54 protein-coding genes (1 of these 54 cut by a window edge) are annotated in these 57,150 nt (G+C 62.5%); 31 read left to right on the forward strand and 23 right to left on the reverse strand.

Features of this window, described 5'->3' with window-relative positions; genetic code table 11:
• Positions 1 to 232: HNH endonuclease (locus ABD059_RS10540; RefSeq protein WP_343879762.1), on the forward strand; the 232-nt coding region annotated here is incomplete at its 5' end.
• A 204-nt stretch (positions 233 to 436) separates the two neighbouring features.
• Positions 437 to 1,963: a sodium/proline symporter PutP gene (gene putP / locus ABD059_RS10545; protein ID WP_343879764.1), complete on the forward strand. Its 1,527-nt coding sequence runs from the start codon at positions 437 to 439 to the stop codon at positions 1,961 to 1,963.
• A 99-nt stretch (positions 1,964 to 2,062) separates the two neighbouring features.
• Here putP and htpX read toward each other — a convergent pair whose 3' ends face one another.
• The 4 genes from htpX to ABD059_RS10565 all read right to left on the reverse strand — a co-directional run bounded on the left by htpX (position 2,063) and on the right by ABD059_RS10565 (position 5,877).
• Positions 2,063 to 2,941: a zinc metalloprotease HtpX gene (gene htpX, locus ABD059_RS10550; RefSeq protein ID WP_343879766.1), complete on the reverse strand. Its 879-nt coding sequence runs from the start codon at positions 2,939 to 2,941 to the stop codon at positions 2,063 to 2,065.
• Between the two features lie 91 nt (positions 2,942 to 3,032).
• On the reverse strand, positions 3,033 to 4,313 hold the full coding sequence (locus tag ABD059_RS10555; RefSeq protein WP_343879768.1) for an MFS transporter: 1,281 nt from the start codon (positions 4,311 to 4,313) through the stop codon (positions 3,033 to 3,035).
• Between the two features lie 120 nt (positions 4,314 to 4,433).
• Complete coding sequence (locus tag ABD059_RS10560) at positions 4,434 to 5,132, reverse strand: esterase/lipase family protein (RefSeq protein WP_343879770.1); 699 nt, start codon at positions 5,130 to 5,132, stop codon at positions 4,434 to 4,436.
• Positions 5,119 to 5,877 (reverse strand): alpha/beta fold hydrolase, encoded by a 759-nt coding sequence (locus tag ABD059_RS10565; RefSeq protein ID WP_343879772.1) that lies wholly within the window; start codon positions 5,875 to 5,877, stop codon positions 5,119 to 5,121. The genes ABD059_RS10560 and ABD059_RS10565 overlap by 14 nt, the downstream gene beginning before the upstream one ends.
• 105 nt (positions 5,878 to 5,982) lie before the next feature.
• Here ABD059_RS10565 and ABD059_RS10570 point away from each other — a divergent pair, with 105 nt between their 5' ends.
• Complete coding sequence (locus ABD059_RS10570; protein WP_343880546.1) at positions 5,983 to 6,432, forward strand: Fur family transcriptional regulator; 450 nt, start codon at positions 5,983 to 5,985, stop codon at positions 6,430 to 6,432.
• Positions 6,433 to 6,487: 55 nt separating this feature from the next.
• On the forward strand, positions 6,488 to 7,981 hold the full coding sequence (locus ABD059_RS10575) for a catalase (RefSeq protein ID WP_343879774.1): 1,494 nt from the start codon (positions 6,488 to 6,490) through the stop codon (positions 7,979 to 7,981).
• Positions 7,982 to 8,097: 116 nt separating this feature from the next.
• Here the strand turns inward: ABD059_RS10575 and ABD059_RS10580 are convergent, their stop codons facing one another.
• From ABD059_RS10580 to ABD059_RS10595, 4 genes are all read right to left on the reverse strand, one after another.
• A complete protein-coding gene (locus ABD059_RS10580) occupies positions 8,098 to 8,703 on the reverse strand; it encodes a TetR/AcrR family transcriptional regulator (protein WP_343879776.1) in 606 nt (201 codons plus the stop codon).
• A gap of 60 nt (positions 8,704 to 8,763) precedes the next feature.
• On the reverse strand, positions 8,764 to 11,331 hold the full coding sequence (locus ABD059_RS10585) for an MMPL family transporter (RefSeq protein ID WP_343879778.1): 2,568 nt from the start codon (positions 11,329 to 11,331) through the stop codon (positions 8,764 to 8,766).
• Positions 11,332 to 11,418: 87 nt separating this feature from the next.
• Positions 11,419 to 12,120 (reverse strand): TetR/AcrR family transcriptional regulator, encoded by a 702-nt coding sequence (locus ABD059_RS10590; protein ID WP_343879780.1) that lies wholly within the window; start codon positions 12,118 to 12,120, stop codon positions 11,419 to 11,421.
• A gap of 84 nt (positions 12,121 to 12,204) precedes the next feature.
• Complete coding sequence (locus ABD059_RS10595) at positions 12,205 to 12,672, reverse strand: GreA/GreB family elongation factor (protein WP_343879782.1); 468 nt, start codon at positions 12,670 to 12,672, stop codon at positions 12,205 to 12,207.
• Positions 12,673 to 12,862: 190 nt separating this feature from the next.
• Between ABD059_RS10595 and ABD059_RS10600 the strand changes: the two genes are divergently transcribed.
• Positions 12,863 to 13,006, forward strand: coding sequence for a hypothetical protein (locus ABD059_RS10600; protein ID WP_343879784.1), 144 nt, complete (start codon positions 12,863 to 12,865; stop codon positions 13,004 to 13,006).
• A 374-nt stretch (positions 13,007 to 13,380) separates the two neighbouring features.
• On the opposite strand, the gene ABD059_RS10605 is transcribed toward ABD059_RS10600, so the two are convergent.
• The 4 genes from ABD059_RS10605 to ABD059_RS10620 all read right to left on the reverse strand — a co-directional run bounded on the left by ABD059_RS10605 (position 13,381) and on the right by ABD059_RS10620 (position 18,364).
• Positions 13,381 to 13,776 (reverse strand): DUF779 domain-containing protein, encoded by a 396-nt coding sequence (locus tag ABD059_RS10605; protein ID WP_343879786.1) that lies wholly within the window; start codon positions 13,774 to 13,776, stop codon positions 13,381 to 13,383.
• Between the two features lie 24 nt (positions 13,777 to 13,800).
• Positions 13,801 to 15,324, reverse strand: coding sequence for an acetaldehyde dehydrogenase ExaC (gene exaC / locus ABD059_RS10610; RefSeq protein ID WP_343879788.1), 1,524 nt, complete (start codon positions 15,322 to 15,324; stop codon positions 13,801 to 13,803).
• Positions 15,325 to 15,440: 116 nt separating this feature from the next.
• Positions 15,441 to 16,748 carry a GAF domain-containing protein gene (locus ABD059_RS10615; protein WP_343879790.1) on the reverse strand — a complete coding sequence of 436 codons (1,308 nt, stop codon included), beginning with the start codon at positions 16,746 to 16,748 and terminating at the stop codon, positions 15,441 to 15,443.
• A 191-nt stretch (positions 16,749 to 16,939) separates the two neighbouring features.
• A complete protein-coding gene (locus ABD059_RS10620; protein ID WP_343879792.1) occupies positions 16,940 to 18,364 on the reverse strand; it encodes an FAD-dependent oxidoreductase in 1,425 nt (474 codons plus the stop codon).
• 191 nt (positions 18,365 to 18,555) lie between these two features.
• Here ABD059_RS10620 and rarD point away from each other — a divergent pair, with 191 nt between their 5' ends.
• Positions 18,556 to 19,530: an EamA family transporter RarD gene (gene rarD / locus ABD059_RS10625; RefSeq protein ID WP_343879794.1), complete on the forward strand. Its 975-nt coding sequence runs from the start codon at positions 18,556 to 18,558 to the stop codon at positions 19,528 to 19,530.
• Positions 19,531 to 19,551: 21 nt separating this feature from the next.
• On the opposite strand, the gene ABD059_RS10630 is transcribed toward rarD, so the two are convergent.
• The 4 genes from ABD059_RS10630 to ABD059_RS10645 all read right to left on the reverse strand — a co-directional run bounded on the left by ABD059_RS10630 (position 19,552) and on the right by ABD059_RS10645 (position 24,407).
• Positions 19,552 to 20,394 carry a universal stress protein gene (locus ABD059_RS10630; RefSeq protein WP_343879796.1) on the reverse strand — a complete coding sequence of 281 codons (843 nt, stop codon included), beginning with the start codon at positions 20,392 to 20,394 and terminating at the stop codon, positions 19,552 to 19,554.
• A 120-nt stretch (positions 20,395 to 20,514) separates the two neighbouring features.
• Entirely contained in the window at positions 20,515 to 22,035 is a 1,521-nt protein-coding gene (locus ABD059_RS10635) for an APC family permease (RefSeq protein ID WP_343880548.1), read from the reverse strand.
• 5 nt (positions 22,036 to 22,040) lie between these two features.
• Entirely contained in the window at positions 22,041 to 23,003 is a 963-nt protein-coding gene (locus tag ABD059_RS10640; protein WP_343879798.1) for a universal stress protein, read from the reverse strand.
• A gap of 3 nt (positions 23,004 to 23,006) precedes the next feature.
• Positions 23,007 to 24,407, reverse strand: coding sequence for a flavin monoamine oxidase family protein (locus tag ABD059_RS10645; protein WP_343879800.1), 1,401 nt, complete (start codon positions 24,405 to 24,407; stop codon positions 23,007 to 23,009).
• A 161-nt stretch (positions 24,408 to 24,568) separates the two neighbouring features.
• On the opposite strand from ABD059_RS10645, the gene ABD059_RS10650 reads away from it, so the two are divergent.
• From ABD059_RS10650 to ABD059_RS10660, 3 genes are all read left to right on the forward strand, one after another.
• Positions 24,569 to 25,231 carry a TetR/AcrR family transcriptional regulator gene (locus ABD059_RS10650; protein WP_343879802.1) on the forward strand — a complete coding sequence of 221 codons (663 nt, stop codon included), beginning with the start codon at positions 24,569 to 24,571 and terminating at the stop codon, positions 25,229 to 25,231.
• Between the two features lie 155 nt (positions 25,232 to 25,386).
• Positions 25,387 to 26,028: a hypothetical protein gene (locus ABD059_RS10655; RefSeq protein ID WP_343879804.1), complete on the forward strand. Its 642-nt coding sequence runs from the start codon at positions 25,387 to 25,389 to the stop codon at positions 26,026 to 26,028.
• On the forward strand, positions 26,028 to 26,273 hold the full coding sequence (locus ABD059_RS10660; protein WP_343879806.1) for a helix-turn-helix domain-containing protein: 246 nt from the start codon (positions 26,028 to 26,030) through the stop codon (positions 26,271 to 26,273). The genes ABD059_RS10655 and ABD059_RS10660 overlap by 1 nt, the downstream gene beginning before the upstream one ends.
• Before the next feature lie 75 nt (positions 26,274 to 26,348).
• On the opposite strand, the gene gabT is transcribed toward ABD059_RS10660, so the two are convergent.
• Positions 26,349 to 27,725: a 4-aminobutyrate--2-oxoglutarate transaminase gene (gene gabT / locus ABD059_RS10665; protein WP_343879808.1), complete on the reverse strand. Its 1,377-nt coding sequence runs from the start codon at positions 27,723 to 27,725 to the stop codon at positions 26,349 to 26,351.
• Positions 27,726 to 27,740: 15 nt separating this feature from the next.
• On the reverse strand, positions 27,741 to 29,180 hold the full coding sequence (locus ABD059_RS10670) for a gamma-aminobutyraldehyde dehydrogenase (RefSeq protein WP_343879810.1): 1,440 nt from the start codon (positions 29,178 to 29,180) through the stop codon (positions 27,741 to 27,743).
• Between the two features lie 161 nt (positions 29,181 to 29,341).
• On the opposite strand from ABD059_RS10670, the gene ABD059_RS10675 reads away from it, so the two are divergent.
• The 4 genes from ABD059_RS10675 to ABD059_RS10690 all read left to right on the forward strand — a co-directional run bounded on the left by ABD059_RS10675 (position 29,342) and on the right by ABD059_RS10690 (position 33,256).
• The gene (locus tag ABD059_RS10675) at positions 29,342 to 30,772 is read left to right on the forward strand and encodes a PucR family transcriptional regulator (RefSeq protein WP_343879812.1); all 1,431 of its coding nucleotides are present in this window, start codon (positions 29,342 to 29,344) and stop codon (positions 30,770 to 30,772) included.
• 161 nt (positions 30,773 to 30,933) lie between these two features.
• The gene (locus ABD059_RS10680; protein ID WP_343879814.1) at positions 30,934 to 31,920 is read left to right on the forward strand and encodes a hypothetical protein; all 987 of its coding nucleotides are present in this window, start codon (positions 30,934 to 30,936) and stop codon (positions 31,918 to 31,920) included.
• Positions 31,921 to 31,922: 2 nt separating this feature from the next.
• Positions 31,923 to 32,573 carry a class F sortase gene (locus ABD059_RS10685; RefSeq protein WP_343879816.1) on the forward strand — a complete coding sequence of 217 codons (651 nt, stop codon included), beginning with the start codon at positions 31,923 to 31,925 and terminating at the stop codon, positions 32,571 to 32,573.
• A gap of 5 nt (positions 32,574 to 32,578) precedes the next feature.
• Positions 32,579 to 33,256: a 4'-phosphopantetheinyl transferase family protein gene (locus ABD059_RS10690; RefSeq protein WP_343879818.1), complete on the forward strand. Its 678-nt coding sequence runs from the start codon at positions 32,579 to 32,581 to the stop codon at positions 33,254 to 33,256.
• Between the two features lie 30 nt (positions 33,257 to 33,286).
• On the opposite strand, the gene ABD059_RS10695 is transcribed toward ABD059_RS10690, so the two are convergent.
• Positions 33,287 to 33,643 (reverse strand): TraR/DksA family transcriptional regulator, encoded by a 357-nt coding sequence (locus tag ABD059_RS10695; RefSeq protein WP_343879820.1) that lies wholly within the window; start codon positions 33,641 to 33,643, stop codon positions 33,287 to 33,289.
• A gap of 137 nt (positions 33,644 to 33,780) precedes the next feature.
• On the opposite strand from ABD059_RS10695, the gene ABD059_RS10700 reads away from it, so the two are divergent.
• Positions 33,781 to 34,461 (forward strand): GAF and ANTAR domain-containing protein, encoded by a 681-nt coding sequence (locus ABD059_RS10700; RefSeq protein WP_343879822.1) that lies wholly within the window; start codon positions 33,781 to 33,783, stop codon positions 34,459 to 34,461.
• Between the two features lie 17 nt (positions 34,462 to 34,478).
• Positions 34,479 to 35,192, forward strand: coding sequence for a GAF and ANTAR domain-containing protein (locus ABD059_RS10705; protein ID WP_343879824.1), 714 nt, complete (start codon positions 34,479 to 34,481; stop codon positions 35,190 to 35,192).
• A gap of 476 nt (positions 35,193 to 35,668) precedes the next feature.
• On the opposite strand, the gene ABD059_RS10710 is transcribed toward ABD059_RS10705, so the two are convergent.
• Positions 35,669 to 36,625 carry an alpha/beta hydrolase gene (locus ABD059_RS10710; protein WP_343879826.1) on the reverse strand — a complete coding sequence of 319 codons (957 nt, stop codon included), beginning with the start codon at positions 36,623 to 36,625 and terminating at the stop codon, positions 35,669 to 35,671.
• Positions 36,626 to 36,711: 86 nt separating this feature from the next.
• Here ABD059_RS10710 and ABD059_RS10715 point away from each other — a divergent pair, with 86 nt between their 5' ends.
• From ABD059_RS10715 to ABD059_RS10780, 14 genes are all read left to right on the forward strand, one after another.
• Positions 36,712 to 37,344: a putative glycolipid-binding domain-containing protein gene (locus tag ABD059_RS10715; protein WP_343879828.1), complete on the forward strand. Its 633-nt coding sequence runs from the start codon at positions 36,712 to 36,714 to the stop codon at positions 37,342 to 37,344.
• Positions 37,345 to 37,466: 122 nt separating this feature from the next.
• Positions 37,467 to 38,108 carry a trimeric intracellular cation channel family protein gene (locus tag ABD059_RS10720; protein WP_343880550.1) on the forward strand — a complete coding sequence of 214 codons (642 nt, stop codon included), beginning with the start codon at positions 37,467 to 37,469 and terminating at the stop codon, positions 38,106 to 38,108.
• A gap of 61 nt (positions 38,109 to 38,169) precedes the next feature.
• Positions 38,170 to 38,598, forward strand: coding sequence for a hypothetical protein (locus tag ABD059_RS10725; protein WP_343879830.1), 429 nt, complete (start codon positions 38,170 to 38,172; stop codon positions 38,596 to 38,598).
• Positions 38,599 to 38,666: 68 nt separating this feature from the next.
• Entirely contained in the window at positions 38,667 to 39,065 is a 399-nt protein-coding gene (locus tag ABD059_RS10730) for an HIT family protein (protein WP_343879832.1), read from the forward strand.
• A gap of 265 nt (positions 39,066 to 39,330) precedes the next feature.
• Positions 39,331 to 40,377: an Ldh family oxidoreductase gene (locus tag ABD059_RS10735; protein ID WP_343879834.1), complete on the forward strand. Its 1,047-nt coding sequence runs from the start codon at positions 39,331 to 39,333 to the stop codon at positions 40,375 to 40,377.
• Positions 40,378 to 40,417: 40 nt separating this feature from the next.
• The gene (locus ABD059_RS10740; RefSeq protein ID WP_343879836.1) at positions 40,418 to 41,455 is read left to right on the forward strand and encodes a sialic acid TRAP transporter substrate-binding protein SiaP; all 1,038 of its coding nucleotides are present in this window, start codon (positions 40,418 to 40,420) and stop codon (positions 41,453 to 41,455) included.
• Positions 41,452 to 42,063 carry a TRAP transporter small permease gene (locus ABD059_RS10745; RefSeq protein WP_343879838.1) on the forward strand — a complete coding sequence of 204 codons (612 nt, stop codon included), beginning with the start codon at positions 41,452 to 41,454 and terminating at the stop codon, positions 42,061 to 42,063. Before ABD059_RS10740 ends, ABD059_RS10745 begins: the two co-directional genes overlap by 4 nt.
• An 8-nt stretch (positions 42,064 to 42,071) precedes the next feature.
• Positions 42,072 to 43,352 (forward strand): TRAP transporter large permease, encoded by a 1,281-nt coding sequence (locus ABD059_RS10750; protein WP_343879840.1) that lies wholly within the window; start codon positions 42,072 to 42,074, stop codon positions 43,350 to 43,352.
• A gap of 38 nt (positions 43,353 to 43,390) precedes the next feature.
• Positions 43,391 to 44,695 carry an enolase C-terminal domain-like protein gene (locus ABD059_RS10755; RefSeq protein ID WP_343879842.1) on the forward strand — a complete coding sequence of 435 codons (1,305 nt, stop codon included), beginning with the start codon at positions 43,391 to 43,393 and terminating at the stop codon, positions 44,693 to 44,695.
• A 26-nt stretch (positions 44,696 to 44,721) separates the two neighbouring features.
• Positions 44,722 to 46,218, forward strand: a complete 1,497-nt coding sequence (locus tag ABD059_RS10760) for an aldehyde dehydrogenase (NADP(+)) (RefSeq protein WP_343879844.1) — start codon at positions 44,722 to 44,724, stop codon at positions 46,216 to 46,218.
• On the forward strand, positions 46,215 to 47,408 hold the full coding sequence (locus ABD059_RS10765; protein WP_343879846.1) for a fumarylacetoacetate hydrolase family protein: 1,194 nt from the start codon (positions 46,215 to 46,217) through the stop codon (positions 47,406 to 47,408). The genes ABD059_RS10760 and ABD059_RS10765 overlap by 4 nt, the downstream gene beginning before the upstream one ends.
• Entirely contained in the window at positions 47,405 to 48,118 is a 714-nt protein-coding gene (locus tag ABD059_RS10770) for a GntR family transcriptional regulator (protein WP_343879848.1), read from the forward strand. Before ABD059_RS10765 ends, ABD059_RS10770 begins: the two co-directional genes overlap by 4 nt.
• A 46-nt stretch (positions 48,119 to 48,164) precedes the next feature.
• Positions 48,165 to 48,920 carry an SDR family NAD(P)-dependent oxidoreductase gene (locus tag ABD059_RS10775; protein WP_343879850.1) on the forward strand — a complete coding sequence of 252 codons (756 nt, stop codon included), beginning with the start codon at positions 48,165 to 48,167 and terminating at the stop codon, positions 48,918 to 48,920.
• 36 nt (positions 48,921 to 48,956) lie between these two features.
• Entirely contained in the window at positions 48,957 to 49,808 is an 852-nt protein-coding gene (locus tag ABD059_RS10780; RefSeq protein WP_343879852.1) for a fumarylacetoacetate hydrolase family protein, read from the forward strand.
• 105 nt (positions 49,809 to 49,913) lie between these two features.
• Here the strand turns inward: ABD059_RS10780 and ABD059_RS10785 are convergent, their stop codons facing one another.
• Positions 49,914 to 50,738 carry a DUF559 domain-containing protein gene (locus ABD059_RS10785; protein ID WP_343879854.1) on the reverse strand — a complete coding sequence of 275 codons (825 nt, stop codon included), beginning with the start codon at positions 50,736 to 50,738 and terminating at the stop codon, positions 49,914 to 49,916.
• Positions 50,739 to 51,492: 754 nt separating this feature from the next.
• On the opposite strand from ABD059_RS10785, the gene ABD059_RS10790 reads away from it, so the two are divergent.
• Both ABD059_RS10790 and ABD059_RS10795 read left to right on the forward strand, forming a co-directional pair.
• Complete coding sequence (locus ABD059_RS10790) at positions 51,493 to 53,295, forward strand: hypothetical protein (RefSeq protein WP_343879856.1); 1,803 nt, start codon at positions 51,493 to 51,495, stop codon at positions 53,293 to 53,295.
• Positions 53,296 to 53,548: 253 nt separating this feature from the next.
• Positions 53,549 to 54,670 (forward strand): ABC transporter substrate-binding protein, encoded by a 1,122-nt coding sequence (locus ABD059_RS10795; protein ID WP_343879859.1) that lies wholly within the window; start codon positions 53,549 to 53,551, stop codon positions 54,668 to 54,670.
• Positions 54,671 to 54,807: 137 nt separating this feature from the next.
• Here the strand turns inward: ABD059_RS10795 and ABD059_RS10800 are convergent, their stop codons facing one another.
• Positions 54,808 to 55,911, reverse strand: coding sequence for a polyprenyl synthetase family protein (locus tag ABD059_RS10800; RefSeq protein ID WP_343879861.1), 1,104 nt, complete (start codon positions 55,909 to 55,911; stop codon positions 54,808 to 54,810).
• 9 nt (positions 55,912 to 55,920) lie between these two features.
• Positions 55,921 to 57,150, reverse strand: the 3' portion of a protein-coding gene (locus tag ABD059_RS10805; RefSeq protein WP_343879863.1) for a geranylgeranyl reductase family protein. 87 nt of this gene lie beyond the right edge of the window; the window shows 1,230 of its 1,317 coding nt (coding positions 88–1,317); its start codon lies off the right edge, out of view — the gene reads right to left on this strand; it ends in the stop codon at positions 55,921 to 55,923.

The following is a 57,150-nucleotide window of genomic DNA, read 5'->3' on the forward strand; positions in this document are numbered from 1 at the left end:
AGCAGTGTTTTGTGAACTCGACCATACGAAACCCTGGTCACAAGGCGGGAAAACCAGCTACGGCAACCTCGCCGCACTGTGCAAACGCCACCACAAACTCAAATCCGAAGGCTACTGGCAGTACCGACAACCCGAACCCGGCACCATCATCGCGATCTCACCCGCCGGCGAAACCTACCTCACCAAACCCGACCCACCACCAACACCAAACGAAGACCCACCACCCTTCTAAAAAACGTAGCCCCTTCCACCTCATCGGGCATCAGACGATCTCCCCGCGGCCAAAAGAAAAGTAGACAGCATACTTCCTAACACCGCGAATGGGTACATTCAATCAGTGTGATGCCTATCACCTTATTAGCCAATGACGCTCGTCTTTGGCATAGTCGGCGGCTGCACTCAGCATATTCCAAGCAAAATATGAGAGGACCTCGTCATGCCCGACCAGACATTCCAAATCATCGCAATGGTGATCTATATGGGCGCCATGCTCGGAATCGGATGGTATGCCTTCAAGAGAACCTCGGACCTCGACGACTACATGCTCGCCGGCCGTGGACTCAAGCCGGGCGTGGCAGCCCTCAGCGCCGGAGCCTCCGATATGTCGGGGTGGCTTCTGCTCGGACTCCCCGGAGCCATCTACGTCTCCGGCCTGATCGAGATCTGGATAGCCATCGGCCTCACCATCGGGGCCTGGCTCAACTGGAAATTCGTTGCACCACGGCTGCGCAGTTACACCGAGGTGTCGAACAACTCGATTACCGTGCCAAGCTTCCTCGAGAACAGGCTGAAAGACTCAACCCGCATGCTGCGGATCGTCTCCGGAATCATCATCCTGGCGTTCTTCACGTTCTATGTCTCCTCCGGCATGGTCGCTGGCGGAGTCTTCTTCGAAAGCTCGTTCAACTCCAACTACACCGTTGGCATGATCATCGTCGCGACCATCACCATCGCCTACACCCTCTTTGGCGGCTTCATGGGCGCCACCTTCACTGATGTTGCCCAGGGCCTACTGATGCTTGTGGCACTCATCATCGTTCCCATTATCGGATTGGTTCAGGTCGGCGGCTTCGGTGGCCTGACTGAGTCCATTCGCGAGGTTGACCCGTCGTTCCTGAACATCGTCGCTGGCGGTTCAACGGTAGCCATTATCTCCGCAGCCTCGTGGGGCCTGGGCTACTTCGGCCAGCCGCACATCATCGTTCGCTTCATGGCGATGCGCACCCCCCAGGATGCAGTAGCCGGACGCCGGATCGGCGTCAGCTGGATGCTCCTGACCGTTGTTGGCGCTATCTCCACCGCACTGGTTGGCATCGCCTACTTCCAGCAGAACCCTGATCTGTCGCTTACTGACCCCGAAGCCGTGTTCCTCGACCTGTCACAGGCCTTCTTCCACCCCTTCGTCGCCGGTATCATCCTTGCGGCGGTCCTCGCAGCGGTGATGAGCACCATCTCCTCCCAGCTCGTGGTCTGCTCATCGGCCCTCGTTGAAGACCTCTACAACATGGTCTCCAAACGCACCCTGACCAACAAGCAGGGCGTTGTCCTTGGCCGTCTCGGCGTCTTGGTCGTCGCGATTGTCGCTATCGTTCTGGCCTCGGGGCGCAACGAATCGATCCTCTCGCTGGTCGCGTTCGCCTGGGCTGGCTTCGGCGCTGCCTTCGGTCCCACCGTCCTGCTGGCCCTGTACTGGAAGAAGCTCACGATGCCCGGCGCCCTCGCCGGTATGGTTTCCGGTGCCGTCGTCGTCTTCACCTGGGGCAACTCGGCCCTGGCCGACACCATGTATGAGATTGTCCCCGGCTTCTTCCTGAATCTGATCGTCGCCATCGTGGTCAGCAAGCTCACCTGGAAGTCCAACCCCGAGATCGAAGCAGAATTCGACCTCGCCGTAAAGGGCACCCGCTCGTTCAAACGGATCGCTGCCGAAAAGGCCGCCGACGACAGGATCACCACCGCCTAGGCTCGCAGAACCACAACCGCACGTACGACGACGGCGGCGCCTCCCTGCGTGGGAGGCGCCGCCGTCGTCGTACGTTGAAAGGACCGTGAGGCAGAACAACTACCGCAGCGTCTGGCCGGCCATCCGCTCGAGACGCTGGACGCGATCGTCCATTGGTGGGTGGCTGGCGAACATCTTCTGCACGCCACCGCCCTTGAAAGGGTTAGCGATCATCAGGTGCGAGGTGTTGACCAACTGCTGGCTCTGCGGCAGGGGGGCCTGTTGAGTGCCACGCTCCAGCTTCCGCAGCGCCGAGGCCAGGGCAAGTGGGTCCCCGGTGAGCTTGGCGCCATCTTCGTCGGCGTCGTACTCACGGGTCCGGCCAATGGCTGTTCGCACCAGCGCAGCGGCAAACGGCGCCAGGATCGCGAGAAGGATCCCAGCGATGGGGTTTCCGCCGGAGTTCCGGTTGCCGCCCATCATGCCGGTGAACGCGAACATCTGAGCCACCGAGGTGATCACACCAGCCACCGCGGCGGCCATCGAGCTAAGCAAGATGTCGCGGTTGTACACGTGCATCAGCTCATGGCCGAGGACACCGCGCAGTTCACGCTCATTCAGCAGGTTCAGGATGCCCTGGGTGCAGCACACCGCCGAGTTTTCGGGGTTACGGCCGGTAGCGAAGGCATTGGGCGCCATGGTGGGCGAAACGTACAGGCGCGGCATTGGCTTGTTTGCTTTGGTGCTGAGCTCGCGCACAATGCGGTACATGGCCGGGGCCTGCTGCTCGGTCACCGGCATTGCCTTCATCGCCCGGATGGCCAGCTTGTCGCTGTTCCAGTAGCTGTACGCCACCGAGCCCACGCCGATCAGCGCGAAAATCCAGATGAAGGCTGAGCTGCCCGTGGCACCGGCAATAACAGCACCAAAAACCAGGAAGATACCCATAAGGGCACCAAACAGCATTACCGTCTTGGCACCGTTGAAATGATTATGCACTGAAACTGCCAACTCCTTGAGTATCGGTCATTCACCGAGTACAACGCACAAAAATACCGTGCTGTTCCAAATACCGTGCTGTTCCGGCCCGCTATGGTTCGGGGTTACGTGAATCGTACTGCGCAAAGCGGGGTTGGCGCTTCATCAAAATGATGACCAGCACAATACAGAGCAGCCCACCAAAGACAGCTGTCCAGCCTTCCCCGAGCCATTCGGCGTTGCCACCGGCCACCATGTCGCCCAGCCGGGGACCGCCGGCAACGACGACGATGAATACGCCCTGCAGCCGGCCCCTCATCGCATCGGGGGTAGCCGATTGCAGGATGGTGCTGCGGAAAACGCCACTGACGGAATCGGAGATCCCGGCGAAGACAAGGCAGATCGCCGCCGGGATGATCCACGGGGACAGGGTATCGGGCGCAGCGGCCTGGGAATTGCCCGCCATCACCACGACCAGCCCGAAGGCACTCACCGAGGCTCCCCATCCAATTACCGACCACATCACTGCAAGTCCCTGCCGGTGAATGTGGCCCAACGGCCCAGAGAACAGCCCTGCAAGAACAGCTCCAACGGCGACAGAGGCCAACAGGATCCCAACTGTGAGCTCGCCACCGCCGATAAGTACCGCCCCGATCGCTGGCAGCAGCGCCCGCGGCTGGGCCATCACCATGGCTGCGAGGTCAATCAGGAACGTCATCCGGATATTGGGCCGCGTCCCCAGGTACCTGAATCCTTCAAGTACCGTCGCGAGGCCAGCCTTCCGGACCTTACCCTCCGGCGGCATCGGTGGCAGCTTGAACAGCGCCCACAGCGCTGCAGTGAAGGTGACGACGTCAACCGTATAGGTCCAGCCGTATCCCACCTGGGCAACCAGCAACCCGGCGAACAGTGGACCCACTGTCATCGCCAACCCGAAGGTGATCATGCTGAGCGCGTTGGCTGCCGGCAGCAGTTCGGGACGGACCAGTCGCGGAATGATGGCTGTCCGGGTGGGCTGGTTGATCCCTGCGGCGCCCGAGTGGACTGCCACCAGGGCGTAGAGCAGCCACACGTTTTCTATGCCCGCCCAGGCCTGCGCGGCAATCGCCATGGTGCTGCCCCACAGGAAGAATCCGGACACCAGGGCGACTTTGCGCCGGTCATGCGCGTCAGCAATCGCACCACCGTAGAGTCCAGCAACCACGAGGGGAACCAGGGCGAACAATCCCAGCAGGCCAACGCTCAGGCTGGACTCGGTCAGGTTGTAGACCTGCAGGCTCACCGCCACCAGGGTCAGCTGCGTGCCAACAGCTGACAGGGCCATCCCGAAGAAGAGACGACGGAACGCCGGGCTCTCTTTAAGAGGGGTGATGTCGGCTAAAAGTTTGGGCACTTATGAAGTGTAACGGGGAAGTGGTTTCCTCCAGCAACCAATGATCCTGGACGGTGGCCACCGGCTGAACAACCACTGCGTGCCTCTCGGGTAAGGATCGGAGCGCTGGGCCCGAACGAGCTATCTGCCCGGACGGGAGTCGTGGTCGGCGATCGCCTGGTCGACGACGTCGAGCAACCGCTTGTCGCCGATGATCCTGAAGTGACCCATGGTGGGCAGTTGGATATTCTCGGCTCCTGGCAGCTCACTGCCCCGCGGGATGTGGGGGTCGAAGCTGCTGTAGATGGAGGTGATCCGCGCGTTTGCCCCACTATTGGCCAGCTGGGTGCGAAGAAACTTGTTCCTCGGCGAGAACGCCCTGATGCTCGGAAGGATGAAGAAGTTCGCGTAGATGGAACCCGAAAACGGGGCGTTGATGGCGATCAGTTGCCTCACGCGGTCTCCGCTGTCGGGCTGCGTCATCACGTATTTTCCGATCAGTCCGCCCTTGCTGTGCGCCACGAGCACAACATCGCTAAGGTCATGGGCCGCCAGGTATTCAGCAACGAACTTTCCCATGGACTGAACGGTGCCCCGGTTGTACCCGAGCTGCTGGACCACATGGACCGGGTGGCCAGCCGACGCCAGATGAGCCGCGACCGGGCGCATGAACTGCCAGGTCTCATAGATGCCGGGGATGAGAAGCACCGGCGGACCGGCGTCACGTTCGGGGGTCAGGTACTGGGATGGGTCGTCCCGAAAGAGGAACCCGTGCACCTGCCAGTACCCAACGTAGACGTAGTCCAGCACCCACGACCAGCCTCGTTTAGCGAGTGACACGTGATGTCTCGCCAAGGCAGAATCGGGCGGTGGGTTCGGGCGAGCGATACATCATCACGTGCGGCTCCCCTTGGATTTCCCCGGTTGTCACCACCTGACCAGTAGCTGCCAACCGAGCCAGCCAGTCGCTGGGGACAATCGGGTCGCGGCTTCCCCGCACCAGAATGACGGGACAGGTGATGTCCGGCAGCGCCTCCTCCAACCGGTGTTCCAGCATGGACGGCAGGGTCTTCAAATACCACCTCATCCCGGCCCGGAAATAATCGGAAATCACAATGTAGTTAGCCACCGGCGACTCCCTCAGGGTGTCCTGTGCCAGACGCATCATCTGTGTGGCGACAGTGCGCTCCCGATCGTTGATGGTTGGTGCGAGCAGCACCAGCCGGCCCACCAGCTCGGGGGCAGCACGCACCGCTTCGGCAGCAACCTGGGAGCCCATCGAGTGTCCGACGACGACGGCGTCGCGCACTCCGAGGATCCGCATCACAGCAGCGGCAATACCGCCAAACTCCTTGACCGTAAGCCGGCGACGCGGCGCGGGCATGGCCCCGAACCCGGGGAGCTCGATGGCGTGCACGGTGCAGGTCCGGGCCAGGCGTTCGGCCACCGGCTCGAAATAGCGCGCGGAGACCCCGATCCCATGAATCAAAACCACCTCGCGGTCGCCAGCTCCGACGGTCCTGACGGAACAGGAAACCCCGTCCACCACGACGGTTTGGGAGTGCTCCCAGATGGATCGGCTCATGAACACCCCTCTCAGTGATCTCCTAACGGTACCCAACGCCCGGCCACCCCACCGCCATCGGCGCGCCTATTATGAGTTTCTCAGAATAGATGGTTGACTGAGGCGATGACGGAGATGGCAACACGACAGGAAGTCGCTGAGGCGCAGTGGGCTACCACCCTGCGTGCCAACGGCCGCCGGGTAACCCGCCAGCGCCTTGCGGTGCTGGCCGCCGTCGACCTGTCCCCCCATGCCACCACCGAGGACATCACCGCCAGCGTCCGCGTTGAGTTACCTGACATCACTGTGCAATCCGTCTATGTAGTGTTGGCTGATTTGACCGGGCTAGGTTTGCTGCGTCGGATCGAGACCCCCCACTCTCCCGCCCGGTACGAGACCCGTGTCGACGACAACCATCACCATGCCGTCTGCACCGGCTGCGGCCGCATCGAGGACGTCGATTGCGCCGTCGGCCATGCGCCCTGCCTGACCCCGCAGTGGCCGGAAGGCGCCAGCCCGATGACCATCCAAATTGCCGATGTCGTCTATCAGGGCCTCTGCACCGACTGCCGCTAGTTCGGCCCACCCCAGACCACCCCAAAGTCACTAACCGCACCAACAAAGGAGCCTTATGTCTTCGAACTTCAGCACTACCCAATCCGGAGCACCAGTCATCGATGACGCCAACTCGTCCAGCCTGGGACGCGACGGCGCCATCCCCCTGACCGATCACTACCTGATCGAGAAGCTTGCGCAGTTCAACCGCGAGCGTGTCCCCGAGCGTGTGGTCCATGCCAAGGGCGGCGGCGCGTTCGGTACCTTCGAGGTCACCTCAGACGTCAGCGAATACACCAAGGCATCCCTGTTCCAGCCAGGCGCGGTCACCGAGACGCTGCTGCGTTTCTCTTCGGTTGCCGGCGAGCAGGGTTCACCCGACACCTGGCGCGACCCCCGCGGCTTCGCCCTGAAGTTCTACACCGACGAGGGCAACTACGACCTGGTCGGCAACAACACCCCCGTCTTCTTTATTCGCGACGGCATCAAGTTCCCCGACTTCATCCACTCACAGAAGCGCCTGCCGGGAACCAACCTGCGCGACGCCGACATGCAGTGGGACTTCTGGACTCTCAGCCCCGAGTCAGCACACCAGGTGACCTGGCTGATGGGCGATCGCGGTCTGCCCAACTCGTGGCGCACCATGAACGGCTACGGATCGCACACCTTCATGTGGATCAACGAAGCCGGTGTGAAGTCCTGGGTCAAGTACCATTTCAAGTCCAACCAGGGCCACGAGGTACTGACCGGGGACCAGGCCGAGGCGCTTGCCGGGTCGGACGCCGATCACCACCTGCGCGACCTGTCCGAGAACATCGCCGCCGGCAACTTCCCCAGCTGGGACCTCAAGGTCCAGATCATGCCGTACGACGACGCCAAGGACTACCGCTTCAACCCGTTCGACCTCACCAAGGTCTGGCCTCAGGGCGACTACCCGCTGATCCCCGTCGGCAAGCTGACCCTGAACCGCAACCCGGAAAACTACTTCGCGCAGATCGAGCAGGCCGCCTTTGCGCCGTCGAACTTCGTCCCCGGCATCGCGGCCAGCCCTGACCGGATGCTGCAGGCACGGATCTTCTCCTACGCCGACGCACACCGCTACCGCGTGGGCACCAACCACGCACAGCTGCCCGTCAACGCGCCGAAGAACGAGGTCCGCAACTACTCGAAGGACGGAGCGGCACGGTACGACTTCAACTCGGCGTCTACTCCGGTCTACGCTCCGAACTCGGTGGGTGGCCCAGCCGCTGATCCGGCACAGTACGGCCCTCACGGTGGCTGGGAGAACGACGGCGATCTGGTACGCGCCGCCCACTCCCTCCACGCTGAGGACGACGACTTCGGCCAGGCAGGCACCCTGTACCGGGAGGTGTTCTCCGACGGCGAGCGGGCCCGCTTCCTCGACACCATCACCGGTGCCGTGGGCGGCGTGACCATCGATGCCATCCGGGAACGGGCCATCCAGTACTGGACCAACGTCGACGTCGAACTCGGCGCCAAGCTCCGTGCGGCCCTCGGCGCAGACGCTTCCGGTGGCAACACCCAGGCAGAAGCAGCCAATAAGGTCTAACTCTTAGCTTGACCGATTGCTAGCCCACAGGGCAACGAGAAAGGCGGGCCCCGTGGGGCCCGCCTTTCTCGTTGCCCTGCTTGTTGGTGCCTGACGCAGGTGCACTGTGGATCTGGTCAGACCCGCCGCTGTTCCGGCTCGGTCACCTGGTCGAGGTAATCGAAGAAGTAGTCGAGCATCAGCAGCAGGGCACCTTCAGCTGCTTGCCGGTCGCGGTTCACCACGAAGTCATACTGCAGGCCGTAAATCCCCGACAGCTGCATCCGGGCCGTCGCGTCCACCCGGTCGGCCGGCATGCCCTGGAACAATAGCCAGTCCCTGATGAACCCATGCCAGTAGTCATACTTCGCCACTGCGCTCTCACGCGGTGAATCGCTGACCGCGTCGTGGAGGGATGCCTCGAACTCGAGCCGCTGCAGTTGCCTGTTGCGCTCAATCTGAGTCCACCGCCACGTGGCCAGAGACCACTCCCGGAAGTCCTCACGGCTGAGGTCTTCCGGGCGGGGCAGCTTCACCGAATCATGACGACGTTCAATATGGGTGACAATCTGGTTGACCAGCTCCTCGCGATTGCCGAAGTGGTAGACCAGCACGTAACTGCTGATACCAAGGCCATCCGCCAGAGTACGAAAGCTGAGCCCTGCGAACGTCTTATCCAGCAAGTAGTCAAGGATCTGGTCAAGCAGTTCCTTCTTGCGCTCTGGGTTGGGTGGTCGTGCCATGTCTTGAATAGTACGTCGGCTTACATCCCAGCGAGCACCGGCGCACCCGGCCGCGACACCTTACCCCTTGACTGTTACCTGATCGACATCATCAGAAGCGGCAGTCGTCGTCGCCGGCACTGACTGGGCCAGCTTGGCGCCCTCTACATCCACATCCGGCAAGATACGATCCAGCCACTTCGGTAGCCACCACGCGTGCTTTCCGAGCAGGTACATAGCGGCTGGTACCAGGGTCATCCTGACCACAAAAGCGTCAATCAGCACCCCGAAGGCCAGGCCAAACCCGATCGGCCGGACCATGGTCAAGTGGGAAAACACGAATCCGGCGAAGACTGCGACCATAATGATGGCTGCAGCGGTCACCACCCGTGCACCGTGGCTAAAGCCCACCCGGACGGCGCTCTTGGCACTGCCCCCGTGGACCCAGGCCTCACGCATCCCCGAGACCAGGAACATCTGGTAATCCATTGCCAATCCGAACAGGACGCCAATCAGGATGATCGGCAGGAAGCTGAGGATCGGCCCCGGGTTGGTCACCCCGAAAATGTCACCGAACCAGCCCCACTGGTAGATCGCCACGGTGGCACCAAAGCTAGCCAGCAGCGAGAGCAGGAAACCTGCTGTGGCGATCAAGGGAACCAGGATTGATCTGAACACGAGGAGCAGCAGCACCAGCGACAGCCCGACGACGATCCCCAGGTAGAGGGGCATTGCCTCCATCAGCTTCTCTGAGACGTCGATGTTGGCTGCCGTCTGACCGGTTACCGAGATGAGGACGCCGGTGTCCGATTCAATGACCGGCGCTGAGTCGCGGAGCTCTCGGACCAGTTCTTCGGTGCTCTCGCTGGCGGGTCCCTCGGTGGGGATCACCTGGAAAATGCCGGTCCGCCCGTCGTCGCTGACGCCAGCCGGAACGGCTGCGGCGGTGTTGTCGACGGCGGCCAGCCGGTCGGCAACCTCAAGCTGGAGTTCGCTCAGTTCAGCGTCAGAGTCAGTCGCGGGCAGGTTGGCCACCACCAGCAGCGGACCGTTGGTCCCTTCGCCGAAATACTCCCCGGCCAGCTCGTAGGCCTGGAATGCCGTCGAGTCCGCTGGCTCCGAGCCGCCGTCGGGCAGGCCCACCCGAAGCTCAAGGGCCGGGAGTGCGATAACTGCAAGGGCTGCCACACCCGCGACGAGGGTGAGGATCGGTTTGCGGGTGGCAAAGCCACCCCAGCCACGCCCGCTGGCAGCCAGCTTGTCGGCCTCAAGCTGCAACTGCTCATGGGAGGAGTTGAGGTCGGACTCTGCCTCGGCTTTGGCCCACCGGCGGCGGGAGATCACCTTCCGACCCATGAACCCGAGTAACGCCGGGGTCAGGGTAAGCGCCACGAGGACCGCGACAGCAACCGTCCCCGCAGCTGACATCCCGAGCAGTGTCAGGAACGGCAACCCGGGTACGGCGAGGGCTGCGAGGGCAATAATCACGGTGATGCCCGCAAACAGGACGGCGTTTCCGGCGGTACCGGTGGCCCGACCAATCGATTCCTGCAGGTCCATGCCGCGGAGCAATTGGGTCCGGTGCCGGTTCACGATGAACAGGGAGTAGTCGATGCCGACAGCGAGTCCGAGCATCAAAGCGAGCACGGGGGTAATGGAGCTCATTGAGATGACGCCGGTCAGTGCAAAGGTCACACCCACCCCGACCCCGACGCCGACGATGGCCATCAGCAGCGGCAACCCGGCGGCAACCAGGGTGCCGAGCATGACAATCAGCACGATGACAGCGACCAGCAGCCCGACAATCTCTGCGATCCCGAAGATTTCGGAAATGTCCTGGACAATTTCCTTGCTGTAGTTGACCTCAACGCCCACTTCGGCGGCAGCGTCGGCTGCAACCTGGACCGCTTCGCGGGTTTCTGGGGTGACGGCGTCGATCTGGGAGTCGAACTGGACGCTGGCTACCGCTGCGGAGCCGTCATCGGACACGAACTTGATTCCGGCGGACGCCTCAAGGGTTCGCTCGGCGAGGTCGATCTCTGCGAGGCCCTCATCAAGCTGACCCCGACCTTCTTCAATCTCGGCAAGTGACGCATCGAGCTGGGCCTGGCCCTCCTCCAGCTGAGCCTCGATAGCCCCAGCCTGCTCGGGCGGGAGCAGGTCCCGGCTCTGTTCAAACTCGGCGCGCTGGGCATCCAGATCCGCCTGACCGGCTGCTGCCTGGACTGCGCCGGCTTCCAGCTCGGTGGTGGCCTGCTCAATTTCAGCGCGGCCCTCGTCGATGCCGGCCTGGCCTTCCTCGAGCTGCCGGGAGATGTCGAAGGGGTTAATGACTGATTCGACGCCCTCCACCTGTTCAAGGTCAGCGAGTGCGTCCTCGACGGCGGCCTGCTGTTCATCGGTCATTGCAGCATCCGGGGCCGTGAACACAATGGTCCCCATGCCGCCAATGGCTTCCGGCATGGTGTCCCTCAGCTCATCCAGGACACGCTGCGACTCAGTGCCGGGAATGGTGAAGTTGTTGCTCAACGTGCCCGAGAAAGCGGCCGCTGAACCTCCCACGGCCAGCAGAATGGCAAGCCACGCGGAAACAATCCACCAGCGCCGTCGTGATGCAAACTTGCCTAAGCGGTACAGCAGGTGTGCCATGAAGTGTTCCTCGGTTCGTTCGGTTGTTGGAAGCAATAAAGGTGGCGGGACCGGTCGGTGGTGATCGGCGTGACGGTTGCGGGCGGTTTAGCTGGGGTTGCTGAATCCGTCGCGCAACATCGAGAGAGCCCCGACGATCTGGTCTTCCAGATCGCTCGCTGAAGCGGCGAAGGGTTCGTCTACTGCGGCGGCCCACACCTGCATGGCGGCCTTGACGCAGGAGAGCACAGCACCAACGAGAGCAAGCAGGTAAAGGGGATCGAGGTTGCCGCCCAACCGTTCGTTGACGGCTTGGCGGATCCGGGTTTCGGCTCGCTCCCAGGCATGCAGCTGACTGCGCATCAGCTCGGGGCTTTCCTCGGCCATCCGGAAGAGCTCCCCGCAGACGCTGAGGTTCTCGGTCTTGGCGATGGCCGCGAGCGCAGCGATCATCGCCTCGAAGAGGGGTTCATCGGCTGGCCTTGCCATGAATTCGGCGGCAGCGAGTTCGAGAAAGGCGTCAGTAGAGGTGGTGAGCGCTTCTTCGGCGCCGTGGAAGTAGTTGAAGAAAGTGCGGCGTGACACCCCTGCGTCGGCAGCTACCTGGTCTGCTGTGAAGTTGCCTATCCCATGGCTGCGCGCGAGGTTGAGCGCGGATTCGGCGATGGCTCGCCGGGTGTCGAGCTTATTCTGCTCGCGCCGGCTTGGCGCTGCTGAGGGTGCGGGTGCTCCGCTCGCAGTCTGGGTTTCCGGCGTTTCCGGTGCTCCCGGCACGAAGACGGCGCTCATCACGTCAGTCGAATTCTTCACATTCTTACACTAAGTGCACATTTGCATCCCGTGCAACAGGTTTGACCGTGTGCCTACTCACATCTACTCCGAGCCATCGCGGACTCAGGTCCGAGGCTTGGTAATCACGACCTCAGGGGTGGGCACGGGTAGGTTGTATGGCTTTGCCGAGATGATGGATACGGAGATTATCCGCCCACTGGGTGCCACATAGGAGGCCAGGTCACCTGGCTTCAACCCGAGGATAGCCAGCCCAAGAGGGCTGTGCTCGCTGAAGACCTGGATGTCCCCGTCGCCAAAAATCTCCCGGCTCCCCATCAGGAACGTTTCGGGAAGTGAGTCAATGCACGCCTCTATGACCATTCCGGGCTCGATAATTCCGTCGTCCTCGGGCGAGTGGAAGCGCACGCTCTTCAGAACACCCATCAGTTGGCGGATCCGCGCCTCGCCGGCGACCTGGTCCGAGGGCTCCTGCTGGGAACCACGTGCTTCCATCAACCCATTGAGTTCCGCATGCAGGCGCGCGTGAGCCTCGGGCGTGAGCCAGGTGACAGCGGCGGTTGACTGAAGCATTTCTCTCCTCTAACTCAGATGACTGCCCCCAAAAGAGACGATCAATAAAAAGCATATGTTGGTAGTGACTCTGATCGTAGCCCTTTTCCTGCTTTTGGCAATTTATGAAACTCCATGCAGAACAACGATTTTCAGCGACTGGCATTAAATATTTAAGTGGGTATGGTCTTGGTATCGGAAGAAAAAGGTGGTGATCACATTGTCAGGAAAATCCCCGCGGAACGTGGGTGCCAAAAAACAGGGCAAATCGATGCTCGAGAAACGAGCCGCCAAAAAGGCTAAGGCTGAGCTCAGCGACTCGCTGTTCGCCAAGCCGCGCAAGAATCGCCGCTAGCTTCGAGGACGTGATCCTTGATCCTTCGGATGGCTGGATGCGGGCGTTCTTCCCGCACCCAGCCATCCGCGGCTTTTTCCTGTTCCCGACCCGCCTTTTAGGTCCAAGGAGAATCAATTCCCAGAATCAAGAAACAACCTTCTGTTTTTTCCCGTCGTTCCGGATCTAATTCGCTTTGGGTGGCCGCCGTCGGGAATGTCAACGGCAGGACAGCCCTCCCTCGCGAATTTGTGCGGAGTCGCGAATTTGTTGCGGGCGACGTCGTCAGCTCCTAAAAACCTGCAAACGCGGCAGATAACCACGAATGCAGCCAATATATGTGCTGCGCTTGCAGTTTTCTGCCGCGTTCGCTGCGACCCAAGTGTTCGCCGGAGCTAGAACATCAGCCGGGATCGGATCAGAAACCGGACTCCTTCTGGAGCTTCGACGGAGAATCCGCTCCCCCGCCCGGGAACCACATCGACCGTGAGATGCGTGTGCCGCCAGTACTCGAACTGTTCGCGGGACATCCAGAACTCGATCAACTGGGCCGGTTCACCTTCGCCACCGACATTCAGGACTCCGAGCAGCACATCGGCTTCCGCAGTGATGAAATCACCCGCTGGAAAACACATGGGCGAGGACCCATCGCAGCAGCCACCCGATTGGTGAAACATCAGGGGTCCATGAAGATCCCACAGCTTCCTCAACAGCGCCACCGCCGACTCCGTGAGCGCTACCCGGGAGAAATCCTCCCCCGGAAGCTCAATGCTGGCTTCGACTGTCATCATTGCTCCTTTGGGAATCACCGCTCTCTAGAAGAAGCCCAGCCTGTCCTCGCTGTAGCTGACCAACAGGTTCTTGGTCTGCTGGTAGTGATCTAGCATCATCGTGTGGTTTTCACGGCCAATGCCTGAGGACTTGTAGCCACCGAACGCAGCCCCGGCAGGGTAGGCGTGGTAGTTGTTCACCCAGACCCGGCCGGCCTGGATCTCACGGCCAGCGCGGTAGGCGACGTTCCCATTGCGGGACCAGACACCAGCGCCGAGCCCGTAGAGGGTGTCGTTGGCGATCTGCATTGCTTCGGCGTAGTCGCTAAAGCGGGTGACCGACACTACAGGTCCAAAGATCTCTTCCTGGAATACCCGCATGGAGTTGGTGCCCTCGAAGATGGTCGGCTTGACATAGAAGCCCTCTGAAAGGTCTCCGTCCAGGGTGATCCGTTCACCACCGATGAGGACCTTCGCTCCTTCCTGCCTGCCGATGTCGAAGTAGGACAGGACCTTTTCCAGCTGGTCATTGGATGCCTGGGCGCCGACCTGGGTGTCCGTGTCCAGCGGATTGCCCTGCACCATTTTCTCGGTCCGCGCGATGGCGTCGGCCATAAAGGAGTCGTACATCGAGTCCTGGATCAGTGCCCGGGAAGGACAGGTGCACACCTCGCCCTGGTTGAATGCGAAGAGCGCGAATCCTTCAAGCGCCTTGTCGTAGAACGCGTCGTTCTTGTCGGCAACATCGCCGAAGAAGATGTTGGGGCTTTTCCCACCGAGTTCCAAGGTGACCGGGATGAGGTTTTGGCTCGCGTACTGGCTGATCAACCGGCCGGTGGTCGTTTCACCGGTAAAGGCGATTTTCCGGATCCGCTTCGACGACGCGAGTGGCTTCCCAGCCTCCACGCCGAAACCGTTCACCACGTTCAGCACTCCTGGGGGCAGGATATCGCTGAGCAGCTCCATGAGAACCAGGATCGACGTCGGTGTCTGCTCGGCTGGTTTGAGGACGACGGCATTGCCAGCGGCCAGCGCGGGGGCAAGTTTCCAGGTGGCCATCAGGATCGGGAAGTTCCAGGGGATGATCTGCCCCACCACGCCCAGTGGCTCGTGGAAGTGGTAGGCGGTCATGTTGTCGTCCAGCTGGGACAGGCGCCCTTCCTGTGCGCGGACAGCGCTGGCAAAATAGCGGAAGTGATCCGCTGCGAGTGGGAGGTCGGCGGCGAGCACTTCCCGGATGGGCTTGCCGTTGTCCCAGGTTTCGGCGACCGCCAGCATTTCCAGATTCTCTTCGATCCGGTCTGCTACCCGGTTAAGGATCGCCGCACGCTCAGCCACCGACGTTTTCCCCCACGCGGGGGCAGCCTTGTGGGCGGCGTCGAGGGCCAGCTCGATGTCTTCGGCGGTGCCCCGCGCAACCTCACAGAAGGCCTTACCGTTGACGGGAGAGATATTTTCGAAGTACTGCCCCTTGCTGGGGGCCACCCATTCACCGCCAATCCAGTTTTCGTAACGTGGCTTGAACGTGATTTTGGATCCATCCTGGCCGGGCTGGGCGTAAACAGTCATTGTTTAACTCCTTGGGTTCGAATCAGGACGTCGTCGTCCTCATTTCGAAGTGTAAGTACGCATCAGTTGCACGAAGGTTGCACACTGTCCCGGCAGAGGCCCGTCGACCGGGTCCGTCAGGAAAGTCTGAATTCTGCCTCGAGCCGTTCAACGTGCGCGACGACGGATGCCCGCCTCGGCGACCGTGGCGGGAGGACCTTCAGCGCGGCAGTCCACGCTTCGGCGTCGTCGGCGGCCTCGGGCAGCTGTAGATACTGCAGGACGGCGTCGACGGCGCCGTCGTTCAGGACGGCTTCTCGGAGCAGGAAGCTGACTTCGGTGCGGAGGCGAACGATCGAGGGAGCCTCCGAGCGCGGCAGGACGGGACCCCGGTACATGTTCAGCGCCATCCGGTGGGCACCTCGCCGCAGGTAATCCAGCACCTGCGACGCGTCGACCGACAGTTCGCGGGGTAGCCGGTACGGCCGGGAGCGAGGAACCAGCGACGGGAGTTGGTGGGAGAGCACACGCCGCAACCGCAACATTTCGGCCCGCACTGTGGTGACCGAGACATGTTCCGGATAGGCCATGGCCGCGAGCTGTTCGGCGCTCAGCCCGGCCGGATGCAGGGCGAGCAGGGTGATGAGTTCCGCATGTCGTGCACTGAGTTCCACCGATTGACGCCCCAGATGGACAACCCCGTGATCCTGTCCCAGGATGTGCAGGCCCTCCCGGTCGGCGGAGTAGGTTTTAGCTGGGGCGAGTTTCCGCGCAGGTTGCTGGTCTTGCAGCCGGTGCAGGCTCAGATGCGCCTCAGCGGCAGCGACAGTCGCTTCCACCAGTGACAGCGTGTGTACTGCCACGGCGTCGTCGGTACCGGTAATGTCCACAACGCCGAGCACCATCCCCGAATCAGGGTCGTGGACGGGGACCGCTGTGCAACTCCAACGGTGAGCCTGGGGACTGAAATGCTCCGCGCCGGCAATCTGGACGCTCCTCCCGAGGGCCAGTGCCGTGCCGGGGGCGCTGGTTCCGACGGCACCCTCTGACCAGTCCGACCCCGCGACGAACATCATTCCCTCAGCACGACGGCGTAGATCCCGATCACCCTCGACCCAAAGCAGCCGACCATTTGCGTCGCCGACCGCCACCAGCAATCCGCTGTCCAGGCTGGGTTGGACCAGCAGCTTCCGGATAATCGGCAGGACCGCTGCGAGGGGGTGGCCCCTGCGGTACGCGTCAAGCTCTTCGTCGCTGTAAAACAAGGGAGCCTGGACGGCGTCCGGATCGGGGAAGTTTTTCAGCGAACGCAGCCAGGATTCCCCCACCAGTGTGCGTACGCCCGACGGTGGGGCGCTGCCAAGCCGCTCGTGTGCACGGTGGGCGCACTGCTGCAGGGATCTCGACGTGAGTCCCCCCAGAATCGGCAGTTGCTGCTGCGTCATCGACACCCCGCTTCTGGTCTCCCCGCCGGTGGGGTGGCATCAGTCTAGTGCCGTCGGCGCCCATCTGTCGCGGGTGTTGTCGAGGATTTTCCGGCAGGAACGGTCAGCAGGTCCTCGCGGTCCTCCCCACCGCATCCGAGAACTCCGTCACCGTCCTCGGATTCCGGCTGAGGCGTTGCTCGTCGGCGAACCTACTTGTCGCGTGAGATGGCAATCATCTCGTCCCGGGGAACCACCTTCACACGTTCTCTGACGAGCTCCGCGTTGGCGCCGCCGTCGTACACATAGTTGGCACCCAGCTTCAGTTCATGGGCGTCGAGCTTGAGCCAGCCCTCCCAGGTGGTGTAGCGAATCCCCCGCTCGACGAGGAGGTCAATGATGGCCTGCTCGGATGGGTCCTGGGCCGGGGGGAGATTCAGGCGGTCCTCAAGGAGGAACCCGATCGTCTCCAACGCATCGCCCTTGGTGTGGCCGATCAGGCCCACAGGTCCGCGCTTGATCCAGCCGGTGGCGTAGATGCCGGGTACCGGGTTTCCTGCCTGGTCGATGACCCGGCCGCCCTCGTTGGGAATGACACCGCGCTGACTGTCGAATCCAACTTCAGGAAGTTCGGACCCGAAATAGCCAATCGCACGGTAGACGGCCTGCACAGGGTAGTCGATGAACTCACCGGTGCCGCGGACTGTGCCTTCCCCGGTGAGCTCGGTGCGTTCGAACCTCATGTTGGCCACCTTGCCGGGGGTTTCCGGTGAATCGGTGATCTCGACAGGCGAGTGCAGGAAGTGCAGGTGCAACCGACGGGAGGCTCCTGTTGGTTCGTCGTCGACGAGCCAGTTGGTGAGGGTTTTCACCATGGTTTTGGTCTGATTGTTGCTGGCGATCTGCTGTTCGGAGGCGGCGTCGAAGTCGAAATCCTCCGGGTAGAGCACAATGTCCACATCCCGGGAGTGGGACAGTTCGCGCAGCTCCAGCGGAGTGAACTTCACCTGCGCCGGGCCACGGCGGCCGAACACGTGCACGTCGGTGACGGGTGAGGCCTTCAGCCCCGCGTACACGTTGTCAGGAATTTCGGTGGTCAGCAGATCGTCGGCGTGTTTGGAGAGCACACGTGCAACGTCCAGAGCAACGTTGCCGTTGCCGATCACCGCTATCTCCGTTGCGTTCAGTGGCCAGTCGCGAGGCACATCGGGGTGACCGTCGTACCAGGAGACGAACTCGGCGCCACCAAAGGACCCGTCAAGGTCCACCCCTGGGATGTCCAGATCCGCGTCCCTGATCGCGCCCGTCGAGAAAATGACCGCATCATAGAATTTGCGGAAGTCGGAGAGCGTGAGGTCCCGGCCGTAGTTAATGTTTCCCAGGAACCGAATATCGCCACGATCCAACACCTTGTGCAGCGCGTTGACGATGCCTTTGATACGCGGGTGATCCGGCGCCACGCCATAGCGGATCAGGCCATAGGGGGCGGGGTGCTGATCGAAGAGGTCAATGCTGACCGCGAAGTCACCGCCCTGAACTTCCTGGGACTTCGTCAGAATGTCGGCAGCGTAGACCCCTGCCGGACCGGCACCGATGATCGCTACCCGCAGCGGACGCCCCGCAGCTGAGGTGGACACTGATTGGCCTTCTTCCCTAGTGGATCAACCGTAACGCACACTTAGCGCACAGTTTCCTATTCTAAATGCAGTGGCTGATGCAGTCTAAACCGGTGATGCCTATCTCCATCGACCGGCGTCGCGCGGCGGGGAATCAGGCTGACAGTGCAAGGACGTGGAATAAAAGCGGGGACAGCGGCGTTTGAGCCGACGTGACCCCCACAGATAACACCAGCCCGCGTCAGCCCCGAAGCGAAAACTCGACGGGCATCCTCTACGGAATCGGCGCTTACGGTTTGTGGGGTCTCCTCCCGCTGTACTTCATGATCCTGCTGCCCGCGACGGCAATCGAGATTGTCGCCAACCGCGTGCTCTGGTCTTTGGTGTTCTGCGCGCTGCTGCTAACTGTGATGAGGTCCTGGCGGACCGTGTGGTCCGCCGCGTCGAACCCCCGGATCCTTGGCACTCTGGCGATCGCGGCGCTGTTGATCGCTGTGAACTGGTTTGTGTATACCTACGGGGTCACCAACGGTCACGCGATCGAAGCGGCCCTCGGCTACTTCATCAACCCGATCGTGTCGGTGTTGCTCGGCGTGATCGTGTTGCGGGAGAAGCTTCGCCGGTTGCAATGGGCGGCGGTCGGTGTCGGCATTATTGCTGTGGTGGTGCTGGCGATCGGTTACGGAAACGTGCCATGGATTGCTTTGACCCTCGCCTTCTCCTTTGGGTTCTACGGGTTCGTCAAGAAGCGGGTGGGTTCCCGGGTCGGAGCACTATCCAGCCTGAGCATCGAAACTGCAGTTCTCACTCCGATCGCGGGTGCCGTCATGATCTGGCTGACGGTGTCGGGATCCGCGACGGTGCTCACCGAGGGCCCCGCGCACTTCTGGATCATGGCCGCGGCGGGCATCATTACGGCAGTCCCTCTGCTCTTCTTCGGTGCCGCAGCCCGGAGGCTGCCACTGACCACGATCGGGCTCCTCCAGTACCTCGCGCCAGTGCTGCAATTCCTGTTGGCGCTGTTCGTTTTTCAGGAAGAGATGCCGCTGGAGCGTTGGATCGGTTTCGGGCTGGTCTGGATCGCCTTGTCGATGCTGACCGTCGACATGCTGCACACCGTGCGAAAGAACTCCCGACCGCGCCGCTCCCGTGATGCGACGCCGGTCGGGGAGACCGCCGCGGTTTAGCCCGATGGGGCCCAGGAGCCCTTAAGCTGCCGGGAGGTTCCAGTCCCGCGGCACGACGATCATTGGCACAGGCAACGCCCGGAGCATCTTGTTGGCTGTCGATCCCAAAAAGAGTTGACTGCGCTTCGCCAGCCGGCTCGATCCGACGAAGACAATTTCTCCGGGGTCCCATTCGATGTCGTCGATTGCCTGCTCAATGGTGCGACCATGGGCAACCGTGATCGTGGTTTCGTGGCCTTCGGGAAGCTGCGCACCGGCCCGAGCCAGTACCGAGTTGGCATGCCGGTGTGCGAGGTTGATGGCCTCACCGGAGTCCGACTGCTCGCTGACGTCCAGCGCCACCAACGAGATCAGGCGCAGCGGCATCCCGCGGCGCGCGGCGGAGTCGACCGCTACATCCAGCACAGCCTCGGCACCCGCACGGGTGCCGACGGCGCAGGTGAGCCTGGTCATCTTGTCACGGTGCCGGTACCCGCGGGGAGCCAACCCGACCGGGACTGGCGATGAGTGCAGGACCGCATTCGCTACGCTGCCCACAGTGAATCGGCGGAGCAGGCCGTTGCCGGAGGCCCCAATGACGATTAGCCCCGCATCGAGGTCATGGGCGACCTCAAGGAGTCCCTCGGCGAATGAGTCGGCGAGTTTGACGTGCGGGACCACTTCGACGCCGCCCGGAATCCCCTCGATCGCTTCCTGCAGGGCGGCAAGCGCCCGGTTGGTCCCGGCGCCCACACTGCCGTCCTGGGGACGATCGAGCACGGTCACCAGATCGATGCTGGCTCCCTGCGTCCGGGCCAGCGAGGTGGCCAGCGCCAGCGCGTCACGGCCACGATCATTGTTTGTAAAGCCAACTACATAACGCATACGGCGTGCCTTCCGGATCGGATTCTGACCGGCGCCCGGGGTTACCGCCGCAGATCTGCTCAGGCAACCTTATCGTGGACGGCGGGCACTGAAGTGCCCGCCGTCACACGGCACGGAGGGTTACTGCACCACGTCGGCTGAAGCGCTCCCCTGCTTCAGGGTTTCACCGCGGAAAAAGCCAGGATTGACCCGGTACATGATGAACATCAGGACCGCCCCGAGGAGGATGACCCCGGTTCCGAGAATGAATACCAGCCCCACCCCTCCGACGGACGAACCGGAACCGTAGTCCGGGTCCATCGAATCGGTGGCTGTCTTCACGAACATGACCAGCAAGATGACGCCGCCGACCAGCGGCGCAAGGAACTTCAGGCCGAAGTTGCGGGCACTGCTGAACGCGACTGCCCTGAAATACCAGACGCAGGCCATCGCCGTGATCCCGTAGTAGAAGCAGATCATCATGCCGAGCGCCGTGATCGTGTCATACAGGGCGTTTTCCGAGACCACCCTGGTGACCACGTAGAAGCCGGAGGCAGCGACCGCTGCGGCGACCGTGGCGTAGCTGGGCGACTTGTAAGTGGGGCTGATCCTGCCGTAATTCGCTGGCAGTGCCCGGTAGTGCCCCATCGACAGCAGGGTGCGGGCAGGCGACACGAAGGTGGATTGCAGGGATGCGGCGGAACTGCTGAGAACTGTCAGGGACATCAGGATGGCGAAGGGGCCCATCACGGGTCCGGCAAGGACCGCGAAAATGCTTCCCTGGTTGTCTACATTTCCGGCCCCCAGTTCACCCTCACCGACGCCCGCGTAGGTCAGGGTTGCCAACGCAACGGTCAGGTAGATCACCACGATGACCAAGACGGTGAGAGTCGCCGCCCGGCCTGGAGTACGCTCGGGGTCCTTGGTTTCCTCGTTCATGGTCAGAGTAACGTCCCAGCCCCAGTAGACGAAGATCGAGAGGGACACACCAGCGGCGAAAGCCGAGAAGGATTCCACCGCAAACGGGTTGAACCAGTCGGGGCTAATGGCCGTCGCATCGAAGGCTGTTCCATTGGCAACATGAGCAAAGGCGGCGATGGCGAACCAGCCCAGGACCAGCAGTTGGAAGCCAACCAGCACGTACTGCACGGCTTTGGTGGTTTCCATGCCGCGATAGGAAACCCAACAGGCCAACGCGACGAACACCAGGGTGGTGGCGATGTTCAACGGCAGGTTGAGCGTCAGATCAGCCAGCGAGTCGTTTCCGGTCAGCTGGGCGAGCATCAGGTAGAAGAAGTCAACAGCAACAGCTGCCAGGTTCGACAGAACGATCACTGTCGCGGCGATCAGACCCCAACCACCCATCCAGCCGATCCACGGCCCAAAAGCCCGGGTGGCCCAGGTAAAGGAGGTGCCGGCGTCGGGCATTGAATTGTTCAGTTCGCGGTACCCGAGAGCCACCAACAGCATCGGGATGAACCCGACGAGGAAGATGGCGGGCAACTGCACCCCCACCTCCGCAACGGTGGGACCGAGCGCCGCGGTCAGGGTGTACGCGGGAGCGATGCAGGAAACACCGATGACCACGGCGCCCAACAAACCGACCGACCCGGAGCTGAGACCTTTCTGGCTGAGTCCGGTGGAGGGGTCTTTCGTTGGCATGGTGCTCACTGCTTCACCTCGGTGGATTGAACGTCCTTGCCGTCACCGGCATCGGACCGCTTGGTTACAGACCGCTCCGGCTGGTGCGGCTGGTCCTCGACAGCTGAGTAACTTCGCGGCACCACAACCATGGGCACCGTCAAGGCTCGAAGAATCTTGTTGGCAGTGACGCCAAGGAACAGTCTGCTGTGCTGCGCCAGACGGCTGGAACCGACCAGAAGGACCTCGCCCTCGTCCCACGCCAGAGCTCCGATCGCTTCCTCGACGGTGGCTCCTTGCGCCACTTCCACACTGACCTGTCCGCCGGCGGCGAGTGACGACGCAGCCTCGGCCAGACGCGTGTTGGCGTGCTGATGCGCGGATTCCACTGCGGCGGCGTTTGCTCCACCGTCGGTCCCCGTTGCCGGGTCAAGCGCCACGAGCGAGACCAGTCTGAGTGGGAGTCGACGTCGGGTGGCTGATTCGACGGCCACCGCGATCACCGCATCCGCCCCTTCCCTGGTCCCCACCGCACAGGTGAGCCGGGTAATTGGATCGAGGCGACGATAGCCCTGGGGCGCCAAGGCCACGGGTACCGGTGAGGCATGGAGGAGTGTTCCGGCGACGCTACCGACGTTGAACCTTTTTCGCAGGCCTCGTGAGCTTGCACCGATGATGATCAGCGAAGCGCCCGAGTCAACCGCCGCGTCGATGAGCCCCCCCGCCTGCGAATCTGCGCTGATGACGTGAGCACGGGCGGTTACGTCATCGGGGATCAGGGCGAGGCCTTCAGCCAGCCATTCCTGCAGCTGGGCCGAGAGGATGCTCTCGAATCCCTTTTCGGGTGGATAGACCGCATTGAAGGGGGAATGCTCCGGCATCACCATCACCAATTGAAGGTTCGCGTCCTGGCGCCTGGCCAGGGCGACGGCGAGGCTGACGGCGTCGCGCCCGCGTTCATCTGCTGTGTACCCGACGATGTAGTCCATCGGTCATGCTCCTTCGGTTGACGCGAGGTCCAGGATGTTCCGGGCTGTGTCCTGCCCCATCCGGATTGCCCCCTCGACGTGCTGATAGCCCTCGGCCGCCAGATCCGAGCAGGACCAGTGAATCGGCCCGACGGGGGTGAGCTGGTCCGGGCCATAGCGGTGGAGGCCGCCGAGGTCGTAGCTGGTCGCATAAGCGCCTCTGGTCCACTCCTCTGAGCCCCAGTCCGATTCGTAATACACCTCGGGGGTGAGTGCCTCAGAGCCGAGGAAACCGGCAATGGACTCAAGGATTGTCTGCCGACGGGCTTCGGGCGTCAGTCTGAACATGGCGTCGGCCTTCTCGTCCGAGACGAAGCCGACCAGCGTTCCGCGGGAATCCTCGTGGTTGGTGTTGTCGTACACCTCCTGCACGATCGAGGAGGCGCTGAAGCCGGTCCCGGAGAGACCCTCGGCACGCCAGAACGGTGTCGGGTAGACGGCATGGACCTTGATGACCAGCCCGAGGGACTGGTGCTGGTGCATCTGATGCTGGCGGCGAGGCAGCGGTGGCTCATAGGACACCCGCGAGTACAGGTTCGGCGGAACCGCCATGACTGCGTAGCGCGCCTTGACGGTGACGGTGTCCGACACCGCGGTGACCCCGTTACTGTGGTTACCCCCGCCGTTGGTGCCTGCGTCCCCCTCCCAGCGCAGCGTTCGCACTGGGCTGCTGAGTACGACGTCGTCCCCCAGCCGATCCGCGAGGCGTTCCGACACCTGCTGCATGCCGCCGACCACCCGCTTGTCGAGGATGAAGTTCTCATCGACCAGGTTGGAGAAGGATCCCGCCGACGCGGCCATCAACACAGCCTGCAGGGCCGAGAAGGCGTGAGCGGGTTTGGTGAGCATTCCGCCAGCAATGAAGAGCCCAATGTTGTTGCAGGCTTCCTCGTCGCTGGATTGCTGCCGCAGCCAGTGGTGGAAGGAGATGGTGTCAAGGGCCCGGGCTTCCGGATGCTTCCACGGGGTTTCCGGGCCAGCTTCCGCTGCGAGGCGATCCAGCACTTCGATCAGCCTATTCATTTCCCCTTCAGTGGCGGCCGATACGGGGAACATGTCTCCGGTGTAACGGGTACGGGTGCCGTCGGCTCCGATGTAGACAGAGTCCCCCTCCCGGTACCTGTCATAGGTTTCCAGTCCGAGCTCGTCAAGCATTCCTTTGAGGGCGGTCTGGTCTGGAGAGACCCATTGGCCCCCAATCTCCAGGAGGGCGCCGTCGACTATATCCGTCCAGGTGCGCCCACCAACCCGATCCCGTGCCTCCAGGACGGCGACGCTCAGCCCCGTCTTCTTCAACTCCCACGCGGCGGTGAGGCCCGAGGGGCCCGCCCCGATAATTACGACGTCGCGTTCTAGATTCTCCATTGTTGCCTCTCCATCAAGTATGGCCCACGCCACAAAATGAACGTCATTCATTTATGAGGGATACTGTAGCGATACCCAGCACTTTTGGAAAGGGCCAGACCCGCGGTGATGACAGGGGCAGTAGAATGGACCCGCAGCGAAGAGACGGTGAAGGGGCGGTCATGGGAAGTGTGGGAGCGCCGGTCAGCCGCCGCCGGGCGGGTCGCCCACCGCGCGGACTGCTGTCACGGGACCTCATTACTGATGCTGCTCTCGCCCTGATTGCCAGCCAGGGTTACGAGGGACTCACCATGTCTGCACTGGCCCAGCGCCTGCGAGTGGCGCCATCGGCCCTATACAACCACGCTGAATCCAAGCAGGAAGTGCTGCGCTGGGTCGAGGACGAGGTGATGGCGAAGGTGGACTTCAGCGCTTTCGCTGCGGCCCCCTGGGATGAGGCGGTTCGCGCCTGGGCCTGGTCCTACCGCGGAGTCTTCGCCGCTCATGCGCCTCTCATCTCGGTCATCGCCATTCTGCCCGTCACCGGCGCGCCCGAAACGCTTGCCATGTACGAGGCGGTCACCAAAGGGTTCCTTGACGCCGGCTGGCCAGCGGACCGGATCATCCCCGCCATCGTCGCTCTTGAGTCTTTCATCTTCGGGTCAGCGTTCGACGTCGCCGCCCCCGAGGACATTTTCGAGTCAGGCAGCCTGGGGCCCGACTACCCTCTCTTCACGGCTGCCGTCCGTCGCCGGGGCGGGTCGCAGGCGGACTCAGCCGACGCCGCGTTCACCATCGGGCTCGAAGCACTCATCACCGGGCTGAAAGTGCAAGTGGCAGGCTGACGCCGTCGGCCTCTGGAGAGACGCCCCCGCCAACCGCCCTTGCCCCATTTCAGCGAGGAAAAGCCGGGTGTACCGACAACCTCAGGCGGTTATCGACAATCGTTAGGTTAACGGTTATCGTTAGTAGCGATAACCGTTAACTATTGGAGGAACAGATGACTACAGCACCGTCCATACCCAACCGGCGGAGACGACTGAAGACAGCCGAACGAGCCGGGCTCATCTCAGTGCAGGTTATCGCTGGCCTCCTGACCCTCCTGGTGCTGGGAGCACTGGCGATGTTCCTTGTGCTGGCCGCGCAGGGAAAAACCGAGTTGTATCTGCCAGCCGTTACCCCCGAAGGCTCACTCGCGGGGCTCGGGCCGCAGGTCTCGGAAGCATACTTCGACTCGATCACACTGAGCGTTGAGGGGGTCAGCGCTGCCGCGATGGCCCCCTATACGGCCACGATGAGCTTTGGCTTTATCCTCGTCGCAGCATCGCTACTGTTCTTCCTCTACCTGAGCCAGCGTGTCTATAGGGCTAAACCGTTTGGCCGCCTCATGACCCTTGGACTAGGCATCATCGCCGTGTTCTTCGTTGCTGGATCCCTGATTCTGCCGGCAATCTTCTCGCACGTTCATACGGTCATCGTGGCTGATCTGGGCATTCCGCTCGCTGACGCACCGTTCTCCACCGGCTATTACTTCGGTCCCACGGATGCCCTATCCCTCATCACTGGGATCTTCTGCGCCCTGTTAGCTGGAGCCTTCCAGATCGGTTCACGGCTGCAGCGCGACAATGAAGGGCTCATCTAGTGCCCCCCACGGAGTCGGAAGCCACCGGTATTCACTGTCGCCTCGACGAGCTCCTTGCCGAACGACAGATGACGCTTACCGAACTAGGGCGACGCGTGAACATGAGCATCGTCAACCTGTCGATTCTGAAGAATGATCGGGCACGTGCCATCCGATTCTCGACCCTCCAGGCAATTTGTGAGGCGCTTGACTGCCAGGTGGGCGACCTGCTGGAGACAAGCAAAACCCCTCCGCCGAAGCGTTAGGTCTGGTGGGTTCGGCGTCAGCCGACCCACCAGACCTAACCACTCGGCGGAGGGGTTGGGGTTGCGCGGGGAGCGCTATTTCGCGGCGCGGATCGCAGCTTCGAGGACGTCCAGGCCGTCGTTCAGCAGCTCATCCCCAATCACCAGTGGGGGGAGGAGACGGACCACGTTGCCGTAGGTGCCACAGGTCAGGATGATGACACCCTCCTGCAGACACGCGGCAGCAATGGCCTTCGTTGCGTCCGGGTTCGGCGTCTTGGTCCCCGGCTTCACGAACTCGAGGGCAAGCATTGCGCCCCGACCACGGATCTCGCCGATGATCGACTCGGCACCCAGCTCGTCCTGCAACGAACGGAGCCGCGATGTAGCCAACTCCTCGATCTCCTGAGCGCGTGAGATCAGATCCTGTTCCTGCATCGTTTCGATCGCGGCCAATGCAGCAGCGCAGGCCACCGGGTTGCCACCGAAGGTGCCACCGAGGCCACCGGGGTGGACGGCGTCGAGCAGGTCGGCCCGGCCGGTGATGGCCGAAAGCGGCATTCCACCAGCGATTCCCTTGGCCATGGTGATGATGTCGGGCACGACGCCCTCGTGGTCGACGGCGAACCAGGCGCCAGTGCGGCAGAAGCCTGACTGCACCTCGTCGGCGATGAAGACCACACCGTTTTCTTTGGCCCACGCGGCCAGGGTCGGCAGGAAGCCTTCGGCAGGGACGATGAAGCCGCCCTCACCCTGGATCGGTTCAATGATGATCGCGGCCAGTGAACTGGCACCGATCTGCTTCTCCATCATCGTGATGGCGCGCTGGGCTGCCTCGACGCCGGTGATCGAGGGGTTCTCCTCGCGGAATGGGTAGCTCATCGGCAGCCGGTACACCTCTGAGGCGAACGGGCCGAAGTCACCCGAGGGCCCACCTTTGTACGGCAACGACTTGGCGGTCAGGGCCATCGTGAGGTTGGTGCGGCCGTGATACGCATGATCGAAGGCGGCCACGGCGGTGCGGCCGGTCGCCAGACGAGCCACCTTGATGGCGTTCTCGACAGCCTCGGCACCCGAGTTGAAAAGCACGGTCCGCTTGTCGAAGTCGCCGGGAGTCAGCTCGGCCAGCTTCTCAGCCACCGCAATGTAGCCCTCATAGGGCGTGACCATGAAGCAGGTGTGGGTGAAGTGCTCCACCTGCTCCTTGACGGCGCCGACGACGGCGGGATCCGACGCGCCGACGCTGGTCACCGCGATGCCGGAGCCCAGGTCGATGAAGGAGTTGCCGTCGACGTCGTGAATGATGCCACCGTCGGCGTCGGCAACATATACCGGCACGCCTGAGGCAACACCCTTGGCGACCACTGCGGCGCGCCGGGCGGCGAGCTCGGTGGACTTGGGGCCAGGGAAGTCGGCGATGATCTTGCGTTTTTGCTCGAGCCGGAACTGCGGCTGGATCGCTTGGGTGGTCATAGTGAAACTGCCTTTCTAAACATCAAGCGCGCTCATGACGTGCTTGATCCGGGTGTAGTCCTCAACGCCATACATCGAGAGGTCCTTTCCGTAACCGGAGCTCTTGAAGCCTCCGTGCGGCATCTCGGCGGTGAGAAGGATGTGGGTATTGATCCAGACGGCGCCAAAGTCGAGGTCCCGGGACACCCTCATGGCGGTGCCATGATCGGTGGTCCAGATGCTCGACGCGAGCGCGTACTCGACGTCGTTGGCCAGCTCGACCGCCTCGTCCTCGGTGGTGAACTTCTGCACGGTGATGACCGGACCGAAGGTTTCCTTCTGGACAATGTCGTCGGTCTGGTGGGCACCGGTGACGATGGTCGCCTCGTAGAAGTAGCCCTTGTCGCCGGACCGTTTGCCGCCAATCTCGACCTTGCAATGCTCCGGGAGAGCATCCATCACGGCGTTGACTGAATTGAAGTGATTGATGTTGTTCAGCGGGCCGAAGTAGTTCTGGGAATCGTCGGCGTTGCCCGTCTTGAGCGTCTCGGTGTGAGCCACCATGGCGGCCACCAAATCATCATGGACCGAATCCTGCACCAGCACCCGGGTGATCGCCGTGCAGTCCTGCCCGGCATTGAAGAACGAGAATTCAGCGATCGCCGCTGCGGTCTTCTTGATGTCGGCGTCGGCGAAGACGACGGCGGGTGCCTTGCCTCCCAGCTCAAGGTGAGCTCGCTTGAGTGACTTCGCCGCACCGGTGGCGACGGCGATGCCAGCGCGGACCGACCCGGTAATTGACACCAACCCGGGCACGGGGTGGTCGACCATCGCTGCCCCCGTTTCGCCGGTACCCAGCACAACGTTCAGCACCCCTGGGGGAAGGATCCCCTGTGTCAGCTTCGCCAGCACGAGGGTGGACTCGGGGGTAGTGTCGCTGGGCTTGAGGACCACCGTGTTGCCAGCGGCGAGGGCTGGACCGATCTTCCAGATGGCCATCAGGAGCGGGTAGTTCCAGGGTGCAACCTGGGCGACTACTCCGATGGGCTCGCGCCGGACATACGAGGTGTGGCCCTCAACGTATTCGCCAGCCGACTTTCCCTCCATGAGGCGAGCGGCGCCCGCGAAGAACCGCAGCTGGTCAGCGCCGACTGCCACTTCCTCGGCGGCGATCAGGTCGCGGACCTGCCCGGTGTTGCGGTGTTGCGCCTCGACGAGTTCGTCGCTCGCGGCCTCGAGGGCATCGGCGAGCTTCAACAGCATCAGCTGCCGCTGGCTCGGTGTAACGTGCTTGAATTTCCTGAACGCCTGAGCGGCCGCGGTCATGGCGGCGTCGACGTCCGACTTCAGCGATACTGGCGCCTTCGCCACGACCTCGCCATTGGTGGGGTTGACGATGTCCAGCAGCTCGGTGCCAGCTGGGGTGACAAACTCGCCGTTGATAAAGTTCTGGAGGGTGGTTACCACGGTATTCATCCCTTTTCTCTGATGGGCTGACGGATCCTCGCGAATCCATCGCAGCGTAAATCCATTGCTGACCCTACGCCTCCTATTATTCCCCGGCCTAGGGTGATCCGCACAACAAATTCATCGACATGTCATGCACCCGCACAGTCTCGCGGTCCTATAGTTGAGGCATGGCCATCACCCTTCCCACCTTGCTTACGGCCGCTGGCCTCGGTCTCCATCCTGTGGGGGGCGCCGTCGTTCCAGACATCCCCATCCAGTGGGTTGCGGTAACCGAGCTTGAGGATCCGCTGCCCTTCCTCAGCGGTGGCGAGGTGGTATTGACCACCGGTCTCCGGCAGAAAACGACGACGGCGCAGCGCGCCTTCGTGCGCCGCGTCCATGAGTCGGGGGCACTGGGGATCGGCTTCGGCACTGGGCTCGGGCACCGGCAGGTCCCTGCAGCGTTGGTCGAGGAGGCAGATTCCCTGGGTCTCCCCGTGTTCCGTGTCCCGTACGAGACCCCTTTCATTGCTATCGGGAAGATCGTCGCTGACTCACTCTCGGCTGATCACTATTCCGGGCTCGAAAGCCTTTTGAAGGGCCATCAGGTTCTCGCGTCGGCCCTGCTCGGGGAGGGTGGCCTCCCCCAGCTGCTGCGAGAATTGGCCACCATGCTCGGCACCGACGTCGTGCTGTCCCAATACGGCGCCCAGCTGTTCACCACTGAGACAACCGGACGCTCCGAAGCTGGCGCCCCCGGCATCCACTGGCACCGGCTGCCGGTGGCGACCGGCCTGAAAGACCGTTGCACGCTCGCCATCGCGGAGCCCTACAATCCCCACGCCATCGTCGCCTATGCACAGAGCCTGATCAGCGTCGAGTTGAGCAACCAGGCCCGACGACGGGCCAGCGAACGCGCAGTGGTTGGGCAACTCTGTCAGGACGTGGTCCGCGGCACCCTGGCAGGTCCCGACGCCGTTGCGCGCCTTGGCGGCGCCGGCATCGACACCGCACTGCGCCAGGTGGTGGTGATCGTCGAAGTGGCCTCCGGGCAGCGTCGGGCGCTGCGAACCCTCCCGACACCGGCAGGGTTCCAGTCCGGAGTGGAAGCGCTGGTTGACGAGCGGTTGGTCATTGCCGTCCCCGACGGTGATGGGCCGGCGCTCAGTCAGCAGATGGGCGCCTACCTCCACGGTGCTGGACTGACTGCGAAGGTGGGGTATGGCGGGGGCTATGCGCAAGCCAGCGGCTTCCGCTGGAGCTATTTCGAGGCCCGGGAATCGTTGACCAGGGGGTTGCCCGTAAACACCCCCGACCGGCTGAGCCTGACGTCCCTGCTGATGGCTAGCGAGGATGTGCCACTCGCCGATCTCGCTGCTGAAGCGTTGGACCCGGTTGTAGCGTTTGACCAGCGGCACCACGCCGAGCTGATGGTGACGCTTGAACGGTATCTGATGCTGAACGGGTCGGTCGCGGCAGTCGCTGAGGCGTTGCAGCTTCATCGGAACACCGTGCGATACCGGTTGCAGCAGATCCAGGACCTAAGCGGCTACGACCCGGGAGTCACCGCTGACCGCGTCCACCTGTATCTCGCTTTGAACGTACGCGGACTGCGGTAGCCGGGCGACGGTGGCACGAATTGTCCAAAAAGTGCTGGTCTTTCGTCACATGGCGTGGTCAAATTGCGTCAGCCAGACAGCACCCCTCCCAGCGTCGCGCATCCGGCGGATGCCGCTCAAGGCGGACTTGAGGGCCTTTCTTGAGGAAACGACGTGGTCTCATGACGCACCGTAATCGACTGATGACCTTCGGCACGTGCGCTGCGCTCGTCGCCGGTTCTACCTTTCTAGTTGCCTCACCCGTAGCCGCCGCGCCGGCCTCGGGCTCCTGCGTCGCTGCCCAGTCAGCGCTGGGGGCTGCGCTGGGCTCCGCGTCAGTGGACATCGGCCTGGCCTACGACCTGAAAGCCGCTCTCACTGCCATCGAAGCCGCTTCCGAGGCACTCGACCAGGCCTGGATAGACGCCGAAATCGGGGCGGTTCATGAATTCGCAGCATATGACGCTGCGATTGCGGCCCTTGAAACGGCAGCGATGGCACTGGAAACAACCCAAGCTGCCCTGGACGCGGCCCAGACCGCGAAGTTCCTTGCCGATGATCGTGTTGTGGCCGCCGAACTGGCGCTCGCCGCTGTGCCAGACGGCGATGACGCCGCTCGCCTCGCCGCTGAGGCAGAGCTGGCCGCCGCCCGGGCCTTCCAGGTTGAGGCGACGACTGTGCTGGCTGCACGGCAGACGGAACGGGATACAGCACCCGACGCATTCGCTGCCGCTGAGGAAGCGCTGATGGAAGCACAGCTGGTCCTGCAAAATGCCCTCGACACCGCAGCGGTAGCCACGGCCGAGAACAACTACTACGCCGCAATCGAGACCATCGAAGCAGTTCTGGCCGCTTTGGACAGTACCAACCCCGGCACCAGCGTGGAAGAGGTCCAGGTACTGGTCAACGCCGCGATCGCCGCCTGCGCTGCGACCGGGGCCGGCACGGGACAGGACATCGAAGTGCCCGTCGTCGCCATCGTTCCCAGCACCCCTGCCGCTCCCGGTGCCGCTGCCCCAGCGGCCGGGCGGGGTCTGAACGTCCAGACTGCAGCAGCTGAAGCACCGAAAACCGATGGTGGGGCGCTGGCGATCGGTGGACTGGCCGGGGGCGCCTTGATCCTCCTGTCGGGTGCTGCCGTCTGGCTGCGCCGATCCGCGAAGGCATAACAGTGACCGGCCCACGGCGTCGCGCTGCCCGCTGGACCGGTCTGGCGCTGTCGGCTGCCCTGATCGTGACCGCTTCCTCGGCGGCTGGTGCAGCATCACCACCGACGGTTACGTCCGAGCGGCAGGCGGTGGCTGTCACCTACGCTCCGGCCCAGCCTGCTGCCCCCGAAGCGACTGTCGCTCCGCCGGTTCCTGCCGCCGAGCCCGCGGCGTCCCCGCCCGGGTGGTTGACCGTGGAATCGGCAGGGATCGACCAGTCGATCCTTCCGCTCACGCCCTCGGCGGAGGAGTTCGCCACCCAGTCGATCGTTCCGCCCCTGACCGAGGACGCCTACTGGTTGACCTCGTTCGGGTCCCCTGGCAGCGGATCCGAGGACACCACCTACCTCACCGGGCACAGCTGGGAGGGCAAGGAGGCCCCCTTCAACCGGCTCAGCACGGATGCTGAGGTGGGTGACTCCATTCAGCTGACCACCGAGACTGGTGTCCTTGATTACGTGATCGATTCAATCATCACCTTGGATAAGGACACGCTCAAGGACAGCGAGATCTGGGACATCGTGCCCAATCGCCTGGTGGTGATCAGCTGCTACACGGAGGACATCTGGGGCAAGAACGTGGTGATCACCGCAAGCCCCGCGGACAGCGTCTAGAAGTCGTGCCGGTTCACTACATTGCGGTTACCGCGTCCGGCGTTGCCCGGACGCTTGAGCCGCTGGGAGGACTTGACCGATTCCTTCCGGGTCCGGTCAGGGCTGCTGCCGCTCGCCTTCAGTATGAACAGGACCGGCTGACCTACCGCGCGGCTCACGCCGTGTTCCGACTCATGGCGGCTCAGCTGCTCGGCGCAACCCCGGCGGAGGCTGCCGCCCTGCCGGTAACCCGCTCCTGCCGGGCCTGCGGCTCTGGCCTGCATGGAAAACCGGCAATCGCGGGTGTTGAGCTGAGCCTGTCCCGTTCCGCGGGTTCACTCCTGGTGGCCTCGGCTCCCGCCGGGCACCCCATCGGTGCCGATATCGAGCACATCCCCGACGCCGTCTTCGACGGGTTCGATGCCTACGCCCTCTCGATTCCGGAGCGGGAACAGCTCCGGTCCGACGACGTCGATGCTCGGCTCCGGCTGTGGGTCGCCAAGGAAGCGGTATTGAAAGCAACCGGGCATGGGCTCAGCATCGAGCCCTCCACCTTTTCCATCGCAGGCAACTCCTGCACGGGACTTGCCGCTGCGGAACACCTGAAACTGGCCTGGGTCGGCCCACCTGCTGGCTATGTTGCGGCGATCGCTGCACCCGCCGCATTGGAGATGGCCCAGATGACGATGGCCCGGTTGGTGTAGCCGAGCAGGAGCCAGGTGACCCGCTCACGCTCAGCCAGTCGCGTGGTCGATACAGAACGCGGTCCACGGTCGGGCGTCGAGCCGCCCCACAGCAATAGGGTCCCCGCAGACCGTGCACCTCCCGTAGGTGCCGGCGTCAAGACGCTCCAGTGCCGCCTGGATCTCGGCGGCGCGGGTGGTGGCGGCGCGGGAGAGCACCGCCATCTGGGACAACTCGGAGGCGATCGTGGTTCCCTCCGGGTCGTGTTCGTCGTCGACGTTTGAATTGTTCCGGGCGGCGCTGACCGAGCGGCTGTCGGCGTCCAGTGCGGCGAAACTCGCCCGAGCGCGGGCGAGCTCCGCATGCAGGCGCGGACGGTACTGTGACATGTCTGACTCAGCTGCCATGGCGCAATAGTACGGTCTCACCTGCCCCGACCGGTGAATCGTCTATCCTAGAACTGCTGGTGTCCCGCTACCTGGGATTGCCGCTCGGCTGAGACCCGCCCGACCAGCTGGCGGCGCGGCAGGAACGACAGGGGATTATGGTTGAGCGGTGCGTTTCCACAGCAGACAGCAACGGCGCCACCCTGTGCACCCCGTATCTGACGGAACTATCGATCACCGGTGCTGGCATCTCGGTTTTCGGCGGAGCCGTCCAGGAAACGATCTGCTGTAGTGATGACCTTGCGCGCAGGCTCGATGAGCTGCAGTTCGAACTTGGGGAAGGACCCCGCTGGGAGGCAGCTTCAAGTCGAGTGCCGGTACTGATCCCCGATACCGCAGAAGACTGGCACACCCGGTGGCCCGTTTTTGGTAACGCGGTCCGTGCCACCGAGGTGAAGGCAATGTTCGTCTTCCCACTGATCCTCGGCGCAATTGATATTGGAGTCGTCGAGCTGTATCGGACGAACGCGGGCGACCTGAGCGGAGCGAACCATGCGGCGGCGTCAGTCCTGACCGGTCAAACCTCGTGGACGTTGCTGCGTCGGATGTTGTCCAGGGAGCCCGGCCACGACGAAGCGTTCGGGGGCAATGACGGACCTTCGTTATCACGCCGCGAGATTCACCAGGCTACCAGAATGGTCCTGGCACAGGCGAACGTCACTGCCACTGACGCTCTCCTTCTACTCAGGGGATACACCTTCGCCGAGGGGCTTCAATTAAACGAGGTAGCAGCTGCGGTTATCGACCGCAGACTGGACTTCACCCCGAAACCCCAATAGCGGGGTAAACTCTATCCATGGTGACTTCGACCCGCGCAGAACGCGTCAGCGCTGCTTTCGTGAAGATCGCTGACACGCTGGTCGACGATTACGACGTGCTCGATCTTCTTCACACTCTCGTTGAGGAGTCGATTGGGATTCTCAATGCGACTGCAGCCGGGCTGTTGCTCGTGGACCAATACGGCGAGCTCCAGGTCCTGGCATCCACCAGCGAGGAAAGCCAACTGGTCGAGGTACTGCAGCGCGAAGCTGGCGCCGGGCCTTGTGTCGAAGCTTTTCAAACGGGGAAAGTTGTTACAGTCGACGATATTGTCGACCTCGGTGACCGCTGGCCCGATTTCAAGCAGGCAGCCCTGTCCCAGGGATTTCATTCGGTCCACGCCATCCCCATGCGCCTACGAGGCAGGACAATCGGCGCGCTGAACCTCTTCAGCGTGAATGCTGGCGCTCTGTCTTCGGAGGATGCAGCGATTGGGCAGGCACTCGCCGACGTTGCCACCATCAGCATTCTGCAGGAGCGCGCGGTCCGTGAAGCCGGGGTCATCAACGACCAGCTCCAGCGCGCCCTGACCAGCAGGATCCTGATTGAACAAGCCAAGGGCGTCGTGGCCCAGTTAAGCAATGTTGACATGCATGAGTCGTTTACCCGGATCCGCAACCATGCCCGACAGAACCACCTCACATTGCATGACACCGCGACCCTGATTGTCGATCGTTCGCTGTCACTGTAGCTGCCGCTAGCCCGGTGTAATCGCGGGCAGTCGTTTGGCATGCGGGGTGGCTTTTAACTGAAGGGTGCGTTGCCAGTCGGCCCGGTGGCTGGGGGGAATACCGGGCCGACTGACAACGCGAGTTGTCAGGTTGCCGTCAGTTCGTCGATGTACCTATCCGACTCACTGACCGCGGTTTAGCTACCATATGGTCACCTTCCAAGCGTCGTTTGACTGTCTCAGAACTCATTACTCATATACCTCCCCGGATACCGACGATCTTGAGGATTCGCTGCGCTGCCTCAGCTTGTGAGCTGGAACCGGATGAGTAAAGAACTTTCCAGAGGGAAGAACCTTTTCGCAACGAGAGATGTTAAAAGAAAACTGCCCCGTCCGGATACTTCCGTGGAATACTCTCCACTCAACACGGTGCCGGGGTCTGGGGCAGTGGATTAACTCTAGTTCCCCGCGGGCGGCGCGTCTATGGCTGCTGAGGTCTATCTTTCCGCAGTTTTCGGGGCCGGCATTGTTTGGCGGATATCAGCGAACACCGCCCGGGACTCGCGTAACCAGGGGAGTCCGACGAAGACGTGGAAGGCACCCGGGTACCGTTTGAACGCTATGGTGCAGCCGGCGTCGCTCATGACCCGGTCGAACGCGAGGGCATCCGCCATGCAGATGTCCCGGCTCCCCTGGTAGAGGGTGATTGGCGGGAGTTCAGCCAGCGCCCCGGGCAGGGCGAAGACCGGGCTCAGCAGGTGATGCTTCGGGTCCTCCCCTGCCGCCCACCACTTTCCCGCCTCAACTGCGCCCGGAACCGCAAGCATGGGATCGACCCGATCGTACTGCTGAATGGCAGGGTTGGTGCCTGTGACGTCCAACCAGGGCGAGAAAAGGATCAGGTGGCCCGGCTGCGGCAGACCGAGCGCCGCGAAGTGCAAAGCCTGGCCGACGGCCAACCCGCCGCCCGCCGAATCCCCGGCCAGGATGACGTCGTCGGCCCTCGTTGTTGTGAGCACCAATCGGTAGACGGCGGCGAGGTAGTCGTAGGTCTCCCTGAAGCTGTGTTCGGGAGCTAACCGGTAGAGCGGCACGGTCACCGTTGCTCCGGTGGCCCTGATCAGCGCTGCGATGATCCACCAGTGAGGGCGCGCCAGTTCGTTGATGTAGGTTCCGCCATGGGTGTAAATGAGGTGACGTCCGGAGGATGCTGACCGGGGACGCAGGGTGAGGGTACGGACGCCGTCGACCTCCAGTTCCTCGACGGTGCAAAGCCGCCGCAGAGCACGGGTCAGCGGCGCCGGGCTGGGGTAGGCACGTCGCAGGTACTGTGCCCGCATCCAGTCGAGCGAGTTGTAGTGCCGTTTCGTCGACGTCAAACCGAGGACGGTGTTGACCACTCTCATGGCTGCACTTGCTGAGGGCTCGGCGGCCGACTCGAAGGTAGGGCTCATGAACTCAACTTTGCCATGGCCCAGACCCAGGTCCAGACCTGGCCCCAGGTCTGGCGTTGGGGTGCGCCGGTCCATAAGGTATGAGGATGGCTAACCCATCGCACACCAGCCTCCAGCACAGCTGGCAGGGCGAGGACGACCCCGGCCGGCTCGACACGGCCACCATCAACCTTGAAGTTGACCGGCTCACCGCTCACGGCACCTCAAGGACCGCAGACTATGCGGTGAGCTGGGCACTCGCAACGACGTCGGGCTGGGTGACCCAGCGGCTCACCGTCACCGTTCATGGCCAGGGGTGGAGCCGTCACCTGGAACTGGTGAGAACGGAAGACGGCCGCTGGTCCAGCGAAACGCAGAGCTCCGGTGTCGTTGATCTCCCCTCGCCCGGGATCACGGATCCCGATGGACTGGTCGCTGCGCTGGATTGCGATCTGGGCTTGTGCCCGGTGACCAACACGATGCCGATCCTCCGACTCAACCTGGTGTCGGACGACGACGCGCCGGCTGACGAGACCGAACTCACCATGGCGTGGGTTGAGGTGCCGAGCCTGCGGGTGATCCCTAGTGCTCAGGTGTACAGCCAGGTGAGGTCGGCCCGACCCGACAGTCCCGCAATGGTGTTGTACAGCTCCGGCAACCGCGGCTTCACTGCCGAGCTGACCGTCGACGACGACGGCGTGGTGGTCGACTACCCCGGCCTGGCCCGACGGATCCGCTAGCGCCGCGCAGTCGGGTCAACGCTGTTTGACTCACCATTGGAAGCCAGCACTGGGTAAACTCGAGCTCGCCGGGAATGCAGCTGGCACAGACCAACTACGCGTATCCGGACAGTGAGGAACCCATGACCAACGCCGTCGACGTTGCCCTGATGATCGATCTGCTGGGGGTCTTTTTCTTCGCGGTGTCCGGCTCGCTGCTTGCCGCCCGCAAGGGCTTCGACCTGGTGGGGTCCCTGCTGTTGGCCTCGCTGGCCGGTCTTGGCGGCGGTGTGGCACGGGACCTCATCATCGACACGGTTCCTGCGGCGTTCTCGAATCCCGCCTACCTGATTCCGCCGGTGCTCGCCACCCTCCTGGTGTATTTCCTGTTCTCCGGGGTGGAACGCGTCAGCAACCTGCTGGTGGTCTTTGACGCCGCCGGGCTGGGGCTGTTCTGCATCACCGGCACGATCAAGGCGCTGGAATTCGGGCTGCACCCGGTCGCAGGGATCCTGCTCGGCGTGACCACCGCCGTCGGTGGCGGTCTGTTGCGGGATGTCGTCGCGAACGAGGTACCCCAGCTGTTCGACCCCCGGGATATCTACGCGCTGCCAGCAATGCTGGGTGCCGGGCTGACCGCCCTACTGGTGGGCACTGGCTGGTTCAACGTGGTGACCGGAGCCGTCGTCGCAACTCTGGTGTTCGCATTGCGCGTGCTCGCCTGGCGCTTCAGCTGGCGCGCCCCTCTAGCGGTGCTCGGCTGGAAGCGTTCAGGCACTGCGTAACTGACCCCGCGGCGGGGGCTAGGATGGAGGTATCCCCCCATTCCCACCCCTGGAGTTCCACGTGACTGAGCTATTCCTGGACAAATTCCGTGCCCTGGTTCCGGCGTACTTCGATGACCAGTGGTCGGCGGAAGATGGCCTGTCAAAGGAAGAACTCCAGGACCTCATGGAGGGCCAGGATTTCGATCTTCCCCTCGCTTTGCGCGACTTCTACCTCGCCGTCGGGGCCGTCGAAGACATCATGGAGGCCTACCACTTCTTTTGGGATCCTGACGAGCTGACCATCGAGGACGGCCACCTGCTTTTCCTCGAGGATGAAGAGGAAAAGTACACCTGGGGTATCCGCGTGGACCAGTTGGATGTCCCGGACCCCATCATCTGGCGTCGGAATAACGCTCGTGGCACCTGGAAGAGCGAAGAAGGCACGTTCAGCGAATACGTTCTCGACATGTTCGAGTGGGTGTTTGAGGAAGACGCGGTCGAGGAGTGACCGGGTGGGTTAGACATGCGCCTGACGGATATCGGTGCCCCTTCTGCGACCTTGCCGCGGGGGACTTTTTGAATCCAAAAAACCTGTGCGAGCCTGGTGATCTGATCTACGCGGACGAGCTGGTGTTGGCGTTTATCGCTTCCCACGGTTTCGACCCGCACCCCGGCCACGTGTTGGTGACCCCCCGGGCCCATTTCGAGTTGCTTTACGAGCTGCCCGACGACGTCGCCGCCCGCATCATGACCGTCACCCGTGACATGGCTGTCGCCATCAAGCGGGCCTGGTCCCCTGACGGCATCTCCACCCGCCAGCACAACGAGCCCGCCGGCAGCCAGCATGTCTGGCACTATCACCAGCATGTGCTCCCCCGCTGGCACGACGACGGTTTCTACTTCACCCCGAAGCGACCCGTTGTTGATCCTGCGGTGCGGGCCAGGAAGGCCGCCGAGCTGCGGGCCTTCCTGTAACGTGCGCGGCGCTGTCATGCTGCGCCTTTACCCTTGACTGCGCGGATCTCCCCGAATCGCGAAGCCCCCTAGGAGTATCTCGTTTCGGCACTCCAGCTGCCCGCCGGTTTTAGGTCCAGCGCCTGGGGAACCCCGCACGGCTCTGTCGGAATTACCTGCCCGAAAACCCCCTCCGCCAGCAATAGACAGAATTACCTGACCCGCCCTTGTGACCTTGAGCACACCTGATATAGGATTTGAATAATTCCTATATTAAAGGTGTTCGATGTTGCATACCCATCAAAGCTTTGCTGTTACAGATCTTCACCGGCTCGCCGTTTCGATCCTCGTGTCCTCCGGTGTTCCGGCGGACGACGCTGACCTCACCGCTCGATCACTTGTCCAGGCAGACCAACGAGGTATCTTCTCGCACGGACTATTGCGTCTCCCCCTCTACACGGAAGCGATCCGGCTCGGAGGGATCAACCCAACACCGACTCTGTCCTACTCATCGAAGGCCGCTGCGGTGGCAGTGCTCGACGCCGACGCCGCACTGGGCCAGGTAGCCATGCAATCGGCCGTTGACAAGGTTCTCGAAATGGGCCGGGTCCAGGGGATCGCAGCTGTTGCCGTCCAGAACAGCAGTCACTATGGCGCCGGTGCCTTTTGGAGTGACCAGCTGGCCGCAGCCGGATTTCTCTCCTTCATCACGTCCTCCACCGGCCCCGTCGTGGCACCCCATGGCGGCACGACCAAAGTCCTGGGAACCAACCCGCTGACGCTCGGGGCACCCGCCTCTGCCGATTGGCCCCTCACCGCTGACCTGGCCACCAGCAACGGGGCCTACGGTAAAGTGATCGCCGCTCGAAACGAGGGACAGCAGCTTCCAGAAGGCTGGGCCGTCGATACCGAGGGAAACCCCACTACTGATCCCAACGAAGCCGCTGCCGGCTCAATGATTCCTTTTGGCAACCACAAGGGATCCGCGGTGTCAGTGCTCCTGGAAGCCTTCGCCTCCTCATTGACGGCAGCTACCTACGCCTACGAAACCGTTGACATCTGGTCCAGTCCATCATCGCGGATGAATAACGGACACCTCATCGTAGGTATCAACGCCGAGGCATTCACGAGCCGCAGCCACACCGAAGCAAGAGTTGCAGACCTCCAGCAACGGGTCCGTGACTCCGGTCCGGCGGGCCGTGAGATACACGCTCCTGGCGATCCTGAACGGGGCGAGGAGGGTGCTGCCGCCACCTCGGTCCGCCTTCCCAGATCCACAGCGGAGCAACTTCGTGCACTGGCACTCAAACTTTCTCTCAACATCAGCATTTAATCCACACCCACAACGAAGCATTCCCGGAAGGAATCCAGCAATGAAGCTCGAAAACTCCACACCCACCAGCCGTCGTCGTTCCACCGCCGCGATCGGTCTCGCTGCCTGCGCAGCGCTCCTGCTGTCAGGATGTAACGTCGGCACACCCGTGGACCGCGACGAGGTAGGCCAGGCCGATGCTGATGCCAAAACACTGCGTCTTGCCCATGTCTACGAAGCAGGGCACCCTGTAGAGGAATGCGGTGTCGCAGCGCTCAAAGAGGAACTAGAGGGTAGCGGTCTTCAGATCGAAAGTTTCCCTGCAGCCCAGCTCGGCAACGAGTCAGAATCCCTGGAACAAGTAGCCTCCGGCGCGCTGGATATGGCGATCGCTGGCCCGTCCTTCCTCGGCGTGTGGGAAGAGGATGCGGCTGTGCTTGATGGCGCCTATCTGTTTGAGGACGTCGACCACTTCGAAGAAACCGTCGAGGGCGAATCCATGGCAACCGTCTTCGATAACCTCTATGAAAGCTCTGACATCCGTGTTCTCTCGAGCTGGTATTACGGTACCCGTCATGTAACCGCCAACACGGAGATCAGCGAGTCTGCTGACTTCAACGGTCTGAAGATCCGTACCCCTAATGCGCCGCTGTACCTCGAGAACATCGCGGCTATGGGCGGCACCGCCACACCGATGGCGCTGGACGAGGTTTACCTCGCCCTGCAGCAGGGCGTCATTGACGCCCAGGAAAACCCCATCCCAACCATCTCGACGGCCAAGTTCAATGAGGTTCAGGACTATATCAACCTCACCGGACACATGATCCAGGGGGTCATGATCACTACCGGACGGTCAGTCTTCGAGGGTTTGACCGATGACGAGCGTGAAGCACTCGAGGGCGCTATGGCTGTCGCCGCCGATGACACTCGCGTGTGCATCGAGGAGCAGGAAGAGGGAATCCTCGACGAATGGCGCGAGGGCAACGAGATCCAGGTGAACGACGACGTCGACCGCGAGTCCTTCGCCGCCGCCGCCGAGGAAGCACTCCTGCAGCAGCCTTGGGGTGAGCTGTACAAAGAAATCAAGGACGCCCGATGAGTTCAGACTCATCCAGGGCTGGCGCCCCTAACGAAAACAACATTGCCACCGGCGCCCATGTCCCTCACGAACCCGATCTGCCGGACTTCGCCGAACAGCGCAGCAAACTCTACCGGGGCTTGGTGAATGTTGAACGGATCGCGTGTTGCATGCTCCTGGTGTCCTTGCTCGGCTTGATCATGCTGCAGGTCGTGAGCCGCTATGTGTTCAATACGCCGTTCAGCTGGACTGAGGAACTAGCCAGATTCATGCTGCTCTGGTTCACGTTCGTCTCTGCCGGTTTTGTCATGGCACGGCGAATCCACATCGCGGTGGACCTCCTGGCCAGCAAGTTGGGTCGAACCGGAACGATCGTCCTGGATACGTTCGCCCTTCTTACCGTCCTGGTGACCGCCGGCGTGCTAGCCGTCGCGGGGGCCGAGTTTGCATCCGGCGCCAACCGGCTCCAGGCTCCCGCAACGGGCCTGCCAATGAGTGTGGTCTACTTCGCGGCCGTAACCGGTTTTGCGCTGATCTTCCTGCACGCTGCCCTGCACATCTTCCTCAACATCCGCCACCCCGAAGTTGTCCCCGATGCCATGGAGAACCTCGAACGGGAAGCGGCCTAGGACACGATATGACCCTACTCATCATGCTCATCGCTCTGCTGGTGCTACTCGCTCTGCGCGTGCCAGTCTCCTTCGCCCTACTGATCCCGTCAGTGGCCTACGTCATCATGGACCCGACCGCACGGATTGGTACAGCGGTTCAGCAGACCGTTTCCGGCGTCGACAGCTTTGCCATTCTCGCCGTCCCCATGTTCATCCTCCTCGGGAACCTCGCCAATGTGTCCGGGGTGACCGACAAGCTCTACGATGCAGCCGTCGCTGGTATCGGTCATCTCCGAGGCAGCCTTGGCTACGTCAACGTGGCGACCAGTTTTGGTTTCTCGTGGATGAGTGGTGCAGCTATTGCCGACGCCGCTGCCATGGGGCGGGTTCAAGTTCCAGCGATGGTTCAGCGCGGCTACTCCCGTGAATTTGCGTTGGGTGTGACTGGCGCTTCGAGCCTCATCGCACCCATGATTCCGCCGAGCATTCCGGCGGTCATCTACGCAGTCACGGCCGGGGTTTCCGTGGGGGCCCTCTTTATGGCTGGCGTCCTGCCCGCTCTGGTGCTGGTATCGGCCCTCTGCCTCACGGTCTGGATTCTCATGCGGAAGCAGAACCATCTGCGGCTGCCAAAGTCGACCTGGAAAGTGCGGGGCCGCACCACGCTGGCAGCTCTTCCCGCAATGGGATCGGCGGTTGTCATTCTGGGCGGTATCCTCAGCGGCGTGTTCACCCCCACCGAAGCTAGTGGGATCGGCGTCGTTTACATCTTCATCCTCGCCATGGTGTACCGGGCGCTCACCTGGCGAAAGCTGTACCGTACTCTGCTGACGACGGTAGAAACTTCCGGCTCGGTGCTCCTGATCGTGGCTGCCGCTGCGTTGTTCGGGTGGGTGCTGGCGCGTGAACAGGCACCCCAGGTTGCAGCAAACCTCATCCTGCAGATCACCGATCAGCCCATCGTGTTCCTGATCCTGGTCAACGTCCTGTTGCTGATTGTTGGCTGTGTTCTGGAGCCAACGGCAGCAATTCTGATTCTTGTACCGGTGCTGCTTCCCGTCGCGGAGACCTTCGGTATCGATCCGATCCACCTCGGCATCATGGTCATCTTCAACCTCCTCATCGGGTTGATCACTCCCCCGGTGGGGCTGGTGCTTTTCGTCCTGTCGAGCGTCACCCGGATACCAGTGCCGACGGTGATCAAGGGAATCCTTCCTTTCTTCATCCCCATGGTCGCCACCCTGCTCGTCATTACCTTTGTCCCGGCGCTCACCGTTGGATTGCCCACGCTGCTGGGCTTCCTCTAGCCCATCTGTCCGCAAGACCTGAACCTTTAGGAGTTCCCATGTCCCGCATTACCTCAGTGCGCACCTCCGATGTGCGCTTTCCAACATCCCTCGATCTGTCGGGGTCGGATGCCGTCAACGTCGATCCTGACTATTCCGCCGCCTACGTTGAAGTGGCGACCGATTCCGGTGAGCGGGGCTACGGCCTGGTCTTTACTTGTGGGCGCGGCAACGAGATCATCACTGCCGCCATGGACAGCTACGGCGCCCTCTTGATCGGCCAGGACACCGATGAGCTGGTCAACAACCTTGGCGACGCCTCCAAAAGGCTGATCCACGATTCACAGATGCGCTGGCTCGGTCCCGAGAAGGGCGTTTCCCACATGGCCTGCGGGGGCCTGATCAACGCTCTCTGGGACATCCGCGCCCGCCGCGAAAACAAGCCTCTGTGGCTCCTGCTCAGTGAGATGCCGGTCGAGGAACTGGTCAGCGCCGTTGACTTCACCCACATCTCGAACGCCTTGACCCCGCAGGACGCCACCGATCTTCTTCAGCGTGGACAGGAGGGCAAGCAGGACCGGATCGCCGAGCTCAGGCAGAACGGGTACCCGGCGTACACCACTACCCCTGGCTGGCTGGGGTACAGCGACGAGAAGCTTGTGCGCCTATCGAAGGAAGCAGTGGCTGATGGATTCGGCATGATCAAACTGAAGGTTGCCGGGAGCATCGCCGATGATCGACGTCGACTCTCACTCGCCCGCGAAGCAGTTGGCCCGAACGTCCGCATCGCCATCGACGCTAATCAGCGGTGGGAGGAACAAGATGCCATCGACTGGGTCAACCAGCTGCAGGACTTCAACCCTTACTGGATAGAGGAACCCACCAGCACTGACGACATCCTGGCCCACGCCGCCATCCGGAAGGCTGTCCACCCGGTGAAGGTGGCGACGGGCGAGGCGGTGCAAAGCCGGATTATCTTCAAACAACTGCTACAGGCCGGTGCCATCGACATCATGCAGATCGACTCGACTCGCGTCGCTGGCGTCAACGAGAACATCGCCAATCTCCTACTCGCGGCAAAGTTCGAGACCCCGGTGTGCCCGCACGCGGGTGGAGTGGGCCTGTGCGAGCTCGTGCAGCACTTTTCATTCTTCGACTACGCAGCAATTACCGGAACCATGGAAGACCGAGTCATCGAATTCGTTGACCACCTTCACGAGCACTTCGCTGAGCCTGTCATTGTGACCGGTGGACGCTACCAGGCGCCGAAGCGTCCGGGTGTGGGCGCTGAAATGCTGGACGCCTCGACTACTCGGTGGACCTTCCCTGCCGGCGCCGGCTGGCAGGAACTCAACGCACGCTGATCTTTAGATCCACTCGAAGGAGAATCATGACCGCTATCACCCTCCCCATCGCAGTCACCGCCGAGGACGTCGACGACGCGGCCCGGGCCGCACATCAAGCCTTCCTGCACGTCGCTGCTGAAGCGCCGTCGGTCCGGGCCAACAGATTGACCGCTGTCGCTGCTGCACTGCGGGCCAATGCCGACGAACTCGTTGAGCTTGGTCAGGCTGACACGCACCTGGCACCCACCAGGCTCCACGGCGAACTCAAACGCACCGCGTTCCAGCTGGACCTCTTTGCCGAAGAGGTCCTCACGGGCATTCCATTTGATGCGACGATCGATCATGCCGACGCTGACTGGGGCATGGGCCCTCGACCCGACATCCGAAGGGTCAATGTTCCCCTCGGGGTCGTCGGAGTGTTCGGCGCGTCCAACTTCCCGTTCGCCTTTAGTGTGATCGGCGGAGACTCCGCCTCGGCGTTGGCTGCTGGATGCTCGGTGCTCCACAAGATCCATGGAGGGCATAGGACGCTCGCCGTGCGAACTGCCGAAATAGTCACCGAGGCGCTCCGGGAGAGTGGCGCGCCAGACCACCTGTTTGCCGTGATCGAGGGCCGATCCGCAGCTGAGGCGCTGGTGGACCATCCGTTGGTGAAGGCTATCGGCTTCACCGGGTCCACCGCCGGCGGGCGGGCGCTTTTCAACAGAGCCAGCGCACGGCCGGAACCCATCCCGTTCTATGGCGAGCTCGGCAGCATCAATCCGGTCTTCGTGCTTCCCCACGCATGGGAAAACCGTTCGCAGGCGATCCTCGCCGGCTATGCTGCATCGTTTACCGCCGGGATGGGACAGTTCTGCACCAAACCAGGCGTGCTGTTTGTTCCTGATACCTATTCAGAAGAGGATCTCCGCAGCGTGCTCGAACCGGAGCTGGGACAGGTGGCGCTGAGCGAGCTCCTCACGCCCGGACTGCGCGAATCCTTCGGTCAGGCCCGGGATGAGGCTGTAGCCCAGGAGGGGGTCACCGCCCTGATCCCTGGATCTGATGACCAGATACCTGCTCCTACCATTCTGCTGACAGACAGCATCGTGGTCGAGGCAAACTCCGACGTCCTTCACCTGGAGATGTTCGGACCGGCCACCATAGTGGTCCGGTATCAGCAACCTGAGGAACTGCCTGGCCTGGCTGCCTGTATGGGGGGCCAGCTGACGGCGTCAATCCATGCGGATGACACCGACGACGCCGCGTCGCTCATCGAAGCGGTCACCGGAATAGCGGGCCGGGTGCTGTGGAATGGGTGGCCGACCGGGGTGACCGTCTCGTACGCGCAACAGCATGGTGGGCCCTACCCAGCCACCACCTCCCACACCACGTCCGTGGGGACTGCAGCTATCGGTCGCTTCACCCGGCCCGTCGCCTATCAGGACTTGCCCGACCGTGAGTTACCCGTCCCCCTCCAGGAGGCAAACCCGTGGAATGTTGCCCGCCGCGTCGACGGCGACGTCGTCGTCCCGTCGCAGACCGGGAGCGTTGATAGATGAGCGCGCTGCTACCTGATGATGCCGCCGCGGCTCTGCTGGTCGGGCGCCTCTGGGACCCGGTGACGGGCGGCCCCCGCCCCATCATGGTGGACGGTGACACGGTTGTTGATCTGTTTGAGGTCGCCACGACAGTATCTGACCTCCTGAACCGGGAAGATACGACTACCCTGCTTGAGAATGTCCGCCAGTCGGATGCCCGACGCTGGAACCTGGCGGAGGTCATCGGCGCGACCGTCGAGACGGTAGATCCTGGCTCAATGAACGGTGCCTCACCATATCTGCTGGCACCAGTAGACTTCCAAGCTCTTAAAGCGTGCGGTGTAACGTTCGTCGACAGCATGATCGAACGCGTCATTGAGGAACGTTGTGCGGGCGATTTCACGCTGGCCGAGGAGATGCGTACACGGGTGCTGGATGCTCTGGGTGGGAGTCTTGAAGGACTCCGTCCAGGATCCGTCGAGGCTTCCCGGGTAAAGGAGGTACTGGTGCGCGAGGGTTTCTGGTCCCAGTACCTGGAAGTCGGCATTGGGCCGGATCCTGAGGTCTTCACCAAGGCACCGGTCCTATCCGCGCTGGGCACCGGGGCTGACATCGGTATCCCCGGGTTTTCTTCCTGGAACAACCCCGAGCCTGAACTGGTACTCGTAGTGGACAACCAGGGCCATATTCGCGGCTGCACCCTCGGCAACGACGTCAACCTTCGCGACGTCGAAGGCCGCAGCGCCCTCTTGCTCGGCATGGCGAAAGACAACAACGGCTCGGCGGCGCTTGGTCCTTTCGTGAGGTTGTTCAACGATTCCTACACGCTCGACGACGCACGCCAGGAGAGCATCCACCTCACGGTTCGTGGGGCCGACGGGTATGTCCTGACCGGGACCAACAGCGTGCAACGGCTCAGCCGCCCGTTTGAGGAACTTGTCGGTGCGGCATACGGCAATCATCACCAGTATCCCGACGGGTTCGTGCTCTTCACCGGGACGCTGTTCGCTCCCAATGAGGACCGGGATACGCCGGGGATGGGATTCACTCACAAAGCCGGAGACGTCGTGGAAATCGGCAGCAATCGGCTCGGTACACTGACCAACATGGTGAAACCCACTGAAGATCTGGACCCGTGGCAGTTTGGAATCGGCGCCCAACTCGGCTATATCCTCGACCAGCAGATCGCTCGCACGGGCGGTGGGACATGACGAGTACTTCCGCCCCGGATGTCGAACACCGCGGAAGATCCGGAGCGCACGTGTACTGGACCCTCCGAGCGAAGATCCTGGACCTACAGCTCCCTCCGGATGCCAAAATCAACATTGATGCACTCGTGCGGGAGCTCGGCGTGTCTCAGACTCCCATTCGTGAGGCCTTGAGTCAGCTTGAGGGCGACCGGTTAATCGTCAAGACACCCGGCAAGGGGTACCGCACGACGGCGCTGCTTGAGACAGCCGAACTTCGGGAGTTGTTTGAATTTCGTCTGCTGATCGAACCGTGGGCGGCACGGGCGGCGGCCGTCAATCGTCTCAGCAACCCGGCGCGCATCCTTCACGCATCTCTTGACGAGTTCGAGGCTGGCGCATCAACTGACGGGAGTATTCGTCATCAGTTGGTGGCGCACGACACCACGTTTCATGATCGGATCCTTCTGGCCAGCAGCAACGAGTTCGCCCTGCATGCCTACCGGGCGACTCACTGCCATCTACACCTTTTCCGTCTCCATCCTGCTGATTACCAGGGAACCAGCACGGTGGAGGAGCACCGAGCGATCGTCGATGCCATCGCTCTGTGCGACCCCGATGCTGCGGAATCGGCTATGAATCGACATTTGATTGGTGCGTACCACCGCTTCGCGGAGGCCTTCTCTCAGGAAGACTCTGAACTGAGAGTCCCCCCGCCGGCCAAGCTCTGCTGACCACCCATACGACTGACCATCCATTCAACGAAGAACAAGGACTACCATGGCAAACACTTTCAATGGCGTGCGCGCCCTCGTGACCGGCGGAGCGTCCGGGATAGGTGCCGCGGTCACCGCCGAACTGGTAGCCCGCGGCGCCCGGGTCGCGGTGCTTGACCTGCAGCCCGACAATCTGCCTGCCGGCGTTGTCGGTTTTACCTGCGACATCGGTAACAGCGCTTCGGTTGACGCGGCAGTGGCGGCGGTGGCCATTGAGCTTGGGGGCATCGACGTTGTCATCAATAATGCGGGGATTGGTGCAGCCGGGACTGTGGCCGACAACACCGACGACGAGTGGCTCCGCGTGTTGAACATCAACGTTGTTGGGATTGCCCGGGTGTCACGGGCGGCGCTCCCCTACCTCAAGGAATCGACGTCCGCGGCCATCGTTAATACCGCTTCAGTGGCAGCGACCCATGGCCTGCCGCAACGGGCGCTCTATTCTGCGAGCAAAGGGGCCGTAGCCGCGCTTACCCGAGCGATGGCAGCAGATCATCTGCAGGACAATATCAGGGTGAACTGCGTCAATCCTGGCACCGCGGACACCCCATGGGTTGGCAGATTACTCGCGGCTGCGCCGGACCCTGCCGGTGAGCGCCAGGCGCTGGAAGCCCGCCAGCCGCATGGCCGGCTGGTATCTGCCGAAGAGGTGGCATCATCAATCCTCTTCCTGGCCGACCCGGCCAATGGCTCCACGACCGGAAGTTCCCTGACCGTCGATGGTGGAATGCATTCTCTTCTGCTCCGCTCTGATGCCTAAACCACCTGTTTACTACCCGACAAAAGGAGACTTGAGATGGAACTGATGCGATTGGGTGAGCCGGGCAAGGAAATCCCCGCGGCACGGCAGGACGGGGTGATCTATGACCTCCGCGCACTGACCACCGACATTTCCGGGGTGTTTCTCGGGGAGGACGGTATCGGCCGGGTGCGTAGTGCGTTGACTGCCGGCACTCTTCGACCACTCGAGGGTGCCGCAGCGATGCGGGTGGGAGCTCCGCTGACGGGGATCGGCGCGGTTGTCTGCGTGGGCCAGAATTATGCAGCGCACGCTGCCGAGACCGGCGACCAACCGCCCACGGCCCCGATTATCTTCTTCAAGCATCCCAATACGGTCGTCGGGCCGAATGACGACGTCGTCATCCCGCCGGGTGCTCAGAAGGTGGATTGGGAGGTGGAGCTTGCGGTGGTCATCGGCAAGCGGGCGTCCTATCTTTCGGGCGTCGACGAGGCCCTCGACTGCATCGCCGGGTTCACGATCAGCAATGATGTCTCGGAACGCGACTACCAGATCGGGCACTCGGGAGGTCAATGGTCCAAGGGCAAGTGCGCGCCGACCTTCAACCCGATGGGACCAACCCTGGTGCCGGCCTCTGAGGTGTCGGATCCGCAGGCACTCCGGCTCTACTCAACGGTCAACGGAGACCCCAGACAGGATTCCACGACGGCTGACATGGTGTTCAGCGTCGCCGAGATCATTCACAACCTCTCCCAGTACATGGCCCTGGATCCCGGTGACGTGGTGAACACCGGCACCCCCGAGGGTGTGGCCCTGTCCGGCCGGTTCCCCTATCTGGCGGCCGGAGACATCATGACGATCGGTATCGAGGGACTGGGAGAACAGCGGCAACGCGTCGTCGGGTCCTGACTGTGCAGGTTTCCCCAGGTTCTGCAGCCACCCACGCGTGTCGCCGGGCGACCCGCCGTCGACCCCGGCATTGTGGACCGAGAACCTGGGGAAACCGGCATGCTATCAGCGGACCCGACGCCCCGATAGGACCCCGCGAACCTCCCGCAGCACGTCATCCGGGTAAAACATGATGTCTTCATAGGAATAGCGCAGCACGAGATAGCCGCCGGCGATGGTCTTGTTGTTCCGGTGCAGGTCCCGCCGGAGGGCTCTTCGGTCGGAATGATAGGCGGCGCCATCCACCTCCACCACCAGAAACCCCTCCAACAGAAAGTCCACCCTGCCCACGCCCTCCAGCCGGGCCTGCGCCTCGACGTGGAAGCCGGTACCGAGGAACAGGATCCGTGCCACCACTTCCACGGGTGACTCAGCTGTGCAGGTGACCAGGTCCAGTGCCGCCCGGGCCGGTCCATTACGGTCGCCTGGCAAGCGGTCGAGCAGGAAGCTCCGGACCGTGTCGCCACGACGAAGTGCACACTCGACCATGACAGCGGCCTCCAACGGTGGGAGGCATCTCAGAGCATGAACCAGCACATCAACAAGTCCCACCAGCGGCGCTCCCGGGTGGACAGGTACGGTGAGTTCGCGGTGGTTGGTAAACCCGGTCCCGTGCCCGTGCTTGCAGCTCAGATGCAGGCACGTTGGGGAATGCAGCGACCATAGATCGTAAAACTTCGCGCCAGACAGGCAGGTGACCCGTCCGTTGCTGAGGACCGCCGCGATGAAGTCCGCTGGGGCATCGGGGAGGGCAATGACGCCGGTCCGCAGTCGGAGCATCTCACCTCGCACCAGGTGGCGGTCAACCTGCCGTCGGGACACCCCGCGACCGACCAATTCCTTTGTCCGGGCAACCGATCCCAGTCCCCGCAAAATGTTGATTGCGTCCATCGGTCCAGTGCAGCCGATTTGGCCGGGCGAGGGCCTTCCCGCCTGCACTATGTGTACAGGGTCAGCGACCGAACTTCTGTGGAGCGGCGGTCGGCGGGTCCTGACCGTACAGGTTTCCCCACGTTCTGGGGCCTCCCAAGCGTGGAGCCGAGGGACTCGCCGGAGAACCCTGCACTGGAGAACGGGAACCTGGGGAGACCTGCACGCCCGCCGCTCAACGGATCAACTTCTCCGCCCAACCCGCGTAAGTCGCCTCGGAACCGTCAGCAAGACGTCATTGATTGACGAAGGCAACGCTTTTTGATACGTTTCAGAAATCGTTTTCTTGTGATCTACGGCACGTCTCTAGACACCTGTGGATGACCTGATACTCCCGTTGAACCGATCATGGATTGCCCGGCTACTACCGGGAATCGCTCACCTGCCGGCCGAAAGAATGAAGGTTGTTGTGGATACCCCGATGTTCGATCGACGGACCCTGGTCCAACGCCATAACGTGGTGCAATGCACTGTTGATCCTTCAAGCCCGGTGTCGGTAGGCAATGGAGAATTCGCCTTTACCGTCGATCTGACCGGCCTTCAAACCTTTCCCTCAACGTATCCGGTGGGGTCCGATGGTGGGCCCCCACCGGGCACGCTCCTGGGTACTCAAGCCCAGTGGGGTTGGCATTCAACGCCACCGCGCCAACCTCACCGACTGGAAGATTCGCTAGTTGAGTATGCCTCGCCTCATGGGCCCGTGTGCTATGTCGATATGGACACCGAACCGGCGGGCGATCTCGATAGTGGGGAGAGCGAGACCGAGTCGTGGCTGCGTGCCAACCCGCACCGGCTGGACCTGGGCAGGCTCGGTTTTTGCCAGTTATCCAGCGAGGGCAGGCAGGCGCTTGCCATCGAAGCTCTCCAGTCCCCCCGCCAGGTGCTGGACCTCTGGCATGGCGTTGTCGCGAGCCAGTTCCGATACGGAACCCATCAAGTCAAAGTGGATACTGCTTGCCACCCGACTCTGGACCTGGTCGCAGTCTCAATCCGATCCAGCGCTTTCGCCGATGGACTAGCCCTGTCTGTGGCCTTCCCCTATGGATCGTCGGGCTGGTGCAACGCCGCAGACTGGAATTCAGCCGAAGCCCATTCGACCGTGCTTGAACAGACGACGACTGGATGGATTGTGAACCGCACGCTCGATGAGAGCACCTACAGCATGCTCATTCATGGAGAGGGACTGGTTGTTGACCTTCAGCCAGACCACACGCTCGTGGTGAGTACCGCCAGTGAGACGCTTGATGCGACCTTCCACTTTCTACCCGGCCTGGCCTCTTCAGAAAGAGCGGGGGACAGCGCCTTCACGGGTGGCGCCCGCAAAGCTATCGATGCCGCCAAAGCGCATTGGCCCAAGTTCTGGTCGTCTGGTGGAGCCATTCAGCTACACCAGACGGACGATCCGCGAGCTGAGGAACTAGAGCGCCGCATCATCTTGTCTCAGTACGTGACAGCCGTGAACTGTTCCGGATCAATGCCCCCTCAGGAGACCGGTCTGGTTTGCAACTCGTGGCGCGGCAAATTTCATCTCGAAATGCACTGGTGGCATGCGGCACATTTCGCTCAGTGGGGCAGGTCCGGGCTACTGACCCGCAGCCTTGGATGGTACAAAACTATCCTGTCGAATGCACGAGATACTGCGCGGGCCCAGCACTTCGCAGGTGTCAGGTGGCCCAAACAGGTAGGGCCGGATGGGCGCGAAAGCCCCAGCCATATTGGCGCCTTCCTTATCTGGCAACAACCGCATCTGATCTATCTCACCGAACTGTTGTACCGAGCTGACCCGTCGAGGGAACTGCTGGAGGAGTACGAAGATCTGGTGTTTGAGACAGCACAGTTCATGGCCAGTTTCGCCTATCGTACCGACCGGGGCTTTGAGTTGGGGCCGCCGCTCATCCCTGCTCAGGAGAGCTACGCCTCAACCCGGTCCACCGCGCAGAACCCAACTTTCGAACTGGCCTATTGGCAATGGGCGCTTGACGTCGCATCAATGTGGAGGGAGCGTCTGGGCAGAGATCCAATTCCGCACTGGACGGATGTCTCATCGAATATGGTGCAACCAATGGTGCTCGACGGGATCTACACCGCAATAGATCGCCACCCGTACACGATTCGGAAAGATCACCCCTCGATGCTGTGCGCCTTCGGATTTCTTCCAGCCACAGCCCTCATCAATATCGACACCATGCGGTCAACCCTTCAGGATGTTTTAGCGGATTGGGACTGGGACAGCACCTGGGGGTGGGACTACCCGGTGATCGCAATGACGGCAGCGCGCACGCTCAACCCCGAGGCGGCAGTCGACGCTCTGCTGATGCCTGCAGCCAAAAATGATCATCTGCTCAATGGGCACAACCGGCAAACCAACGAATTGCCGATCTATCTTCCCGGCAATGGCGGCCTACTATCGGCGGTTGCCCTGATGGCCGCGGGATGGGACGGCTGCCCTGACCGGAGCGCCCCCGGTTTTCCCTCCAACTGGTCGGTCCAATGGGAAGGCTTGGTGCCAGCCCCCTAGCTTTGCAGTCCGCCCTGAGAGTATTCCTCAAGCTGGCCGCCGGCCCCTCTTTATCAATCCCGAAATAGTTATCGAAGGAATGAATATGCTCAAATCTAGAAAACCCCTGCTCGTTGCGTCTGTGGCTTTGGCCTGCCTCCTCACCGCTACCGGGTGTGGCGGCGGCGAGACTGCCGCCGGAACGGCCGAGGACCCGGTCGAGCTCCGATTCGCGTGGTGGGGGAATGATCAGCGGGTGCAAGAGACTTTGGCCGTGATTGAAGCCTTTGAAGCGGAAAACCCGGGAATCAAGGTACGTGGCGAGTATTCCGACTTTGGTAGCTACTGGGACAGGCTCGCCACTCAAGTGGCAGGAGGGGATGCCCCCGATATCTTTGCTATGAGCGGCTCCTACCCCAGCGAGTACGCCAGCCGAGGGGCACTGCTCGACCTCGCCGAAGTCGAAGCAGAGATCGACACCTCAAAGTTCGCGGAAGGGACCGTGGAACTGGGACAGATTGACGGGGTCCAGTACACAGTGACCGCTGGCGTTAACGCCATGTCAATGGTCGTGGACCCCGGGGTATTCGAGGAGGCTGGAGTTGATATCCCTGACGACGAAACGTGGACCTGGGATGAATATGTGAAGCTGTCCGCCGAAATCTCAGACAACTCGCCGCAGGGCACCTATGGCACTACTCCCATGACCAATGATTCATTCCTCATGGTATGGGCGCGCCAGCATGGCGAAACGTTGTACTCAGAGGATGGGAGTGAGGTGGCTATCAGTACCGATACCCTCACTGACTGGTTCGATATGAATCAGGACTTGATGGACAACAGGGGTGCGCCTCCGGCGGCCGAATCGGTGGAGGACATTGCAGCATCGCCAGAGCAAACCCTGATGGGTCAGGGGAAACAGGGTATGAAAATCTCGTGGAGCAACCAAATGAATGCATACTCAGGTAGCTCACTTGAGATCCTCAAGTTGCCTGGCGAGGCGGAGGCGTCCGGCTCCTGGTTGAGGTCATCCCAGGAATACGCGATATCGTCCGCTTCCGAATACCCGGCTGAGACCGCAACGTTCCTGAACTATTTGGTGAACAGCCCAGATGCAGCCGAGATAATCCGAACCGACCGCGGAATGCAGGCCAACCTCGATGTCAGGGAAGGTGTGCTGCCGCTGCTGGACGAGAGCGATGCAAAGGAAGCGACCTATCTGGACCGGATTGCGGCGATGGATGTCCAGCCTCCCACGGCGTTACCGCCCGGATCGTCCGGCAGCCTGGAGGTCCTGGATAGGCAATTGTTCGAGGTGCTCTTCGACCAGACGACAGCTGAAGAAGCAGCCCTCGCGTTTATCGCTGAAGTCAACGCTAACTTGGCGAGCCAGTAAGGCCACTTGATCTCTGCCGTGCAGGTTTCCCCACGTTCTGGGCCCCCTAAGAGTGGCGCCGGGCGACACGCCGTCGAACCCGGCATCAGGGAGCGAGAACCAGGGGGAACCTGCACGCTCGGGGCACTAGACCAGGGCTAGACGTCCCGGGTGACGACGGCCTGGGCGAAAGCGGTCAGCGCCTGCTTGACGATGCTTTCCGGCAGCGGCTCAAGGGCTGCGACGGCGTCGTCGGCCCACTGTTGAGCAACCTTCCAGGCGTCCTGGGTTGCCGGGTGGGTACTGACGGCGGCAACGGCGGTAGCGAGGGACTCGTCCGAGCTGAGGTCACCATCGACCAGGTCGATCACCGCAACGGCCGAGGCGTCCCCAGCGGCAGCGGCCTGGCGGATCAGCAATATCGGCAGCGTCGGGACGCCCTCGCGCAGGTCGGTGCCTGGTGACTTGCCGGACGTAACCTTGACGCCGGTAACGTCGATGACGTCGTCGGCAAGCTGGAACGCCACCCCCACCTTCTCGCCGTAGGAGAGCATGACGTCGATAACCGACTGCGAGGCCTGGCCGAACAACGCGCCGAGCTGACCCGATGCAGCAACGAGCGACCCGGTCTTGTCGGCGATGACCGACAGGTAGTGCTCCACGGGGTCTTCGTCCTCGCGGGGTCCGACCGTCTCGTGAAGCTGTCCCAGGCAGAGCCGTTCAAAGGTCCGCGCCTGGATCCCCAGGGCACGGCCGCCCAATTCCGACACCAGGATGGAGGCGCGGGCAAAGATCAGGTCACCGGTCAGGATGGCTACCGAGTTACCCCAGACCTCGTGGGCTGTTGGTGCACCGCGACGGTACGGCGCCGAGTCCATGACGTCGTCGTGATACAGCGTGGCCAGGTGGGTCAGTTCGACGACGACGGCGGCCTGCACCACCTCGGGGCGGCTGGCATCTCCGAGGTGCGACGCCAGAATGGTCAACAGCGGCCGGATGCGTTTGCCGCCCGCTTCGACGAGGTGGCGGCTGGTGGCGTCAGCGAGCGGATCGGAACTGGCGATGGCTTCCCGAAGCTGCTTTTCGACCTTGGCCAGGCAGGTGGTGACCGCTGGACCAAGGTGGGGGTCCTCGGCGATCAAGGCAAACCCGGGTGGAAGCCGCAGACCGGTAGCGATGGCTCCGGTGGCAGTGTCGAGCTCGGGGCCGTCGGACAGCGAGTGTCCAGCACGGGTCCAGCCGGGGTTCGCAGATTCTGTCACTGTCTAAGACTAACTAGTAGAGCGCGTGGAACTGGCATGCGTCCGCGCGCGCGAGTGGGATTGGTTGCTGACGGCCGGCACCAGCTGTTCCAGCAGGTGAATGACGCGGTCCTCGAACCCTTTGCCGCCGGAGTCGGTCAGGTTGGCGAGCATCCGCACCACAAAGCGCATCAGCACCGGGATCGGCATGCCGGTCCGCAGCGCCAACCGCAGAATGGCCGGTTTGCCGATCAGCTGGGCAAAGATGGTCCCGAGGGTGAAATGACTCCCCCACAGCCCTCTGAGGTGCGGCGCGTAACCGGCCAGGACCTGATCGCGGCCCAGGGTCGAGCCGACCTGTTCGGCGTTGATAATGAACTCGGCAGCGTACCGGGCCGACTCCATCGCGTAGGAAATACCCTCGCCGTTGAATGGGGACACCATTCCCCCGGCGTCACCGAGCAGCAGCATTCCCGGACTGTAGTGAGGTGTCCGGTTGAAGCCCATGGGTAGGGCTGCGCCCCGGATCTCCCCGACCTGCTGCTCTGGGACAAAGCCCCATTCCGGGGGCATCCCGGCGGTCCAGTCCCGCAGCACCTGCTTGTAATCCAGCTTGCCGAACTCGGCCGAGGAGTTGAGGATACCCAGGCCCACATTGGACGTGCCGTCCCCCACACCGAAGACCCACCCGTAGCCGGGAAGCGGCTTGCCGGTCGCGTCGGGGAGCTCGAGCCACCCCTCCATCCAGGGGTCCTCATGGCGCGGGCTGGTGAAGTAGGTGCGCACCGCGACGCCGAGCGGACGATCATCACGCTTCGCCAGCCCCAGGCTGACGGCCGTTCGGGTCGAGTTGCCATCGGCCGCCAGGACGGTGTCAGCGTGAAACTGCCGGGTCTCCCCCGTCTTGCGGCCTGACGAGTCCAGGATATTGACCACGACGCCGGTCACCCGGCCGGCGTCGTTGCGGATCGCCTGGGTGACAGAGTGGCCCTCAAGGATGACGGCGCCCGCCGCGCGGGCGTGTTCGGCAAGTTGTTCATCGAATCCGAACCGGGTGCGGACCAGCCCGTAGTCGGGGAAATCGGTGAGTTCCGGCCAGGGCACCTCGACGGTGCGACCTCCGGCCTTGAGCCGCAGGCCGACGTTGCGGCGCCATCCCGCCGTTTCCTCGTGCGGTAGCCCGAGCAACTGGATTTCACGCACCGCGCGGGGTGTGAACCCGTCGCCGCAGACCTTTTCCCGGGGGAAGACCGACTTTTC

The organism is Arthrobacter flavus (assembly GCF_039526005.1).
Taxonomy (GTDB): Bacteria; Actinomycetota; Actinomycetes; order Actinomycetales; family Micrococcaceae; genus Arthrobacter_D; species Arthrobacter_D flavus.

Excerpts from the sequence above, each read along its gene's own strand:
- ABD059_RS10790 (WP_343879856.1), top strand. The coding sequence starts at position 51,493 with ATGGACACCGAACCGGCGGGCGATCTCGATAGTGGGGAGAGCGAGACC.
- ABD059_RS10670 (WP_343879810.1), bottom strand. The coding sequence starts at position 29,180 with ATGAATACCGTGGTAACCACCCTCCAGAACTTTATCAACGGCGAGTTT.
- ABD059_RS10640 (WP_343879798.1), bottom strand. The coding sequence starts at position 23,003 with ATGGACTACATCGTCGGGTACACAGCAGATGAACGCGGGCGCGACGCC.
- ABD059_RS10710 (WP_343879826.1), bottom strand. The coding sequence starts at position 36,625 with ATGAGCCCTACCTTCGAGTCGGCCGCCGAGCCCTCAGCAAGTGCAGCC.
- ABD059_RS10605 (WP_343879786.1), bottom strand. The coding sequence starts at position 13,776 with ATGATGACAGTCGAAGCCAGCATTGAGCTTCCGGGGGAGGATTTCTCC.
- ABD059_RS10700 (WP_343879822.1), top strand. The coding sequence starts at position 33,781 with ATGGTTGAGCGGTGCGTTTCCACAGCAGACAGCAACGGCGCCACCCTG.
- ABD059_RS10580 (WP_343879776.1), bottom strand. The coding sequence starts at position 8,703 with ATGGCACGACCACCCAACCCAGAGCGCAAGAAGGAACTGCTTGACCAG.
- ABD059_RS10630 (WP_343879796.1), bottom strand. The coding sequence starts at position 20,394 with ATGCGTTATGTAGTTGGCTTTACAAACAATGATCGTGGCCGTGACGCG.
- ABD059_RS10650 (WP_343879802.1), top strand. The coding sequence starts at position 24,569 with ATGGGAAGTGTGGGAGCGCCGGTCAGCCGCCGCCGGGCGGGTCGCCCA.
- ABD059_RS10585 (WP_343879778.1), bottom strand. The coding sequence starts at position 11,331 with ATGGCACACCTGCTGTACCGCTTAGGCAAGTTTGCATCACGACGGCGC.
- ABD059_RS10750 (WP_343879840.1), top strand. The coding sequence starts at position 42,072 with ATGACCCTACTCATCATGCTCATCGCTCTGCTGGTGCTACTCGCTCTG.
- ABD059_RS10745 (WP_343879838.1), top strand. The coding sequence starts at position 41,452 with ATGAGTTCAGACTCATCCAGGGCTGGCGCCCCTAACGAAAACAACATT.
- ABD059_RS10575 (WP_343879774.1), top strand. The coding sequence starts at position 6,488 with ATGTCTTCGAACTTCAGCACTACCCAATCCGGAGCACCAGTCATCGAT.
- ABD059_RS10780 (WP_343879852.1), top strand. The coding sequence starts at position 48,957 with ATGGAACTGATGCGATTGGGTGAGCCGGGCAAGGAAATCCCCGCGGCA.
- gabT (WP_343879808.1), bottom strand. The coding sequence starts at position 27,725 with ATGACCACCCAAGCGATCCAGCCGCAGTTCCGGCTCGAGCAAAAACGC.
- ABD059_RS10655 (WP_343879804.1), top strand. The coding sequence starts at position 25,387 with ATGACTACAGCACCGTCCATACCCAACCGGCGGAGACGACTGAAGACA.
- putP (WP_343879764.1), top strand. The coding sequence starts at position 437 with ATGCCCGACCAGACATTCCAAATCATCGCAATGGTGATCTATATGGGC.
- ABD059_RS10595 (WP_343879782.1), bottom strand. The coding sequence starts at position 12,672 with ATGCTTCAGTCAACCGCCGCTGTCACCTGGCTCACGCCCGAGGCTCAC.
- ABD059_RS10565 (WP_343879772.1), bottom strand. The coding sequence starts at position 5,877 with ATGAGCCGATCCATCTGGGAGCACTCCCAAACCGTCGTGGTGGACGGG.
- ABD059_RS10680 (WP_343879814.1), top strand. The coding sequence starts at position 30,934 with ATGACGCACCGTAATCGACTGATGACCTTCGGCACGTGCGCTGCGCTC.
- ABD059_RS10675 (WP_343879812.1), top strand. The coding sequence starts at position 29,342 with ATGGCCATCACCCTTCCCACCTTGCTTACGGCCGCTGGCCTCGGTCTC.
- ABD059_RS10615 (WP_343879790.1), bottom strand. The coding sequence starts at position 16,748 with ATGACGCAGCAGCAACTGCCGATTCTGGGGGGACTCACGTCGAGATCC.
- ABD059_RS10635 (WP_343880548.1), bottom strand. The coding sequence starts at position 22,035 with ATGCCAACGAAAGACCCCTCCACCGGACTCAGCCAGAAAGGTCTCAGC.
- ABD059_RS10715 (WP_343879828.1), top strand. The coding sequence starts at position 36,712 with ATGGCTAACCCATCGCACACCAGCCTCCAGCACAGCTGGCAGGGCGAG.
- ABD059_RS10735 (WP_343879834.1), top strand. The coding sequence starts at position 39,331 with ATGTTGCATACCCATCAAAGCTTTGCTGTTACAGATCTTCACCGGCTC.
- ABD059_RS10785 (WP_343879854.1), bottom strand. The coding sequence starts at position 50,738 with ATGGACGCAATCAACATTTTGCGGGGACTGGGATCGGTTGCCCGGACA.
- ABD059_RS10755 (WP_343879842.1), top strand. The coding sequence starts at position 43,391 with ATGTCCCGCATTACCTCAGTGCGCACCTCCGATGTGCGCTTTCCAACA.
- ABD059_RS10765 (WP_343879846.1), top strand. The coding sequence starts at position 46,215 with ATGAGCGCGCTGCTACCTGATGATGCCGCCGCGGCTCTGCTGGTCGGG.
- ABD059_RS10720 (WP_343880550.1), top strand. The coding sequence starts at position 37,467 with ATGACCAACGCCGTCGACGTTGCCCTGATGATCGATCTGCTGGGGGTC.
- ABD059_RS10695 (WP_343879820.1), bottom strand. The coding sequence starts at position 33,643 with ATGGCAGCTGAGTCAGACATGTCACAGTACCGTCCGCGCCTGCATGCG.
- ABD059_RS10705 (WP_343879824.1), top strand. The coding sequence starts at position 34,479 with ATGGTGACTTCGACCCGCGCAGAACGCGTCAGCGCTGCTTTCGTGAAG.
- ABD059_RS10645 (WP_343879800.1), bottom strand. The coding sequence starts at position 24,407 with ATGGAGAATCTAGAACGCGACGTCGTAATTATCGGGGCGGGCCCCTCG.
- ABD059_RS10740 (WP_343879836.1), top strand. The coding sequence starts at position 40,418 with ATGAAGCTCGAAAACTCCACACCCACCAGCCGTCGTCGTTCCACCGCC.
- exaC (WP_343879788.1), bottom strand. The coding sequence starts at position 15,324 with ATGACTGTTTACGCCCAGCCCGGCCAGGATGGATCCAAAATCACGTTC.
- ABD059_RS10770 (WP_343879848.1), top strand. The coding sequence starts at position 47,405 with ATGACGAGTACTTCCGCCCCGGATGTCGAACACCGCGGAAGATCCGGA.
- ABD059_RS10775 (WP_343879850.1), top strand. The coding sequence starts at position 48,165 with ATGGCAAACACTTTCAATGGCGTGCGCGCCCTCGTGACCGGCGGAGCG.
- ABD059_RS10760 (WP_343879844.1), top strand. The coding sequence starts at position 44,722 with ATGACCGCTATCACCCTCCCCATCGCAGTCACCGCCGAGGACGTCGAC.
- ABD059_RS10570 (WP_343880546.1), top strand. The coding sequence starts at position 5,983 with ATGACGGAGATGGCAACACGACAGGAAGTCGCTGAGGCGCAGTGGGCT.